Raw genomic sequence first — 52,186 nt, forward strand, 5'->3', positions numbered from 1 at the left:
TCGTAGATCTTGCCAATCAGGCTGTTGTCCACCGGATTGCGGTTCTCGAAGGTCTTGCCGCTGGCGTTCTTGACGTATTCGCCGTTGATGAAGTTCAGAAATTCTTTCATGTCGCTCTCTTGCTCGCTAAAAAAAGCCGGCGCTATGCACCCAACCCCAACGCGGCCAGCCCGGCGCGCGCACATTCCTCGTCCTGCTCGGCCGAGCCGCCGGACACGCCGATGCCGCCAATCAGGGCACCGCCTTCGCGGATCGGCAGGCCGCCGCCAAACACCACGTTGCGCGGACGCACGGGCATGCCCAGGCGCAGAGCCTCGTCGCCCCTGAGGAAGCCGGCCCACTGCGCGGTGGAAAAACCGAAGCCGGCAGCGGTGTATGCCTTGTCGATGGCGATATCGACCGAGTGCAGAAAGGCCCCCGGCATGCGCAGGAACGCGGTCAGCACGCCCGCCGAATCGGTCACCGCAGCGTTGATGCGCAGACCCAGTTCGCCCGCCTTGGCCACCGCCGCCAGCACGGCGGCATTGGCGGCTTCGGCGGAGATGATGCGTTGCTCGACGCTATGGCTCATGAACGATCTCCAAAAAAAACAGCCCCCCATCTTTTAGGGGAGGGCTGGGATGGCGGCCGGCTGCGCATCAACAGATGACGAGTGTTGCCATCGCCGCGCGTCCCCATCCTTGCCTTTCCCCTGAGGGGGAAGGAGAAAAACCATCAGGTCACCACACTCAGGAACGCATCGTTGAGCTTGCGGTCGTGATAGAAGATGCCGGCGCCGATTTCGTCCCAGGTCCAGGTAATGGGCTGCATGTCCGGGTAGTGGTCGTAGCCGCCGGCGAAAGTCTCCAGGCGATTGCCGCTGGGGTCGAAGAAGTAAATCGTCGTGCCGTTGGTGATGCCGTGGCGCGTGGGACCCATGTCGATCGAGACGCGGTTTTTGCTCATGATGTCGGCGGCGCGCAGCACCTGCTCCCAGGTGCCGAGCTGGAAGGACACGTGGTGCAGCTTGCCCGGCTCGCCGTGGCGCACGATGGCGATGTCGTGCGCCTTGGCACTGCAGGTCAGCCACACGCCCAGGTCGGTCTTGCCGTCTTCCAGCAGCGCGCGCTCGACCAGGGTGAAGCCGAGCACATCGGTGAACAGATCGCGCGAGCCCTCCAGGTCGGTGCCGTAGATCAGCGCGTGGTCCAGCCGGATCGGGCAGATGCCAGGGGCGTCGAGCACGTCCATGTCAGGGTTGGTGCAACCCACCCCGCTGCCGACGGCCGTTTTGTCGGCATACAGCTCGATGGCGTGGCCGGTGGGAATCATGAAGCGCACGCGCTCGCCGGTCTCCAGCAGCTCGCCGGCGGCGATGCGCTCGGTCTTGACGCCGCGGGCTTGCAGCTTTTTCTCCAGCGCGTCCAGCGTGGCCGCATCCAGCACCTTGTAGCCGAAGAAATCCATGCCGGCGCGGTCGGCCTGGCGCAGGATGATGCTGTTGTGGTCGCGCTCGGCGCGGGTCTTGAAGTAGGCCCGGCCCTGCGCGTCCTTGCCCATGGGCTTGAGGCCCATGACGTCGGTGTAGAACTTGACCGATTCATCCATGTCCAGCACGCGGATCTGCACGTGTCCGGGACGCAAAACGCCTGTCATTGACATGAGAAGTCTCCTTTGGGGGTTTCAGGTGGGATCAAACGGGGGAGGTGCCGGTCGGTGTCGCGGGCCGGCAAACGGTTTTCTTCATGGTGCCCAGCACGCGGATGCGCAGGTCGCTGGTGGGCGTGACGCGGCACGACAGCACGCAGCCGCCGGCCTCGTCCTGCTCGCTCACATGCGCGCGGCTCATCACGCGCTGGCTGTAGCTGCCATCGAGCACCTGCACCTTGCACACGCCGCAGCCGCCGCTGCGGCAGCCCACGGGAATGCCCTTCTTGCCCAGGGCTTCCATGCCGTGCAGCACCGAGCGCCAGTCCACGCAGCGGTAGCTTTCGCCGGTGTCCTCGATGGTGATGGTGTAGTGCTTGGGCATGCGTTCGCACGTGCATGAAAGCCGACAGAAACAGTCTCCAAAAATCGTCATGCGCCACAAGCCCGGGTGGGGGCGATGCGTCCCCTCTTCGGGACGACGGCACCCGTCCGTACCTCGGCGCTGACACCGTCAGTTTAAACCGAAATTTCAGAAATCTCGATAAAATAGGGAAAACACCTATCAATGAATTTCAAGCCGACCATGGCCCGACACCGGCACCACGACCGACAACAGGGCAGTCTATCTCTCATCTATTGCCCGGAAATTAAGGGCGACTACCCCGACGCAGGGCGATTGATGTCAGAATCCATCGCGCTTGTCCATGTTTTTTATCAATATTTATATTGCATGAAGGTCATGTTGCCGGCTTGGGCCATCGGTTGCCGCCCTGGTTCACAGGCCGGCGCATCGGGCTGCCCATCCCGTCAGACCCGGTGCGCCAGAGGCGGCACTTGAACGCTCCGCGGTTCATCGAGGCCGATCGTGAAAGAAGGCCCGCCCCCGCAGGCGTGCGGCTTTTTTCGTGTTCCCCCTTGCCCTAAGCTACCGCTTGCACACCATCGACGACCCCGACGCCAAACCCGATGTCCAAACGCCCCGCCCTGACCCCCACCAACGACAACGGCACGGTCACCCGCACGCTGATTGAGCGGGCCTACGCGCAGTTGCGCGACGACATCATGAGCGGCCAGCTTGCGCCCGACGAGAAGCTGCGCGTGGAGCACCTGAAGGCGCACTACGGCGTGAGCGCTGGCACGCTGCGCGAAGCCATCACGCGCCTGGTCAGCGACGCGCTGGTGATCGCCGAGGGCCAGCGTGGCTTTCGCGTGGCGCCGATCGCCGCCGCCGACATGGTGGACTTGACGAACCTGCGCGTGCTGATCGAGATCGACGCGCTGCGCCAATCGATGCGCGCCGGCAACGCCGACTGGCGCGCACAGTTGCAGACCGCCTATTGCGAGCTGTCGCAACTGGAGCAACCCCTGCGCCCCGACCAGGCCAGGACCTGGGAGGGGCTGAACATCGCCTTTCACGAGGCGCTGCTGGCGGGCCACGAATCGCCGTGGACGCTGCGCCTGCTGCGCACCCTGTCGCGCCAGAGCGAGCGCTACCGCCGCTACGCCATCAAGCTGCCCGGCAGCCGGCGCGACGTGCACGCCGAGCACCGCGAGATCTACGAGAGCGCCATGGCCGGCAACGAACTGCGCGCCGCGCTGGCTTTGGAGGCGCACATTCGCGGCACGGCCGATCTGGTGGCGCGGGCGCTGGCCGGTTCGCCCGAAGCCTGATCAGCCGCCCTGCCCTGGCGCCTCGCCGCGCGGGCCTGCGTGCCAACCGCTCCTCACCGCGCCGCCCGCGGGTCGTACAGCCAGCGCCGCTGCTTGCTCGCGCGCACCTGCCGCGCCTGCGGGTGGCGCGGGTTGATCAGCACGTTGCATTCTTCCGGCACGATGACCGAGGGCACTTCGGCCAGACAGCTTTGCGCGCCCTGCGCCCACGCCGCACCCCAGGCCATGCTCACGCGGCCGGGCGGCAGCGCGTCCCAGCCCACCTGCTGCGCGGCGTCGAACACGGTGCGCGCCTCCCACAGATCCTGCGGCACCTCGATGCGCACCAGATAGCGATTGAGCGGCAGCGCCAGGCCGCCGCCCAGGTGCACCACCGTCTCCAGGCAGGCCAGCGCGCGCGAGCTGCTGGCATACACCAGCGGCGTGCCGCGCGGGTTCCACCGCCCCCCGCTGCGCTCGGCGCCGGCACCGCTCAGGTCGTCGGCGGTGTAGTCGGGCGTGTCAGTGGCGATGCGCCAGAAGATGCCAGGCGTCATGTCAACGATTCATCGCGCTGCGCGCCATCCGCGGCAGATGAAACCCAAAGAGCCGAGAGGCCACGGAGCAGGCCAGGCCAGCGATCGCCGTGGCCGGGGTCTTGCCGGCCAGTGGCGAGCCTTGCAGGCCGCGCCGGGCCAGTGGCCCGGCCCCTCGCCAGCCAACAAAAGGTCCACCGGACCTTTTGTGCGCAGGCTCGGCCCCCTTGGGGGTGGGCGGAACATCGCGAAGCGAGTGGAGACTGGGGGTGGTCCATCTCATGCATACACGCCCGACTGCGCTTGCAGCAGCAGCGTGGCCAGCGCCTCGCGGCCGTCGGCGGTGTCCAGCAACTCTTGCGGGCACAGGCCGCCCAGCGCCGCCACGGGCTGCGCCATCCAGGCGGCGAACCAGCGCGCGGCGTCGAAGTCGTCTGGCGCCTGGCCGGACGCGCGCACCATGGCATCCACCTGGCCGATCAGGCGCGACAGGCCCACCAGCTTTTCGCTCTCGCCCTCGGACAGCCGCGCGCGCGCGGCGATCTTGCGCTCCACCGTGGAGCGCGCCAGGCCAACGGCGCGCATCAGCTGATCGCGCGGCAGGCCCATGGCGGCGCTCATCTCCTGCACCGTGCGCGCCGGCACGCCTTGCTTGATCAGGTGCACGCGCTCCAGCGCCGAAAGGCCAAAGGCCCGACCCTGCACGGACGCGGGCGAGCCAAGGAAATACGCGGCGCTGCGCTCGCGCGCGACGTGGGCGGCAGGTGCGGTGGCGGTGCTGGTTGCGGGCATGTTGATCTCCAATTGGGACAAAATATATACCCAATCGAGATATTACGCAAGAGGCCGTTGCCGCCCGCGCAGCATGCCCCCCACGATCAGCGCCTGCGCCGCGTAGTACGTGGACAGCACCCACACCTGCGCCCAGGGCAGCGGCGTGACAAAACGGTTGGTGGCCAGCAGCGAATCGCTCAGCATGAAAAAGCACGCGCCCAGGGCCACCCACAGCGCGGGGCGATCGCGCAGCACCGCCCAGCGGCCCCAGGCCTGCGCGGCCATCAGCGCAATCACCAGCACATAGGCGGCCACCGGCACGCGCAGCGCGGCGGGCAGGCCGCCCTGCCACAAGAACGCATACATGCCCGCGCCCAGCGCCAGTGCCGCCAGCAGCGCGCGCCAATGGCCGAACCAAGGCACGCCCTGGCGAAACAGCGCGACGTAGCCAACATGCGCCAGCAAGAAGCTGACCAGGCCGGCAATGAAGTGGCCGGGCAGCATCAAAAACGCGTCGCCGCTGAGCGAACACAGCAGGGCCAGCAGCAACAGCGCCTGCGACCGGTTCAAGCCAAATCGCCTCGCAGCGCCCGCCACCCGTGCACGGGCAGCTACTGCAACCATAGCAAAAACCATCGCTGCCGGCTTGGCCAGCCAGTGCCATTCGCGCAGACCCAGGGCGCTGGTGGCGGTGGCCAGCGCGCCGGCCTGGATCATCAGAGCCTCCCACGCGCTGATGCGCCCCTGCATGGCCGCGCCCAACGCCCACTGGCAGGCCGCCAGCACGGCAAACCAGATCGCGTTGACCGCCAGCGGCGCGCGATCGGCCTGCCACAAGAAAGTCGCCACGCCGCCCAGCAGCAGCACGAACTGCACGCCGGCAAACCAGCGCAGCGCGGGAGACAGGGCGGGGTTGAACAGGGGCATGGCGTCGATATTGAAGGCAGGTTTTGGAAAGCGCGCGGCCACATCGGGCGGGCGCCAGCCGGGCGGCCTGATCCACACGCCCAGCTTGTCGCGCCAGCGCGCAGCATGCCAGCTGTCGCGCGCAAGATGGGCATACACCTGCGCGTTGGCCCACAGCGGGTCCCAGCTGTTGAGCAGGCCGCGCGTGCCGTACACGACGGGCTCGCGCGCGTCCTCGTCCTCGAAGCTGCCGAACAGGCGGTCCCACACGATCAGGATGCCGCCGTAGTTCTTGTCCACATAGCGGTCGTTCACGGCATGGTGCACGCGGTGGTTGCTGGGGCTGCAAAACCAGCGGTCGAACCAGCCCAGGCGCCCCACCTGCTCGGTGTGCACCCAAAACTGGTACAGCAAATCGATCAGGCCAACCACGGCAAACACCAGCGGCGGCACGCCCGCCAGCGCCATCGGCAGGTAAAACAGCCAGCCGAAAATCGCGCCCGTGCTGGTCTGGCGCAGCGCGGTGGACAGGTTGTAGTCCTGGCTCTGGTGGTGCACCGCATGCGCCGCCCACAGCACCGCCACGCGGTGGCCCAGGCGGTGGTACCAGTAATAGCAAAAGTCGTACAGCAGCAGCGCCAGCAGCCAGCCCGCCGCGCTGGTCCAGAAGGCATCATCGCGCCACAGCGCCAGCGTTTGCCACGCCAGCGTGTACAGGCCCAGGCGCAGCAGGCGCGTGAACACCGCGCTGGTCTGGCTGAGCATGCCCAGGCTGATGCTGCTGATCGCGTCGGCCAGCCGAAACGCCGGCCGTCCGCGCCAGCGTCCCGCGGCCCATTCCAGCGCCATCAGCGCCAGAAAGACGGGCGTGACGAGAACGATGATCTGGCTGCCGGACATGGGCGCATTGTGAGTGAGCCGCGCGCTTGCGGCATCATCAGCGCTTCATGCAGGACGCCATCGCTCCCCTCATCGCCTTTGCCCACCGCCACCCGCGCCTGCTGGTGCTCACCGGCGCGGGTTGCAGCACCGACAGCGGCATCCCCGACTACCGCGACGCCCAGGGCCAGTGGAAGCGCGCGCCGCCCATGACGTACCAGGCCTTTACCGGCGACGCGCATTCGCGCCAGCGCTACTGGGCGCGCAGCCTGATCGGCTGGGCCGTGATGCGCGCTGCCCGCCCCGGCCCCGCCCACCGCGCGCTGGCGCGGCTTGAATCGGCCGGCCACGTCGAGCTGCTGCTGACGCAAAACGTGGACGGCCTGCACCACGCCGCCGGCAGCCGGCGCGTGATCGACCTGCACGGGCGCATCGACACCGTGGTGTGCCTGGTCTGCCGCGCGCGCCTGCCCCGTGCCGACCTGCAGGCCCTGCTGCACGCGCGCAACCCCGGCTGGCAGCACCATCCGGCGGCCACCGCGCCCGACGGCGACGCCGACCTGGACGGCCTGGACTTCTCCCACTTCGACGTGCCGCCCTGCCCCGCCTGCGGCCACGGCATGCTCAAGCCCGACGTGGTCTTCTTTGGCGAAAACGTGCCGCGCGAGCGCGTCGACGCCGCCCTGGCCGCGCTGCACCGCGCCGACGCCTTGCTCGTCGCCGGCTCATCGCTGATGGTGTATTCGGGCTACCGCTTTGCCCAGGCCGCCGCTGCTGCCGGCAAGCCAATTGCCGCCATCAACCTGGGCCGCACGCGCGCCGACGAGCTGCTGGCGCTGAAGGTGGAGCGGCCGGTGGGCGCCTCCTTGCAGGCCTTGGCCGAGGCGCTGGCCATGCCCCGAACCTCGTAGGTCGGGTTCGCGCAGCGCAACCCGACGTTGGCGCGCATCACGGCGCGCCCGGCGCATACACGGCCCCCGTCGGGTTTTCGTTCCTCAACCCGACCTAAACAAAACCTCCAACCAAACCGCAGGATTCGCAGGGGACTGGCGCATGCGTATCCTGTTTTATGCAATCGAGCCATGGCGGTGATCCACACAATCGAGATATTCGATTCGTGGTTTTCCAGACCGCACAGACACTGGCGCGGCAACTGTGAAGGAGCTGATCATGCAAGCCATCAAGCTGCGCAAATGGGATACGGTCGAGCACCTCAAGACCGACGAAGACATGGCCATGTACCTGGCGGCCTGCATGGACGAGGCCGGTGACGACGCGGCCTTCATCGCCGCCGCGCTGGGTGACATTGCCCGCGCCAAAGGTATGACCCAGCTCGCCAAGGATACGGGGCTGGGGCGCGAGAGCCTGTACAAGGCCCTGTCCGGCGAAGGCAACCCCAGCTTGGGCACCATCCTCAAGGTGATGCACGCCCTGGGGCTCAAGCTGCAAGCGGTGCCAGCGGCGTGACCGACGCGCCCGCCGGCGTCTGACGCGGCCCTGCAACTCGGGCCCACGCAGCGCAGTCCAGCCCACGGGCTTCACGCATGCGCATGGCCCCACACCTTGACTGACGAGATGACGAGGATCGCCGCCAGCAGGGGCAGCAGCAGCGCGCTCGAGACGACACCCAGCAGGTGCCCGCCGATCCACGCGCCCATCAGCGAGCCGGCCGCCATGACCAGCACGAACGCCTTGTTGCGGCCCAGCACCGCAAAGCTGTCGTCCCGGCTGTAGCGCGTGAATCCGACCACCATGGTTGGCAGGCTGACCGCCAGCGACAGGCTGCCGGCCAGCTTGATGTCGGCGCCGAACAGCAGGATCAGCGTGGGAATCAGCAGCTCGCCGCCGGCCACCCCCATCAGCGACGCCACCACACCAATGCCGAACCCGGCAACCACGCCGGCCACCATCTGGGCCACGCCCGTCAGCGCGCCGCCGCCCGCGACCTGCCCATGCCCCATCAGCAGCACGCCCGCGATCAGCACCAGCAACACGGCCAGAACGCGATAGAGCGTCTGGCTTTTCATCCGCGTTGCCCAGCCCGCGCCAAGCCAGGCGCCCAGCAGGCTGCCGGCCAGCAGGTTCACGACGATGGGCCAATGCGCCGCGATCTCGGCCAAGGGCACCGCCTTGGTGCGAAACAGCAGCGCCGACGCAACGACGACCAGGCTCATCGCCTTGTTGAGGATGACCGCCGACAGCGCGGCAAAGCCAAACAGGCCGATCAACAGCGGCAACCTGAACTCCGCCCCGCCCAAGCCGATCAGCCCGCCCAGCGTGCCGATCGCCATGCCGCCCGCCAGGGCGAGCGCCAGCCGCGCGCTCGGTGCCTTGTCGGCCCTTGAATTGCTGCTCGGGTTCATTGAATCTCCCTTGGTCTCGTTTTGACAATGGTCGGTCGGCGGGTGGGTTGGTTGATGCGCAACCCGACACCCACACCAGTCATGGCACGCCGGGCCTTCTGCGGCTCCTGTCGGGTTTTGGCGCCTCACCCTGACCTGCGGAGGTTCAACCACCCCCCTGCCCCGGGTCCGCGGGCGGGTCGGGTCGATAGCGGTCACCCGGTGACGACGGCCGCGCGTCGGGCGCAACCGCAAACACGCATTCGAGATACGGCCGTGCATCGTCCCAAGGCGCGCCCGCATGCCACAGATCGGCCAGCGTGCGCACCACGTCGATCACATTGGGACGCGGGCCAGCCAGGTGCGCGGCCAGCGCGTCCGGCTGGTCGGCGCGGCCATGCTTGCGCGCGTCCTGGTGCGGGTACGAGTGAAATTCGACAACCGGGCCCGGCGCCGGCCAGTCGGCGCGCCCGGTGCAGGTGGCGCCGGGCATGGGCGCCGCGCGCTGAACGTGGCCGGCTGCAAACGAGTCCTGCACCACGTGCAGCAGGCTGCCCAGGGCGATCTTTTGCATGCGGTCGGCACGGCGCGCCGTGGGGTCGCCCAGCGCAAACAAATCCTGGATGCGCCAGCCCCGGTTGAACTGGAAGCGCTGCGCAAAACCGTCGATCGGCAGACTGGCGACCACGCCCTCCAGGCCAAAGCCCCGCTCGCCAATCGCCGTGCGCCAGGTGAACTCGGCCCACGCCAGCACATTGCGCCGGGTCTGTTCGGGCGCCTCGCCGTCAGCAACGGCCATGGCGTGCAAAAACTGCAAGTCGCCAAAGTGCGAGCGCACCAGCAGGTTGCCGTTGGCGCCGGTCAGGCGCACGCCGCGCGCGGCCGCGCTCTCGCCGTGGTGAAACACCCGAACCCAGCACAGCGGCTGCGTGACCATGCGCACCGTCTGGCCGGCCGTGCAGCCCACGTACTCGCCGCGCCCCGGCAAAAACTTGAACGCCGGGTCGTCGTTCCAGCGAACGCCCGCCACCTGGTAGCGGATGTCGTACTCGCAGCCGGGCAGGTCCTGCCCATCGTCCGTGCATTGCAGCGCCCGCCGGGTGATGTCCTCGTGCACCGCGTGCCCCACCACCGACACGCCCCAAAACGCACCGCCGTTGATCGCCCGCTGCAAGCGGTTGGCCGAATACGCCGCCAGCGCGCGCTCGGTCGCCGTCGCCTCCGGGGTCAGCTTCCAGGCCAGGGCCGGCGTCGCGCCTGCTGTCGCCAGGCAGGCGGCCAGCACCACGGCCCGCAAGGCACGATGTCCGTTCATGAGGCGGCCTTTTTTGCGGCGCCGGCCTGCATCGCCCGCTCGCGGTTCAGCACAAGCAGGCGGCGCAGGATTTCGTCGTCGGGCATGGCGAGGGTGTAGTCGGTCCAGCCGTAGGCGGCGGCGACCGCGGCGTCGAGCGCGGCGTGGGCTTGCGCCAGCCAGGCGGGGCGCTGGTTGTAGAGGCTGGTGAGGGTGCGCTTTTGCAGGGCCTTGGCGTCTGCCTCGCTCAGGCCGGGCTTGGGCTCGATGCGATCCGGGTAGGGTGAATGATCCATGCCCAGCGGCACCACCTCGGGCACGCGCTGCGTCCACTCGGGCGGGTTGAGCCAGCTCTGGCGCAGTGCGTCCAGGCGCTGCGCGGCCTGGGCGATGGCGCTGGCGGCGTCGCGGATTGCTATGGATGGAGTAGCTGCTTGCGCTTGCTGGGTGCGCGCTGCGGGCTTGTTTGGCTTGAAATCACCGGGCAGGCCGGCCGGGATCAGCGCGCCGCCTTCGATGGCCTCGGTGCGCTGGTGGGCGGTGTCTGCTGGGGTGAGGCCGGCGGGGAAGGGAAAGGGTTGAAACGCAGCGATGGAGTTGTAGCGAGGATCGTTCCCTTTGCCCATTCGGCCGCCTCGCGCGAGTGCCCAGACCGCGTGGAATCGGCTGGACAGGATGCCGAAGGTGGCGTCGTCGGCACGTGGTACGACGATCAGGCTGTGCTCCGGCGCCACGCTGACGGGAAAGAAAACAAACACGCGGTGCTTGGCCGTTTCCACCGTGGCGATGTAGCGCGGCAATGCGTCAAGCTGGCGGCGCAAGCCAGGCCGCGTTTCGCCAAAGCGCCACCACCAGCGCGCCCGTGCAGCGCGCTTGTTGCTGGCCCGCACGGGTGCCACGTGCGTGCGCACATGGGCAAACGGCGCTTCATAAAGCGCAGCGTCCTGCTCGGAAAGCTCGGTGCCGAAATCAACCACCCAGTCGCCTGCCCAGCGCGAGGTCACGTCGCGGCCGTTGTAGATGGGTTTGAGCACGTCGCTGTTGGGTCGGCCATTGACGTTGGGCTGGCGCAGCCAGTTGGCTGCTTCGGCTGCCGGCACCTTGAATTGCCCAGCCAGACAGAAGCCGAAGTAAGAGGCGTCGGCGTTTTCGCGCAGGGGCTGCGCCAGCGTCAGGTCAACGGCATCGCCACTGCCCAGCGGCTGTGCCTTGAGGTCGGTGAAGATTTGAGCAACGTCTTGACCGTCAAGCCGCGCGGTCTGGGTGGATTGACCGAAGCAAACCAGCGAGACACGCACGGCGGCGCCTTCGTTCACCCACGGCTCGTCGGCCCAGGCCTCGAAGATGCGTGTGGTCTGGGCGATGGCTTCGAGCACGGGGCGGTTGCCGCGCTGGCGAATGGAGTTGGTGGCAACCAAGCCGGCGGCAAGCAGTTGCTTTTGCTCGATGGCGCGGCGCGACTTCTCAAACCAGAAGGTCACGAAATCGGCGCCACCCGGCACGCGGCCTTCGTAGGTCTTGCGCAGTGCATCGACGTAGGCGTCGCCCAATTCGCTGCGCATCCACTTGTCGCCCAAAAACGGCGGATTGCCCACCACCACGTCGGCGCGGGGCCAGGGGGATTCATTCACTCCCTCCCCCTTTGGGGGAGGGTTGGGGTGGGGGCCGGGGGCGCTGGCATCAGGCGCGGCTGATGTGGATGTGCCGTGGCCCCCATCCCTGCCTTCCGCCAGCGGGGGAAGGAGAACAGCCGAACCCGATGCGCCGCGGCCCCCACCCCTGCCCTCCCCCAGCGGGGGAGGGAGAAACTGCAGCAGCGCATCGCGGCATTCGATCTGCTCCAGCGGCTCGAGCACGGGGTTGGTCTTGGGGGCGTAGCCGTGGGCCATGCGCCACTGGATTTCGCCGATCCACACGCTGACGCGGGCCAGCTCGGCGGCGTATTCGTTCAGCTCGATGCCCAGCAGGTTGTGCGGGCCGGTGACGAGGTCCTGCTCGCGATCCAGCCCCAAGGCGGCGGCCTGGGTGATGCTGATCAGCTCGACGTCCTTGAGCGCCTTCAGGCCCATGAACAAAAAGTTGCCGCTGCCGCAGGCGGGGTCGAGGATGCGGAAGGCACGCAGCTGCTCCAGCCAGTCGACGAAGCGGGCGTGGGCCTTGCGGTAGGCGGCGTCGCCGTTTTTGGTGATTTTGGCCGCCAGCGCTTGCAGGTCGTGCGCTACCAGCTCCCATTTTTGCAGCAAGGGGCGGGTGATGACGGGGCCGGTGATGCGGGCAATCGTCGCCGGGTCGGTGTAGTGCGCGCCCAGCTGGCTGCGCTTGGCGGGGTCCAGGCCGCGCTCGAACAGGGTGCCGAAGATGCTGACGTCGATGGCCGACCAGTTGAGCGCGGCGGCGTTGCGCAGCTCGGTGATGTCGATGATCTCCAGCTTGGGCACGCTGATGTGCGCAAACAAGCCGCCGTTGAACCAGGGGATGTCGTCGGGCCCGTACAGGCCGCCGGTCTGCATGGTGGTGAACAGGCTGGCCAGGCCGGCGGTCAGGCGCTCGCTGGTCAGCTGGCGGTTGCCCACCAGACGCTCGAACATGCGCCCGGGCAGCAGGCCCACGTCTTCGGCAAAAAAGCAGAACAGGCACTGGGTCAAAAAGTGCGCCACGGCCTCGCCGGCGTGGCCGCGGGCGCGCAGCTGGGCGGCCAGGGTGGCAAAGCTTTGGGCGGCGGCCTCGGTGATGTCGCGGCTGGTCTGGCGCGGGCGAAAGCTCTCGGGCGCCAGCCACAGGCGGCGCAGCAGGGCCTGCTTGTCGGGCTGGTCGAGCTGCTCGATGCGCACCGTGTGCGTCTCGCTGGGGTGGCCGTTGAACTGGGTGTGGATGCGGAGGGTGAGGCGGTCGCACACCACCAGCAGCGGCGGGTTGGACAGCGCCAGGCTGTATTGCTGCAACTGGCGCAGCGCGGCGTCCAGGTTCTTGCCGGGGGCCTTGTTCTCCCACGCGAAGTGGTCGCGGTAAAACACGTCGGCATAGCCGCGCGATTCGCCCAGCACCAGCGAGCGGCGCTCGAACACGTATTCGCCGCCAACGTCGCTGCCGGGCTTGGGCACGCCCAGCAGGTCGCACAGATCGAGAAAGTGGCTTTGCGCGCCCTGCTCCTCGTTCAGGTGCGCGGCGGGGCCGCCGGGGCCCCATTTGGCGATGAAGTCGGCGGCAGATATCACGGGCAGGTGCGGGTTGGCGGCGTGGTCACGGTGCGCGCTATTTTGGTCGATTCGATCTTTGCGCCATGCCGCGGTCCATGTTGCTCGACTGAGCTACAATTTGGGCTTTCAACCCGACCCGTGACATAGCCATGGCCGCCACCGCATTTGTCCGCGCGCGCATCGACGAAGCGCTCAAGAACGAAGCCGCCGCCGTGCTGGCTGGCATGGGGCTGACGGTGTCCGACGTGGTGCGCATCGCACTGACCAAGATTGCCCACGAAAAGACCCTGCCCTTCGACATGCGGGTGCCCAACGCGCTGACCGCCGAGACGCTGGCCAGGAGCGAACGTGGCGAAGACGTGCATCACGCCAAGGACGCCGAGGACCTGTACAAGCAACTCGGCCTCTGAACGCGAGGCTGCGTCGTGCGCCAACCCGCGTATTCCGGCCAGTTCAAGCGCGACGTGAAGCTGGCGCAAAAGCGCGGCAAGAACATGGACAAGCTGAAAGCGGTGCTCGGTCTGCTGATCGCCGGCCAACCGCTGCCGGCTACCTGCCTGGACCACCCCTTGAAGGGTGACTGGCAGGGCTTTCGGGACGCCCACATTGAGCCCGACTGGCTTCTGATCTACAAGATCGACGACGACACCGTGCGCTTTGAGCGCACCGGACGCCACGCGGACCTGTTTGACGAATGAGGCCGGCAACGTGAGCCTGGCTTCCGCCGCCCCCGCGCCCCGGCGCCTGTTCACCGCGCTGTTCCCCGATGCCGGCGCGCTGGCCGCCATCGACGCGGCGCGCCAGGGCTGGGGCGGCCTGCCCCGGCGCCTGCGGCCGGTGCCCGAGCGCATGCACGTGACGCTGCAGTTCTTCAACGCGGTGGATGCCGAGCGCGAGCAGGCCTGGCGCGCTGCGCTGGCGGGACTGCGATTTGCGCCCTTCGACATCAGCCTGACGCGCCCCGAGCTGTGGCACGCCCCGCGCGGCACCATCGCCGTGCTGCGTGCCGCGCCCTGCCCCGCGCTGGACGCGCTGCACGCCGCCACCAACGATCTGGCGCGTGCGGCGGGCCTGGCGCCCGAGGCGCGCCCCTACAAGCCGCACCTGACGGCGCTGCGCCAGGCCGAGCGCGTGCGGCTGGCGCGGCTGGCCGCACCAATCGCGTGGCGCGTGGGTGCGGCCCGCCTGATCTGGTCGGACTTGCAGGCGCAGCCGCCGTGCTACCGCGTGCTGGGCACTTATCCGGCGCCCTGACGGCCGGGTGCGCGGGCCGCTTCGGTGTCGCGAAAGAACACGACGAACAGCAGCAGGTAGCCCAGCTGCAGCGCCGCGCCCAGGTAAAACGGCAGCGCCAGATACCCGGCATGAAACAGCGCGCCGCCCAGCAGCGGGCCGATGGCGCGCGGCAGCTGCAGCGACAGGTTTTGCACGGTGCTGGCCAGGCCCCGGCGCTCGGCGCGCGTGAGGCCCGCGGCCAGCGCCTGGCGCACGCCGGCGGTGCCGCGGTTGCTGGCGCCGCGCAGCACGTACAGCGCCATCGCGCCCCAGAACCACGGCACCAGCGGCATGGCGACGAGCATCAGCAGGCCGGCGGCGCGCATCCAGACCACGGTACGCAGGATGCCGTGGCGGTCGGCCACGCGGCCGGCCAGCCAGGCGCTGGCGGCGGCCACCGCAAAGCCCAGCGCCAGGCCGAGGCCGATGTGGTCGAGCCCCGACTGAAAGCGGATGGCGAACCAGTAGGCGATCAGCGGCCCGGTCAGGCCGATGCCCAGGCCGTTGAGCGCGTTGGCCAGCATCAGGCGCGCCAGCAGGCGGTTTTCGCCCTGGCGCAGGCGGTGCTCGGCGGCGGGGTGCGGCGCGATGGGCGCGGCAGGCAACACGGGCTCGCGCGTGCGCAGCAGCAGGCCGAAGCTGCACAGCGCGCCCGCCAGCGGCAGCGCAAACAGCCAGCGGTAGTCGGCCGCGTCCAGCGCCGGCCCCAGCCACCATGCCGGCAGCGCCGCCAGCAAAGCGCCCACGCCCATGCCGGCAAAGCCGACCGCGCTGTTGGCGCTGAACACGCGGGCGCGCTGGTGCATGGGCAGCTCGATGGCCAGCCAGGCCTGCTCGATGGGCGCGAACGCACCGGCCGAGCCGTTGGCGCCGCGGCCGAAGGCGCCGACCACGGCGGCGGCAACCAGCAGCCAGGGCGTGCTGGTCAGCAGCGCCACCAACGCGGCCAGCGCCTGCAGCAGGTCGTAGCCGATCAGAAAGGCGCGCCGCCCGCCGCGGTCGCTGAGCGGCCCGACCAGCAGCGTGAGGCTGGCGCTGAGCAACAGGGCCGCCGTCAGCACCGCGCCGATGGTGGTGGCGCCCCAGCCCAGCACGTGCAGGTACAGCGCGAACGCCGCCACCATGGCGCCCTGCCCCACGCTGCGCGCGGCCCGCATGGCCATCAGCAGGCGCACGTTGCGGGGCCAGGCGGACCAGGGCATGGGCATGGGCATGAGGGTGGGCACAAGACGGGCGCGGAGCGCCGGCGTTGCAGCCATCTTCACACAAGCGGGGGGTCGGTGCTATCGTGGGCCGCTTCACCGATTCAAGGAGACGGCGCATGGCATCCACGGTTTTCATCACCGGCTGCTCGTCGGGCATCGGCGCCGCGGCAGTGCGGCACTTTGCGGCGCAGGGCTGGAACGTGGCGGCCACGCTGCGCCAGCCGGGCACGGCGCATTTCGAGCCCGGCGCGGGCTGCGTCGAGGCCTTTGCGCTGGACGTGACCAACCCCGACTCGGTGGACGCCGCCGTGCGCCAGGCGCTGGCGCGCTTTGGCGCCATCGACGTGCTGATCAACAACGCGGGCTATGGGCTGTTCGGCCCCTTCGAGACGGCCACGCCCGAAGTCGTCGACCGGCAGATGCGCACCAACGTGGGCGGCGTGTTCGCGGTCACGCGCGCGGTGCTGCCGGGCATGCGCGAGCGCGGCAGCGGCGTGATCATCAACGTGGCCTCGCTGACCGGGCTGGTGGCGATGCCGCTGTATTCGCTGTACGCGGCGTCCAAGTTTGCGGTGGTGGGTTTTTCGCAGTCGCTCAGCCACGAGCTGGCGCCGCTGGGCATCCGCGTGAAGGTGTTCACGCCGGGCGCGGTGGCCACCGACTTTTCGGGCCGCTCGCTGGTGCGCACCTTCGAGGGCGACGGCGGGCCGTATGCGGATTCGATCGCCAAGGCGCTGGCGGCCTTTGGGGCCAACCGCGGCGCGGGCAACGCGATGACGCCTGAACAACTGGCGCAGGCGCTGTACGGCGCCGCCACCGACGGCAGCGCGCAGGTGCTGTACGCCACCGGCGATGACGCACGCGAGATCCTGAAGGCGCGCCAGGAGCTGGGCGAGGAGGCGCTGCTGGCGGGGGTGCGGCAGCGCTTTGGGTTGGCCGGTTGAAGAGCACGCCGCCGGGCTACGCTGCGCCAACCCGGCGGCCCTGGCCGCCGCGCACGGCCGGCGGGCACAGCCAAGCCAGCACGAGGGCGATCAGGAACAAGGCGGGCACGTCACCCAGCAGGTGGCCGACGTGCTCGGGCATGGCCAGCGCCTGCACGGCCATGATGCCGCCGTGCACCACGCTGGACCAGAGGGTGAATGCGATCAGGCTGACATGGCGCGCCGGATCGCGCGCCGCCAGCCAGAGGAACACCCCCAGCGTGGCATAGATGCCGATGATCATCTGCAGGTAGTCGGACTGGCCGGCATGCCAGGTCCAGCCACCGGGCCACAGCACGGTCAGCGGATAGACGCCAAGGACGAACACGCATCCGATCACGCGCAAGGCCACGCGCAGCCAGTATTCGCGAGCGCTGGGGGTCATGGTTGTCTCCCGGTGGTTTGAGGGGCCGCCCGGACCGTCGATCGTGCGTGTTGGCCGCCCGCCGGGACGATGCGCGCGGAGCACATGGCCATGATGGCACTGACAGCGGTCATGCGCCGCGCGTGATCACCACCTCCAGGTAGGCCCCGGGCACCACCAGCGAATCGGCGTCGGCGCGATTGAAGCGCGCCAGCAGCGCCAGGATTTCACCCTCGAGCCTCTTTTGCTCGTCGGGCGCCAGCGCGGCAAACGCGCGGTGCACCGGGCCGTAGAAGGCGCGAAACACGTCCACCCAGTGCCGGGCCGATTCGTAGCGGAACATGAACTCGCGCGGCGTGGCCTGGATGCGCTGGCCGGGAAACAGCTCGCGCAGGCCGGCCTCGGTGCCCCAGCGCACGGGCGGCTTCAGGCCGGCGGGCGGCGCCGGCAGATGCCCCGTCACGGTCTTGAGCACCTGGCCGATGAAGCCCTCGGGCGTCCAGCAGGCCAGGCCGATGCGCCCGCCGTGGCGCACCACGCGCACCAGCTCGGCCGCGGCCTTGTCCTGGTGCGGCGTGAACATGACGCCGACGGTGGACAGCACCACGTCGAAGCTGGCGTCGGCAAAGGGCAGCGCCTCGGCGTCGGCCTCGCGAAACGTCACCTGCAGGCGCTCGGCGGCGGCACGCTCGCGCCCGCGCTCGAGCAGCGCGCCCACGTAGTCGGTCGAGGTGACGTGGGCAAAGCGCCGCGCGGCGGCCAGCGTGGCGTTGCCGTTGCCGGCGGCCACGTCCAGCACCTGGCTGCCGGCGCGCACATCTGCCGCCTCGCACAGGCTCTCGCCCATGATCTGCAAGGTGGTGCCCAGAATGGCGTAGTCGCCCGAGGACCAGACGGCGTGCTGGCGTTGCTTGATCGCGGCGTAGTCGATCGACGGGGCTTCGAGGGTGGTGGCGGACATGACAATCTCCTGCAACAAGGGAAGTGAGACGGGCACCCATGCTGCGCGGTGGCGGGTGCGCGATTCAAGTTCTGTTTGTGAAGCACACCGGTTCAGGATCTGAACTGGCAGGCGCGCCCGAATCGGCGTAGATTGGCTGGTCAACGCCTGAAGCGCCGGCCCGCGCCGCTGCCCATGTCCGCCACCAGCTATCACCAGTTCTGCCCCGTGGCCATGGCCGCGGAGTTGCTGTGCAACCGCTGGACGCTGCTGCTGGTGCGCGAGCTGATGCTGGGATCGCGCCACTTCAACGAGCTGCGCCGCGGCGTGCCGCGCATGTCCTCGGCCCTGCTGGCCAAGCGGCTGAAGGAGCTGGAGGCCGCCGGCATCGTGGCACGCACGGCGCCCGCGCGCGCCGTCGACCCGCACGAATACCACCTGACCGAAGCCGGCCAGGAGCTGCGCCCCATCGTCGAGGCCGTGGGCGTGTGGGGCCAGCGCTGGGTGACGACCGAGGCCACGCTAAGCCACCTGGACGCCAACCTGCTGATGTGGGACATCCGCCGCAACGTGCGGCCCGAGCCGGCGCCGGCGGCGCGCACCACCATCGAATTCATCTTCGGCGACCGCGCGCCGCCGCAGCGCAACTACTGGCTGGTGGTCGAGCGCGGCCACGAGGCGGACCTGTGCACCGTCGATCCGGGCTACGACGTGGACCTGTACGTCAGCACCGACGTGCGCACCCTCACCGAGGTGTGGCTGGGCTACTCGGACTGGTCGCACGCCACGGCGCGCGGCGCCCTGCGCCTGACCGGCACGCCCGAGCGGGCGGCGCAACTGCGCGCCTGGCTGCCGGGCAGTGCGTTTGCGGCGGTGGCCAAGCAGGCGGCGTGACGGGCGGCGAGCCGGAGCCGGGTCGCGTAAAATCTGGTTGATTCAACCAGTATGAGCCAAAGCCCCGCCATGACCGCCACCGCCGTCGGCCTGTTCGAGGCCAAGACCCACCTGTCCGAATACGTCGCCCGCGCCGAGCGGGGCGAAGAGGTCATCATCACGCGCCACAACAAGCCGGTGGCCAAGATCGTGCCGATTTCCAGCGCCCCGGCGCACGTGGCCGAGGACATTCCGCCTTTCATTCAGCGCACCTTCGACATGGGTGTGCCGCTGGTCGATCTGACCAAGGCCAATCAACTGGTCGGCGAGTTGGAGGATCTGCATTTTCTGGAACTCAATCGCCGCCTGGAGGCCGAGGCCGCAGCGAAAAAGAAAGCCGGCAAGGCATGAGGTTGCCGGACACCAACGTGCTGCTGTACGCGGTCAACCGTCACAGCCCGCAAAATGCCGTGGCGCACGACTGGCTGGAGCGCTCGGCGCGCGAGCCGCAGGGCATGGCGATGGTGTGGGTGACGCTGGTGGGCTTCATCCGCCTAGCCACGCGCGCGGCCATCGTCCCGGAGCCTTTGAGCGTTGAACGGGCACTGGCGCAGGTGCAGCAGTGGCTGGATCACCCTGTGGTGCATCTGCTGCAACCGGGTGCACGGCACATGGACATCCTCGCCCGCCTGCTGCTCGAAGCCGGCACCGCCGGCAACCTGACCAGCGACGCGCACATCGCCGCCATCGCCATCGAGCACGGCGCCGAGGTGCTGACCTTCGACAAGGACTTCGCCCGATTCTCCGGGCTTCGCTATCAAATCCTGAGCTGATTGCGCTTGATGGGCAAGTGCTACAGGGCAAAACCGTTTATGAAAAACAGCCAACCTCCGATTTCGGTCGCCGACATTCGCCAGAGCTTTCTGGACTTCTTCGTCAGCAAGGGCCACACCGTGGTGCCATCCAGCCCGCTGGTGCCGGGCAACGACCCGACGCTGATGTTCACCAACAGCGGCATGGTGCAGTTCAAGGATGTCTTTTTGGGCACCGACCAGCGCCCCTACAAGCGCGCCGCCAGCGTGCAGGCCTGCCTGCGTGCCGGCGGCAAGCACAACGACCTGGAGAACGTGGGCTACACGGCGCGCCACCACACCTTCTTCGAAATGCTGGGCAACTGGTCGTTTGGCGACTACTTCAAGCGCGAGTCGATCGAATGGGGTTGGGAGCTGCTGACGCAAATCTACAAGCTGCCCGCCGACAAACTGCTGGCCACGGTCTATCACGAGGACGACGAGGCCTATGACATCTGGACGAAGGTGATCGGCCTGCCGCCGGAGCGCGTGATCCGCATCGGCGACAACAAGGGCGGCAAGTACAAGAGCGACAACTTCTGGATGATGGCCGACACGGGGCCCTGCGGGCCGTGCAGCGAGATTTTTTACGACCACGGCCCCGAGATCCCCGGCGGCCCGCCCGGATCGCCCGACGAGGACGGCGACCGCTTCATCGAGATCTGGAACCACGTGTTCATGCAGTTCGACATGAAGGAAGACGGCAGCGTGACCAAGCTGCCCGCCCCCTGCGTGGACACCGGCATGGGCCTGGAGCGCCTGGCCGCCATCCTGCAACACGTGCACAGCAACTACGAAATCGACCTGTTCCAGGCGCTGATCGCGGCGGCGGCGCGCGAGACGCACACGCAGGACTTGGCCAACCCCTCGCTCAAGGTCATTGCCGACCACATCCGCGCCACGTCGTTTCTGGTCAGCGACGGCGTGATCCCCAGCAACGAAGGCCGCGGCTACGTGCAGCGGCGCATCATCCGCCGCGCGATTCGCCACGGCTACAAGCTGGGGCAAAAGGCCCCCTTCTTCCACAAGCTGGTCGCGCCGCTGGTGGCGCAGATGGGCGCAGCCTATCCGCGCCTGGCCGAACAGGAGGCGCACATCACCAGCGTGCTGAAGGCCGAGGAGGAGCGCTTTTTCGAGACGCTGGCGCATGGGATGGAGATCCTCGACAGCGCGCTGGCCGGTGGCCAGAAAACGCTGCCGGGCGACGTCGCCTTCAAGCTGCACGACACCTACGGCTTTCCGCTGGACCTGACCAACGACGTGTGCCGCGAGCGCGGCGTGGCGGTGGATGAAGCGGGCTTCAACGCCGCCATGCAGCACCAGAAGGACACGGCCCGCGCGGCCGGCAAGTTCAAGATGGACAAGGCGCTGGCCTACGAGGGCGCGGCCAACACCTTCACCGGCTACGAACATCTGGCGGAAGATGCAAAAATCGTAGCGCTTTACGCAGACGGGACGCCGGTGCAGGAGCTGAAAGCCGGCCAAATGGGTGTGGTGGTGCTGGACGTGACGCCGTTCTACGCCGAGTCCGGCGGCCAGGTGGGCGATGCGGGCGCCATCACCGCGGGCGGCGCGCGCTTTGCGGTGGCCGACACGCAGAAGATCAAGGCCGACGTGTTCGGCCACCACGGCACGTTTGAATCCGGCACGCTCAAGGTCGGCGACAGCGTGCAGGCGCAGGTCGACACCGCGCGCCGCGCCGCCACCATGCGCAACCACAGCGTCACGCACCTGATGCACAAGGCGCTGCGCGAGGTACTGGGCGCACACGTGCAGCAAAAGGGCTCGCTGGTCGATGCCGACAAGACGCGCTTTGACTTTGCGCACAACGCGCCGGTCACGCCGGCGCAGATCGCCGAGATCGAGCAGCGCGTGAACGCCGAGGTGCTGCAAAACACCGCCACCCGGGCGCGCGTGATGGACATCGAAAGCGCGCAGAAGACCGGCGCGATGATGCTGTTTGGCGAGAAGTACGGTGAGACCGTGCGCGTGCTCGACATCGGCACCAGCCGCGAGCTGTGCGGCGGCACCCACGTGGCGCGCACGGGCGACATCGGCTTGTTCAAGATCGTCGGCGAAAGCGGCGTGGCCGCCGGCGTGCGGCGCGTGGAAGGCGTGACGGGCACCAACGCCCTGGCCTACCTGCAAGGGCTGGAGGCCACGGTGCACGAGGCGGCCGGCGCGCTCAAGGCGCCCAGCACCGAGCTGACGCAGCGCATCGGCCACACGCTGGAGCACGTGCGCGCGCTCGAAAAGGAAATCGCCCAGCTCAAGGGCAAGCTGGCCTCGTCGCAAGGCGATGAACTGGCGGGCCAGGCCGTCGAAGTCAAGGGCATCCGCGTGCTGGCCGCACGCCTGGAAGGCGCCGACGCCAAGACCTTGCGCGAGACCATGGACAAGCTGAAAGACAAGCTCAAGGCCGCCGCCATCGTGCTGGCCGCGGTGGACGGCGACAAGGTACAACTGGCCGCGGGCGTGACCAAGGCCGAGACGGGGAAGATCAAGGCCGGCGAGCTGGTCAACTTCGTCGCGCAACAGGTCGGCGGCAAGGGCGGCGGCAAGCCCGACATGGCGATGGCCGGCGGCACCGACGCATCGGGCCTGGCCAAAGCCTTGGCGAGTGTTCAGGGCTGGGTGGCCGAGCGGGCTTGATGCCCACGCGCCGCCAAACCCTGGCCGGCTGGCTTCTGGCCACAGCGCTGCCAGGGGCGCACGCGCAGCACATCAGCAAGCCCTGGCCGGCCGGGCGCGCCTTGCCCCCGCTGGCCGCCGACGACCTGAACGGCAAGGCGTGGGACCTGGCGGCGCTGCGCGGGCGCGCGGTGCTGGTCAACTTCTGGGCCACCTGGTGCGCCCCCTGCAAGGAGGAAATGCCCACCTTGCAAACCCTGGCCGAGCTGGAGGGCGAGCGCCTGGCCGTGCTGGCCGTCAACGTGCGCGAGCCGCTGCCGCGCGTGCGCCGCTACGTGCAGGCCAGCGGATTGAGCCTGACCGTGCTGCCCGACCCCAAGGGCGCAATCACCCAAGCCTGGGGCATCAAGGTGTTTCCGTCCACCGTGCTGATCGATGCGAGCGGCCGGCCGCGCCAGGTCATCAGCGGTGCGGTGGACTGGACCGGCGCCCCCGCCCTGAACTGGATCAAGACCCTGGGCGGATAGTCGCCCCTGCCGCGCGCTGCCTGCCCCCACTGGCGCCACGCGCGTGTTGTGGCGACCCGTGATGGCCAGACTGGTCTCGTCCGCTTCGACAGCGACTTTGAATCGCTCACGTCCGGGCCGAGCCCCTGGCACGGCGCAGCCGATGCAGCAAAGCCCACGGCCAATGCCGAAAATTGGGCGCGAGCCGATCAGGCCAGGGGAATCGTTACCCGCACCTTCAAACCGCGTTGCGCCGCTTCGTCGCTCCAGTCCAGACTGACGCGGGCCCCGATGCGCAGGGCGATGGCCCGCACGATCGACAGGCCCAGGCCCGAGCCGCTCTGCCCGGTGCCGACCGTTCGATAAAAGGCGTCAAACACCCGCTCGCGCTCGGCGGGTGCAATGCCGGGGCCGGTATCCTGCACGCACAGCACCACCCCGCCGGCCTGCGCCTGGACCGACACATCGACGCGCCCGCCGACGGGGCTGTAGCGAATGGCGTTGTCCACCAGATTCTTGACGAGGGTGTGCAGATCTAGCGGGCTCACCGCCACCCGCACGTCTGGCGCGCCCACCACGCCCAGGTCGATTTGCTTGGCGTGCGCCAGCGGCATCAGGTCCTCCAGCACGTGGCGCAGCACGCCCTGCACCGAAGCGGGCGCTGCCGGCGCCTGGCTCGGCTGCTGCGCCCGCGCCATCGACAGCAATTGCTCCAGCAGCAAGCGCCCGCGCTGGATGCCCTCGCGCAGTACCGCCAGTCGCTCTTGCGCGGCGGCGGACATGGGCGCCTGCTGCAGGCGCTCGGCCTGCAGCGACAGGGCCGTGAGCGGCGAGCGCAGCTCGTGCGCCGCATCGGCCACAAAGCGGCGCTGGCTCTCCATGTCCTGCGCCACGCGGCCCAGCAGGCGGTTGATGGCGCGCACGAAGGGCCGCACCTCGCTGGGCACCGGCCGCTCGTCGATGGGGTGCAAGTCCTGCTCCGCGCGCCGATCGATGCCCTGCGCCAGCGCGCTGATGGGCCTGAACAACTGACGCACCAGCGTGGCCACGACCAGCAGCAGCACCGGCACCAGCACGACGAAGGGCAGCACCGTGCGCACGGCACTGTCACGCGCCATCGCGTCGCGAAAGTCCGCCTCTTGCGCCACCACGAAGCGCTCGCCGGTGGCCAGCGTCCTGACCAGCACGCGAAACGCCTCGCCCTGCAGCGTCAGCGTGTGCAAGCCGTCGGCCAGCTGGGTGGGCACCGGCAGCGCACCGCCATCGTCCACGCTCAGGCCACCCGGGTTGGCCTGCCCCAGCGCCTGCACGATCAGGCGCGCCGCGTCGTCGTGGTCCTTGAAGTGCTCGTCCGGTTGCGCCGGCCCTGCGCCCAAGTGGCGACCATCCACCAAGCGCGCGGCCTGACGCAGCATGTCGTCTTGCAGTTCCTGAGCCTCGTCGTAGGCGGCGGCAAACGACAGCGCGCCGGCCACCAAGGCGACCGCCGCGATCACCACGGACAAGGCCAGCGACAGTTTGCGCTGCACCGAGCCGTTCAAACGTTCCTTGACACCATCCATCCCACCCCCCGCACGTTCTTGATGAGTTCGCTGCCCAGCTTGCGCCGCAGCGCGTGAATGAGGTATTCAACCGCATTGCTCTCCACCTCCTCGCCCCAGCCGTAGATGCGGTCTTCCAGTTCGCTGCGCGAGAGGATGGTACCGGGCCGGATCAGCAGCGCATGCAACAGCGAAAACTCGCGGTGCGACAGTTGCACCGGCGCCCCGTCCAGCACGCTGGCCTGGCGTGTGGCCGGGTCAAGCGTCAACACGCCGTTGCCCAGCAGCGGCGTGCCGCTGCCGCCCTTGCGCCGCAGCACCGCGCGCATGCGCGCCAGCAGCTCGGCCATCTCGAAGGGTTTGAGCAGGTAGTCATCCGCCCCACCGTCCAGGCCACGCAGGCGCTCGTCCAGCCCGTCGCGGGCGGTGATGATCAGCACGGGCACCGCATTGCCCTTGGCGCGAAGGGCGGCCAGCACATCCTGCCCGTCCTTGCCGGGCAGGCCCAGGTCCAGCAGCACCAGATCGTAGTGCTGGGCCGCCAGCGAACCCAGCGCCGTCGCGCCACTCCTGACCCAGTCGGCGGCATGGGACGCATCCCGCAGCGCCTCCTGGATCACGCCACCGATCATGGCGTCGTCTTCCACCAGCAGCACACGCATCACTCGCTCCCCAGCGGGCCTTCGCCCAATCGCCGCACCCGCGCAGCCCGCACCCGTGCGAGCCACCACGCCAGCGCGCTGGCCACGAGCAACGCGCCCATGGTCCAGAGTTCGTCCGCGTCCACCGTGCCCAGCAGCGCCGCCAGCGCGTGGCCGGACCCGTACCCCACGATGGCAATCACGCACGCCCACACCAGGGCGCCAATCAGGTTCAGCACGAAAAACCGCAGCCGACCCACTCCGCTCATGCCGATCGCCAGGGGCCCCGCGATGCGCAGGCCGTACAGAAAGCGCACTGACAAGATCACCGGCGTGTTGTGGCGCTCCAGCAGCGCGCGGGCGCGCGCCGTGCCCGCCTCCAGCTTGGGAAAGCGTTGCAGCAGCGCCGGGCCATAGGCGCGCCCCAGCCAAAAAAAGAGCTGATCGCCCGCGAAACTGGCCACGGTGGCCAGCGCGATCACGCAGGGCATGGCCAGGTGCCCGCGACTGGCGGCGGCGCCCGCCAGCAGCAGCACCGTCTCGCCTTCGAGGAAGGTGCCCACGGCCACGGCCGCGTAGCCGTAGTTCTGGATCAGCTCGGGAATGTTCATGCGGATGGCTCCACATGCCGCACCCGCCACCGCTTTAGGCTCTTGAAGATCACCGGCATGGCGATCAGCACCAGCGGCAGTTGCACGATGAGCCCCGAGATGATGGCGATGGCCAGAGGCTTTTGCATCTCCGAGCCCTGGCCGATCGCCAGCGCCAGCGGCAGCAGCGTCAGTATGGCGGCCAGCACCGACATCAGGATCGGCCGCATGCGGTTCTTGCCGGCCTGGATCAGCGCCTCGTCCAGCGGCATGTGGCCGGCCAGGTCGCGGTACTCCGAGAAGTAGAAGATCGCCACCTCGGTGACGATGCCCACGATCATCGTCATGCCCATCATGGAGGTAATGTTCAGCTCCACCCCGGTGGCCCACAGACCGATGAACACACCCGTCATGCTGACCAGCGGAATCACCATGATCGACAGCGCCATGCGGAACTGCTCATACAAAAACAGAAGCAGCAAGAACACCAGCGCCAGCGCCGCCAGCAGCACGTTGACCAGGCCGCGAAAGGCGATCTGCTGCTGCTGGTACAGGCCGCCCAGCTCGAAGTACGTGCCCGTGGGCAGGAAGTCCGGCGCGGCCACGATTTTCTGCACGTCGGCCACGGTTGAGCCCAGATCCCGGCCATTGATGCGCGCGGTGACCGCAACCATGCGTTTCAGGTTTTCGCGCGTGATTTGCGGCTGGCCAGTCTCGATGCTCACGCTGGCAATGCGCGCCAGAGGAAACGCATGGCCATCGGGGGCGCGCAGCAGCATCCGGGGTAAATCGACCGCCGTTTTCCTCAAATCACCCGACACCCAGACGCGCACGCCGACCATTTTGGGGCCCTCCTGCATCTGCGTCGTCACCTGGCCCGCCACGATGTTGTTGAGCATGTGCGTAACCCCGTTGGGGTCCATCCCTTCGAGGGCGGCCTTGACGCGATCCACCTGGACCACCAACGCGTCGCCCGCCGGCTTGATGCCGTTGCGCACACCGGTGACACCGGGCACCTTGCGGATGGCCTCGGCAGTCTTGAGCGCCAGCGCGCTCAACTGCCGTGGGTCGTCCGAATACAGCTTGATCTCGATCGGCTGCGGCACCGCCGTCATGTCGCCGATCATGTCTTCCATCAACTGCGCCATCTCGGCCGCCACGCCGGGTACGTTCTGGTCGATCTGGCTCTGCACGTCGGCCATGACCTCGTCGATGGGCCTGCGGGGCGGCGGCTTGAGCCGCACGAAAAAATCGCCCTCGTTGGCTTCGCTCAGGCCACCGCCCAGCCCGGTGCCGGTGCGGCGCGAATAGGTCTGCACCTCGGGTGTGTGCTTGAGGATGTCCTCGATCTGACGCAGCATGCGGTCGGTCTCGCCCAGGGCCGTGCCAGGCTGGGTGCGGTAGTCGATGATGAAGCCTCCCTCGTCCATCGCCGGCATGAAGCCCGAGCCAACCTTGTGATAGGCCAGCCAGCCCAGGCCGCACAGCGGCGCGATCAGCAGCAGGATCCAGATCGGACGGGCCAACAGGCGCCGCATCACCCATTCGTAGCGCAGGTGCATCCAGTCGGTTACGCGCCCGCCTTCTTTTTGATTGGCATCGCGGTTGTCCAACAGGCGGTTGGCGACCAGGGGCACGGCCAGCCAGGTGACGAAGAAGGAGATGATGAGCGCGGCCGCCATGGTCAGCGACAACGCCTTGAAAAACGCCCCCGTGACACCGCTCAGAAAAGCCAGCGGAACGAAGATCACGATGGTCGCCGCGCTGGAGCCCGCCAGTGGGCGAAAGAACTCGATCGTCGCGCGCATCACGGTGTCGCGTGGCCCGGCGACCGCGCCGCGCATGCGCCGCACGATGTGCTCGCTCATCACGATGGCGTCGTCGATGACCAGGCCCACGGCCGCCGCCATGCCGCCCAGGGTCATGATGTTGAAACTCATGTTCAGCGACCACAGCAGCACCACGGTGGCCGCCAGCACCACCGGCACCACCACCACGGCGATCAGCGTAATCTTGAGGTTGCGCAAAAACAGCAGCAGCACGCCGGCCGCCAGCACGGCGCCGATCAAGATGGCGTCGCGCACGCTGGCGGCGGCGTCGGTCACGAGCTGGCTCTGGTCGTACCAGGCTGCCACCTTCACATCCGGCGGCAGCGCTGCCTGGTACTTGGCCAGCGCCGCCGTCACATCCCTGGTGAGTTGCACGCTGTTGGCGCCCGGCTGCTGGTAGATGTTGAGCAGCACGGCGTCGCGGCCGTCGGCCGTCACGCGCAGCCATTGCGGCTCGATCGAGCGCTCGACCCGCGCCACATCGTCGAGTTGGACGATGCCGTCCTGGCCCGACTTGAGCACAGTGTGGCGAATGTCATCCAGCGTCTTGAGCCGCGTGTCGCCCACCACCAAGTACAGCTTGTAGTGGTCCTCGATCTTGCCGATCGCCTGCACCACGTTGGCGGCGTTCAGCGCCGCCGCCACGTCGGCCAGCGTCAGGCCGTGCGCGGCCAGGCGCGCCGGCGCCACGGTGACGCGGTATTCCTCGCGCTCGCCACCCACCACGCCCACCTGCGCCACGCCGGCGATGCCCGACAGCAACGGGCGCATCTGGTACTGGGCGATGTCGCGCAAGGCCGTCAGCGAGAGCGTGGGCGAGGTGAGGCTGTAGGCCAGCACCGCAAATACCGTCGGGTCCATGCGTTTGGTGTCGAACAGGGTGCCTGGCGGCAGGCTCGACGTGGCCACCCGACTGGTGGCTGCGTTCACCTGCAGCGCCGCCGCCACCATGTCCGTGCCCCAGCTGAAGTTGACCGATATCTCGGCGCTGCCGCGGCTGGACGTGGAGCGGATATCGACCACACCGGGCACGCGGCGAATCGCTTCTTCCACCGGCGTGGTGATTTGCAGCGCCATCTGGTCGGCCGGTCGATCGCCGGCATCCAGGCTCACCACGACGCGGGGAAAGTCCACCGTGGGAAACATCGACACCGGCAGGCGCAGCGCGGCGACGATGCCGCCTACAGCCAGCAAGGCCAGCAGAAAGAGAATCGAGCGGCTGTGCCCCTGAATCCAGCTCGCCACCTTCATGACTTGGCCTCGCGCACGGCCATGCCATCGGTCAACTGGTAGGCGCCCGTCGTCACCAGGCGCCGCTGGGCATCGAACGGGGCCTTGACCACGGCCTGATCGCCCTGCTCCGTGATCACCTGCACGGCCACCCGCGCGGCTTTGCCGTCGGCCACCTGGAATGCGGCAAAACCATCGCCGCTCCTGACCAGGGCCGAGCGCGGGATGAGCCAGCCTTCGGCCTTGGCGAACTGGATGTCGCCGCGCACGCGCAAGCCCGGCAGCAGGCCCGAGTCGGCGGTTGGCTGGAATCGCACCACCGCATCGACCAACTGGCTTTTCGGGTTGATGGCCCGCTGCACCAGCACGACCTGGCCCGTCACAGAACGGGTTTCGTCGAACACCGAAGCCAGGCGCACCGCCATGCCGCTGCGCAGGTGGCGCACATCACCCGGCTCGATGCCCAGCGCGACGCGCAAGGAATCGGTGTTGGCCAGTTGCGCCACGGCAGCGCCAGCCGGAATGCGGTCGCCCTGGGCCACCGGCAGCGCCACCAGCAAGCCGCTGATCGGCGCCGTCACCGTGATGCGTTCGGCCGCACCGCCCAGGCGCTCTTGCACGCGCACCGCTTCGCGGGCGTCGGCCGCGGCCTGGCGTGCCTGCGCCAGTTGCGAGCGCGTGGCCAACTGCTGCGCCACCAGCGCTTCGATGCGCGCCACCTCGCCCTCGGTGTACTGCTGCGCGTTGCGCGCCTGGGCAAACGCCTGGGCTGCGGCCGGGTCAACGGCAAGCTCCATCAGCGGCTGGCCTCGCTGCACCTGCGCGCCCACCGCAACCCGCAAGCGTTCGACGCGGCCGGCACGCTGCACGCTGACGTTCTGGCTTTGTCCCGCCTCGGGGGCGACGACGCCAAAGCCGGTCAGGGTCAGCGGCAGCGCACCCGCCTTGAGCGGCTCGGTCTGCACCAGCGCGCTGGGCTCGGCGGTGGCTTCGCCGCCGCGGGCTGGCGGCGGCAGCGCGAGCCAGGGCAGCAACGCCAGCAGCGCGACGGACAGGCGACGAATACGAATGTCGAATGGTGGTGTCTTCATGAAAGCCCTCCTCATGGCTGCTTGTTTTGTTGCGCCACCGCAGCCGATGGCGCCGGCAACCCGCTGGAAACGTCGATTCCGGTCAGCGAGCGCAAGGCAATGCGCTGCTCGCGCACGGCGGCCTCCAGGTTCAGCAGCTCCACCTTCTTGGCCAGCAGACCGGCGCGCAGGTTGGCATAGCGCAGCGCGTCCATGGCACCTGCTTGCAAGGCCTGCTCACCGCGGTCGGCCAGGGGCTGCAACTGGGCCACCTCACCCTGTGCCAAGCGAATCTGCTCCATCAGTTGCGCGTCGCTGCGCAGCGCGCGCAAGACGTCGCCATGGGCCGCGTTCAGGCGCTTTTCGTATTCCTGGCGCAACTGGGCGCGGGTGGCCTCTTCAACCGCGATGTTGCCCCGGTTGCGATTGAACAGCGGTAGCGTGAAACCCAGGGTGAAGCCGCTGGTGTAGAGCCCCGCGGTGTCACGCACGCGGGTGATGCCGATGTTGAGCGCCGGAAACTGCGCCAGCACCGCGCGGTGCGTGCGCGCCTCTTGCGCCGCATAGCCGGCGCGCAGAGCCCGCAGGTCGGGCCGACGCTCGGCCACGCTGGCCAGGCTGGCGCGCACCGCCGCATCGTTCAGCGGCGGCAGGCCGCGGTCGAACACGAGATCCAGCTGCACCTCGGGCGCCAGGCCCAGCAGCGCGTCGAGTTGGCCGCGGTTGTCCTGGGCTGCGCGCCGCGCCTCGTTCAATTGGCGCGCGTTGTCGGCCGCCGCGGTCAGATAGGGGCTGAGCGCCTCGATGGTCAAGTTGCCATCGGCCACCGCTCGACGGGTGCGCGGCATCAGATCGGCATAAAACGCCTGTTCTTGCTCCAGCACCTGCGCCAGGCGCTCTTGCTGGCCGATGCGGTTCATCAGCACCTGGCTTTGTGCCACCACCTGCCACTCTTGCCACAGCAGATCGAGATGCGATTTTTCGATGTCGCTTTGCGATGCCTGCCGCGTCACGCCATGTGTGATGAGCTGATTGAAGTCATACGCCAGCCCCAGGTTGAAGGCGCTGGTCAGGCCCGGCGCACCGCTCGACGGGAAGTCGCGCGTCAGCGCCACCTGCGGGTCGGGCAGCAGGCCGGCGGCAAAGGCCTGCGCCTGTGCCACCCCTTGCGCGGCCCGGGCCGATTTCACGTCGGGGCTCAGCAGCACGGCCAGCGTGGCCACCTCGGTGGCGTCCAGCCCGTTCCGCGCATCGAAAGGATGCGGTGGCATGAAAGGTGGCGCCACACCCTGCGCGGACAGCGGTGGCACGACCGGCAAAGCGGTGTGCAGCGAGGCCTGCGCGACCAACGGCTGCGGCGTGTAGTTGGCACAGGCGGACAGCAGGCAGACCAGCGTCAGCGTCCAACAACCCGCAGCGGCGGATGCATGGTCAATATGTCGTGCCCACGAATTTGCAGTCATACCCAACGGACAACAAGATGCAAGACAAACAACGATGGCCGGGTCATCAGGCCAAAGAGCTGACTGACGTAAGTTTGCCCTCGCCTACCGCACGGATTCACGCTTTGCCAGACAGGCTGTCGGAGCTTTGCAGCAGCGTGGCCAAAGCGGCCTTGCAGTCGGCGACAACTGGCGACGCCGCCACGGCCGCCCTTGCGCCGCAGCACCGCGCGCATGCGCGCCAGCGGCTCGGCCATCTCGAAGGGTTTGAGCAGGTAGTCATCCGCCCCGCCGTCCAGGCCACGCAGGCGCTCGTCCAGCCCGTCGCGGGCGGTGATGATCAGCACCGGCACCGCATTGCCCTTGGCGCGAAGGGCGGCCAGCACATCCTGCCCGTCCTTGCCGGGCAGGCCCAGGTCCAGCAGCACCAGGTCATAGTGCTGGCAGGCCAGCGTCGCGAGTGCGGTCTGCCCGTTGCGCACCCAGTCGGCTGCATGGGACGCGTCCTTCAATGCGCCTTGAACGGCGTCACCGATCATGGGATCGTCTTCGACCAGCAATACCCGCATGTCCTCTCCACTCAATCCGTGTTGAATGCGCGGTCGAGATGCCCGATGACCTGATCGACCAGAATGAATGCCAGGATGAAGGCCAGCAGCGCGATCGACGCCCAATAACGGCTCAACGCCAAACCGCCCGCCGCGACCGGCTTGTCCAAAAAGTCGCCCAACGCGGCGCCCAGCGGGCGGGTCAGGATGAACGCCGCCCAAAAAAGCAGCGTGCGCGACAGGTGGCTCCAGAAATAGGCGGCCGCCACCAAGACCAGCAACCCGGCGAACACCATGGCAGCGCCCGAAAAACCCAGGCCGGCCGTATCAGCCGTCCAGTCTCCCAGCGCCGTGCCCAGCGTCTGCGAAAACATGATTGTCACCCAATAGAACGCTTCTGCCTTGGGTTCGCAGACCGTGTGGACCGACACCGAACCCAGGGTGCGATGCCACACCCACAGCGAGCCGAGCAACAAGGCCAGCAGCAGGGCCGAGCCACCCGCGTAGCCGATGCCCAGCGAACGATCCGCAAAGTCGGCCAGCGTGGTGCCGACCGTGGTGGTGGCGATGATGGTGGCCCAGTACAGGAAAGGATCAAACGCTTTGGCGCGAATTTGCGCGTTGACGGCAACCAGAAAAGCAACCGCGAAGATGCCGGTGGCGACCAGATAGCCCAGGTTCATGGACATCGAGACGGCGTCGCCGCCGGTTTCACCCAGCGTGGTCGCGGCGATCTTGATGAGCCAGAAGCCGAGCGTGACTTCGGGGACTTTGCTCAGTGCCGGTTCGGTACTCGCGTTCATGGATTGCCTCGCTGATCAAGCCTTGCCTTGCAGGCCGTCAAAAGTCCTCAACAGATCGGCCAGGGCGGCCTTGCAGTCGGCGGCTACGGGCGGCTCGGCCCGCAACGCCTTCAGCACGCGGTCAATGGCCTTGTCGAGCGCGTGCCAGTCATCGGCCGCGCGGGGCTTGAGACCGGCTTCGGCCGAGTCCCAGGCCAGCTCCAGATCCTTGACGCGCGTCTTGGCCGCGGCCAGATCGCCCTTGTCCACCAAGGCGGAAACGTCCGCGGCGATGGAGCGAAATTTCGTCAAATCGCCCAGGGCAGACGCCGCCTTGCCGGGCGCCGCCGCATGGGCCGCGGGCGGCAAAGGCGGCTCGGGGGTCTTGGAGCAACCGGCAAGTCCGGCCAGCAAGATCGCGGTCGCGGCCGCCACGAAGAAGCGGGCGCGGTCATTCTTGGCAGACATGGTGATTCCTTTCAATCGACGATTCAAAACAGGCAACAGAGGCAGACATCAATCCGCCATTTGCACGGCGCGGCGGTCGTCCACGAAGTACTGCTCCACCGCAACCAGTGCCACGATCACCGACAGAAACAGCGCGCTGGTCCACATCGCGCCCATGCCCAGGCCGCCGTACTCCTTGGCCTGCGTCAGCAGGTCACCCAGCGCAGCGCCAAAGGGGCGCGTCAGGATGTAGGCGATCCAGAAGGTGAGCACCGCATTGCCACCCAGGCGCCAGGCGGCGTAGCAGAGCGCAATCAAAATGCCGAAGGCAAAGGCGCCGCGCACAAAGCCCAGGTGCAGCGCCTCGGTGGCCAGATCGCCCGCGGCCGTACCCAGCGCAAAAGTGCACAGAATGGCGGCCCAGTAAAACAGCTCGCGCCGGCGCGTGACGACGTCGTGGATGGACAGCGTGCGCTCCACCCGATACCAGCAGGCAAAGATGATGGCCAGCAGCACCGCGAAGACCGGGGTGCTGACTGTCAGGCTCACACCCAGCTTGTCGGTGAACAGGTCGGTGATCTGCGTGCCCACCACGCTGACCAGCACCACCGTGAGCCAATAGATCCAGGGCGTGTAGCGCCGCGTGCGCAGCTGCCAGATCAAGGCCACGGCCAGCAAGCTGGCCATCACGGTGCGGGTCAGGCCCTGGCCCAGGCCGGCGTCAACCGCCAGGTAGTCGGCGCCGGTCTCGCCGACGGTGGTGCACAGGATCTTGACGATCCAGAACGACAGCGTGATCGCCGGCACCTTGACCCGCCAGTCGTCGTATCGGACGCTCGAAATCGAGTTCATGGAGTTCCTCCGTTCGTGATGAAGAAACCGCAGGTTGCGCCCTCCGACTTAGCCCAGCCATAGGCCACGGCGCACGTGGGAGCCCCGCGGCATCCCGGGCGAACCCTGGTCGTCGGCAGGGGCCTGCTTGGACATCGGCGTGCCATGGCAGCACAATCGTCGGTACACGGTGCCGGAGCGTTGCAGCGGCCCGCCGCCCCGATCGAAGCACGCCCGCGACGCGCCCAGCGAGCGCGCCAGACACCATGGAGAACATCATGTCCACCCCAGACCTTCTGCACTACCAAAGCGGCTTCGGCAGCGAATTCGCCACCGAGGCCCTGCCCGGCGCGCTGCCGGTGGGGCGCAACTCGCCGCAAAAGGCGCCCTACGGCCTGTATGCCGAGCAGCTGTCGGGCACGGCCTTCACTGCGCCGCGGCACCTCAACCGGCGCAGCTGGCTCTACCGCATTCGCCCCGCCGCCGTGCAGCAACCGTTCGAACCCTGCGCGGCGGGGGCGCAGTGGCTGTCGCGCTTCGACGAGGTGCCCACGCCGCCCGACCCGATGCGCTGGGACCCGCTGCCCCTGCCGGCCGCCGGCAGCGCGGTGGATTTCATCGACGGCATGGTAAGCATGGGCGGCAATGCCGGCTGCGGCATTCACGTGTACGCGGCCAACCGCTCGATGCAGCGGCGCTACTTCTACGATGCCGATGGCGAGCTGCTGATCGTGCCGCAGCAAGGCCGCCTGGAGCTGGCCACCGAGCTGGGCGTGCTGCATGTCGAGCCACAGGAAATCGCCGTCATTCCGCGTGGCGTGCGCTTTCAGGTGCGCCTGCACGATGGCGCCGCGCGCGGCTATGTGTGCGAGAACTTTGGCGCATCGCTGCGCTTGCCCGACCTGGGCGTGATCGGCTCCAACGGCCTGGCGCACCCGCGCGACTTTCTCTATCCGGTGGCGGCGTATGAAGACATCGAAGGCGACTTCGAGCTGCTGGTCAAGTTCGGCGGCCACTTCTGGACCTCTCGCCTGGGCCACTCGCCGCTGGACGTGGTGGCCTGGCACGGCACGCACGCGCCGTACAAGTACGACCTGCGCCGCTTCAACGTCACCGGCTTCATCAGCCACGACCACCCCGACCCCAGCATCAACCTGGTGCTGCATGCGCCCGGCAGCGTGCCGGGTGTCGATTCGCTGGACTTCGTGGCTTTTGCCCCGCGCGTGCTGGCCATGCAGGACACCTTTCGCCCGCCCTGGTTTCACCGCAACATCGCGGGCGAATTCATGGGCCTGATCCACGGCGTGTACGACGCCAAGGCCGAGGGCTTCCTGCCCGGCGGCGCCTCGCTGCACAACACCATGACCGGCCACGGCCCCGACGCCGACACCTTCCAAAAAGCCAGCGCGGCAGACACCACCCGCGCCGACGTGATCAAGGACACCATGGCCTTCATGTTCGAGACCCCCGTCATCATCCATGCCACCCGCCACGCGCTGGAGTCACCCCAGCGCCAGCGCCAGTACCACCAGGCCTGGCTGGGCTTGAAAAAGCACTTCGATCCACGTCAACGCTGAACCTTCGCCCATGAACGCCAACCCCGCCAGCGCCTGCCCCGTGGCGCACACCAGCGCCCCAGCCGCCTGCCCGTTTGCCGCGCAGGCCGCCGCCTTCGACCCCTATACCGACGCCTACATGGAAAACCCGTCGGAGCTGCTGCGCTGGGCGCGCGAGCAGCAGCCGGTGTTCTACAGCCCGCGCCTGGGCTACTGGGTGATCACGCGCTACGAATCCATCAAGAACGTCTTTCGCGACCCGCACACCTACAGCCCCTCGATCGCGCTTGAATCCACCGAGCCACCCACCGAGGAGATGCTTGCCATCCTCAGGTCCTACGGCTACGCCCTGAACCGCACCCTGGTCAACGAGGACGAGCCCATGCACATGGCGCGTCGCCGCGCGCTGATGGCGCCTTTCACACCCGAGCACCTGCGCCAGCACGAGCCCATGGTGCGCCGCCTGGTGAGCGAGGCCATCGACGGCTTCATCGACGACGGTGAGGCCGACCTGTTCAAGCGCCTGACCTGGCCGGTGCCGTTCTCCGTCGCCCTGCATTTCCTGGGCATCGATGACGACGAAGACCACGAGAAGATGCACGCCTTCGCCGTTGCGCACACCAAGAACGCCTTTGGCCGCGCCACGCCGGCAGAGCGCATCGAGGTGGCGCACACGGTGGGCAAGTTCTGGCAACTGTCGGGCCAAATCCTCGAAAAAATGCGCCGTACGCCAGAAGGCCCGGGCTGGATGCGCTATTCCATCCGCCAGCAAAAGCACCACCCCGACGTGGTGACCGACTCCTACCTGCACTCCATGATGATGGCCATCATCGTGGCCGCGCACGAATCGACCTCGTTTGCCACCGCCAACGCCATCCGCCTGCTGCTGGAGCAGCGTGGCGTGTGGGACGAGGTTTGCGAAGACCCGGCGCTGATCTCCCCCGCCACCGAGGAATGCCTGCGCCACGACGGGCCCATCGCATCATGGCGCCGGCGAACCACGCGGGACGTGACGATCGAGGGCGTCCCCATCCCCGCCGGCGCACGCCTGCTGCTGGTGGTGCATTCGGGCAACCACGATGCGCGCCAGTTCGGCGATCCGGACCGCTTCGACATCCGCCGCAGCAACGTGATCGAGCAGCTCTCCTTCGGCTTTGGCGTGCACCAGTGCCTGGGCAAGAACATCGCGCGCATGGAAATGCAGATCATGATCGGCGAGCTCTCGCGCCGCCTGCCGCACATGCAACTGGCGCCGCAAAAGTTTGAATACGTGCACAACCTGGCGTTCCGCGGTCCGCAGAACCTGCGCGTGCGCTGGGACCCGCGGCAAAACCCCGAGCGGCGCGATCCCGCCGTGCGCCACTGGCAACAGAGCGTCCATCTGGGCGGGCCGGCGGCCAGTGCCATGGTGCGCAAGCTCCGCGTGGTCGCGGCCGACACCCTCGCCCGCGGGCCCGACATCGTGCGCATCCGCCTGGCCGCTGCCGACGGCGCCGCCCTGCCGAGCTGGACGCCGGGCGCGCACATCGACATCGAGTGCGGCGACACCGGCCTGTCGCGCCAGTATTCGCTGTGCGGTGATCTGCAGGACCCGCACCACTGGGAGGTGGCCGTGCAGCACGACGCGGCCAGCCGCGGCGGCTCGGCCTGGATCCACCGCTGGGCGTGCGTCGGCGCCACCCTGCGGGTGCGCGGGCCGCGCAACCACTTTGCACTGGGCGAGGAGCGTCCGCAGCGCCTGATCCTGATCGGCGGCGGCATCGGCATCGCGCCCGTCATGGCCATGGCACAGCGCGCACGCGCCATCGGGCGCGACTACGTGCTGCACTACAGCGCCGCCTCGCGCGCCCGCGCGGCCTACGTGACCGAACTGCAAGCCCTGCACGGCGATCGGCTGAAGCTGCACGTCAGCGATGAAGGTGGGCGCTGCGACTTCGCCGCCCAGCTGTCCACTCCGCAAGCCGGCGCGCACATCTACGCCTGCGGCCCGCAGCGCCTGCTCGACGCCTTGCAGCACGCCGTGGCGCGCGCCGGCTGGCCGGCCGATGCGCTGCATGTGGAGCACTTCGAGAACAACGCCCCAAAACTTGACCCCGCGCACGAGCGCGCCTTCGAGGTCGAGCTGCGCACCGCCGGCCTGACGCTGCACGTACCGGCCGACCGCACCGTGCTGGAGGTGCTGCACGCCCACAACGTGGACGTGCAGTGCGACTGCGAGGAAGGCCTTTGCGGCAGTTGCGAGGTGGCCGTGGCAGGCGGCGACATCGAGCACCGCGACAGCGTACTCAGCCCCGCCGAACGCGCCCGCGGCGACCGCATGATGAGCTGCTGCTCGCGGGCGCGCAGCGGCCATCTGGTGCTGGATTTGTGATGGGGCGCCGTTCGAGTCTGCGCATTCTGCGTGCCGAATTGACAGAACACGGAGGCACAAAGGTTCACAGAGGTCAGTTTTCGACTTTTCGGGTTTTTCTCTGCGCGTCTGTGCCACCGCGTTAGTGGGCTGTTTTTACTGTTCTCGCCGTAGCATCAATCGACCTTGTCCTCACGCGAAGCGATCACCGTGCCTTTGTCGGCATCGACCTTCACGTCGAACACCTTGGCGCCGCTGACCACCTCGACCTCATAGACCGGGCCTTGCTTGCTACGCTCGAACTCCGCCTTGGTGGCTTTGCCGGCGGCATGCTGCTCGGCCACGCTGATGGCCTGGGTCAGCGATACCTTGGCGTTGGCGGCAGCCAGTGCGTCGTTCTCGGCCGCGGCAAAGGCCGCCGTGGCGGCGCAGGCCAAGGCGACGGCAGCAACGATGGAAGGGGTGCGGAAGTTCATGATGTCTCTCCAAAAAACACGCAGACATTTGCGTGAACGGGAGACTACGCAGGTCCACTTAGCTCAGCCTGAGCCGCTTTCAGGCTCCAGCGCCGCCGCAATCGCCTCATCCACCCGCTCCAGCCAGATGAATTCCAGCCGCTGGCGCGCGTCCTCGGGGATGTCCTCAAAGTCGCGCCGGTTGCGCGCCGGCAGCATCACGCGCTTCAGGCCCGCGGCAGCGGCGGCGACGACCTTTTCCTTGATGCCGCCGACCGGCAGCACCAGCCCGCGCAAGCTGATCTCGCCGGTCATCGCGGTGTCGCTGCGCACCGCGCGGTTGGTCAGCAGGGACACCAGCGCGGTGTACATGGCCACGCCGGCGCTGGGCCCGTCCTTGGGCGTGGCACCGGCCGGCACGTGCACGTGGATGTCGATCTTGCCCAGCCGCTCCTCATCGATGCCCAGCTCCCGCGCGCGGTGCTTGACGATGGACAGCGCCGCCTGCACGCTCTCGCGCATCACGTCGCCCAACTGCCCGGTCAGGATGAGGGCGCCCTTGCCCGGCATGCTAGTGGCCTCGATGAACAGGATGTCGCCGCCCACCGGCGTCCAGGCCAGGCCGGTGGCCACGCCGGGGGTGCTGGTGCGCATGGCGATTTCGCTCTCGAAACGCGGCGGACCCAGGTACTCGCGCAAGTCGCCCGCGCCAATGGCCAGCTGCCGGGCCGTGCCGTCGGGCAATCTGCACAGCGGCGCGGCGCAGCACACGGCCGATTTCGCGCTCCAGGCCACGCACGCCGGCCTCGCGCGTGTAGTCCTCGATGATGCGGCGCAGCGCCGCATCGTCCAGGCTGATCTGCTCGGCCGTCACGCCGTTGGCCTCAAGCTGGCGGCGGATCAGGTAGCGGCGCGCAATCTCGAACTTCTCGTTCTCGGTGTAGCTGGTCAGCGCAATGATCTCCATGCGGTCGCGCAAGGGACCGGGAATGGTGTCCAGCAGGTTGGCCGTGGTGATGAACACGACGCGGCTGAGATCGAACGGCAGGCCCAGGTAGTTGTCGCGAAACGTGGCGTTCTGCTCCGGGTCCAGCACCTCCAGCATGGCCGCCGACGGGTCGCCCTGGATGCCGCGGTCCATCTTGTCGATCTCGTCGAGCATCATCACGCAGTCGCGGGACTTGGCCTTGCGGATGGCCTGAATGATGTTGCCCGGCATCGACCCGATGTAGGTGCGCCGGTGCCCGCGGATCTCGGCCTCGTCATGCACGCCGCCCAGGCTGACACGCACAAACGGGCGGTGCATGGCCCGCGCGATGGACTGGCCCAACGATGTCTTGCCCGTGCCGGGCGGGCCGACAAAGCACAGAATCGGCGCCTTGCCATTGGGCGCCAGCTTGCGCACCGCCAAGAATTCGATGATGCGCTGCTTGATCTTGTCCAGCCCGAAGTGGTCCTCGTCCAGCACGCGGCGCGCTTCGGCCAGGTCGATGTCGCGCGGCGCGGGCTCGGCCCAGGGCAAGTCGATCAACCAGTCCAGGTAGGTGCGCACCATGCCGGCTTCGGGCGCACCCTCGGACATGCGTTCGTAGCGGCGCAACTCCTTCTTGGCGACCTCTTGCACTTCATCGGGAAGTCTGGCCGCCTCGATGGCCTTGGTCAGTTCCGCCACCTCCGGGCCGCGTCCGTCGCCTTCGCCCAGCTCGCGCTGGATGCTGGCCATCTGTTCGCGCAAGATGGCCTGGCGCTGGCGCTCGTCCAGCGAAGCCTTGGTGCGCTGGCCGATTTCCTGCGACAGGCGCATCACCTCGATGCGCTTGGCCAGAAAACCCGACACCTTGTCGGCGCGCGCGCGCAAATCGATGGTCTCCAGCACGTCCTGGCGTTCGTCGCTGCCCAGGTCCAGGTAGGCCGCCACCAGGTCGGCCAGCGCACCGGGCGAGGTGCTGGCCTGCACCGCCGCGACCAGGGGCTCGGGCACCTGCGGCAGCAGTTGCAGCGCCTCCATGGCCTGGCGCTTCAGGTTGATCAGGCGCGCTTCGATTTCGGCACCCTGCTCCTCGGGCTCTTCGATGGGCTGCACCTGCGCCGCAAGAAAGGGTTGCTCGCGCACGAAATGATCCACCCGAAAGCGCTGCAAACCCTGCACCACCAGATGGTGGCTGCCGTCGGCCACGTTCACGTAGCGCAGGATGTTGGCGATCGTGCCCACGCGATGCAAGTCGCCCGCGCCGGGCTCGGCCTGCTCGGCATCGCGCTGCATCAGGATGCCGATGGGCCGCTCCTCGCGCAGCGCCTGCTGGGCGGCGAGCACCGAAGATTCGCGGCCGATGGCCACCGGAAACACCGTGCCGGGAAACAGCACCGTGTCACGCACGGCGACGATCATCAGCGCGTCGCTTGCCGCGCCGCCGGGGGCCGCCTTCGTACCCTGCCCCGCAGCTGGGGCCGCTGCGGCCACCTGGGGGGTCGCGTCGTCGGCTCCGGGCAATGGCCGCGGTCCATTTGTGCCGGTGTCGCTCATGCGGCCTTCTCCAGGCTGATGACCAGGCAGCCACGCTCGCTGCTCACGTGCGACCCCGCGTAGCGCCCCGCCGGCAGCGGCACGTGGCGCTCGAAACGCCCTTGCGGCAGCTCCAGCCGATGAATGGCCGCATGCTGCAGGGACGCGGGCAGCACGCGCCGGCCACTGACCACCAGCGTCGCGCCATCGATCACGGCCTTGACCTCGCGCGCATCGACGCCCGGCAGCGCCACGTAGATCAGCAACTCACGCTCGGTCTCGAGCACATCGACCGGCGGCTCCCAGGTGGGCGTGCGCGCGGCACGCAGCTGGAAAATCTGCCGATGCACCCGCTCCATCCGATCGAGCGTGGCCAGCGCGTTGGACCACATCCAGTCCGGGGACTCATCGCGGCGTCTCATGGGTGTTCATGGAAGAATTCGATCGGCCCATTGTGCCCCAGGCGCCGGGTTCGTGCGCCCTGACCGAACACCCCCCCGACACTCACAAAAACCGGTCGAGCAGCTTGCGGCTGGCCCGGTCCATGGCGCCCAGGTCGCGGATCAGGTATTGCACGCCATGCGCATCGTTGACGATCAGCAAGTCCGCGCTCAGGCGGCGGATGTCTTCTTCGCCCTTGAGCACGAAGCTGGTCGATCCGCGGTCGGTGTCCACCTGCCAGGTGCTGGGCGTGGCAAAGCTGCTGACGGACTTCAGGCGCCGCAGCACCGGCATGAACTCGCGCTGCTGCAGCGCCGCGGCGATCAGCTCGCGCTGCGGCGCCGGGCAGTCCGCCAGGCGCTCGATCCAGGCCAGCTCGTGGCCGTCCACGTCCAGCAGGCTGATGCCCTCCTCCGGCGCGCCGATCGGGAAGGCGCGCACGGCCACCACGCCCGCGTGCTCCCGGCCGTCGGCATCGGTCAGCACCAGGCGATTGAAGGCGTCCCGGCGCAGTGTCGGTGCATGGGCGTTCATGGTTGACGCTCCTTTTCGGCGTGGGCCAATGGCGCCAGATCCTTTTCCTCGATCTCCAGCATGCGCTCGCGCTCGGCCTTTTCCTGCCGCGCCTGCGCCTCGTACAGACGCCAGTAGGCACCACGCTGGGCAATGAGCTGTTCGTGCGTGCCTTCCTCCACCTTGCGGCCCTTGTCCATCACCACCAGGCGGTTGGCCTTGCGCAGCGTGGACAGCCGGTGTGCGATGGCAATGGTGGTGCGCCCGCGCACCAGGTTGTCGAGCGCCTTCTGGATCTCGCGCTCGGTTTCGGTGTCCACCGAAGCCGTGGCCTCGTCCAGGATCAGGATGCGCGGGTCAATCAAAAGCGCCCGCGCGATGCTGATGCGCTGGCGCTCGCCGCCCGACAAGCCCTGGCCGCGCTCGCCCACCAGCGAGTCGTAGCCCTGCGGCAGGCGCAGGATGAATTCGTGCGCATGCGCGGCGCGCGCGGCGGCGACGATCTCGCTGCGCGTGGCCTCGGGCTTGCCGTAGGCGATGTTTTCGGCAATGGTGCCGAAGAACAAAAAGGGCTCCTGCAGCACCAGGCCGATGTGGCGCCGCCAGTCGGCCAGCGCCACCTGCCGAATGTCCACCCCGTCGATGGTGATGCGCCCTTCGGCCACGTCGTAGAAGCGGCACATCAGGTTGACCAGCGTGCTCTTACCCGATCCACTGTGGCCCACCAGTCCGATCATCTCGCCCGGTTCGATATCCAGGTCGAGCTGGCGAATGGTGCTGCGATTGCCATAGCGAAAGCTCACGTCCTGCAGTGCAATGCGGCCCTGCACCCGGGGCAGATGCACCGGATTGGCGGCCTCGGGCACGCTGGAGACATGGTCCAGGATCTCGAAGATGCGCTTGGTGCCGGAGGCGGCCTTTTGCGTGACCGAAACGATGCGGCTCATCGAGTCGAGCCGGGTGTAGAAGCGCCCGATGTAGGCCAGAAACGCCGTCAGCACACCGACCGTGATCTGGTGCTGCGCCACCAGCCAGATGCCGCAGGCCCACACAACCAGCAGGCCAATCTCGGTCAACAGCGTGACCGTGGGCGAAAACAGCGACCACAGGCGGTTGAGGCGGTCGTTCACCGCCAGGTTGTGGCGGTTGGCGTCGCGAAAGCGATTGGCCTCGCGTTCCTCCTGGGCAAAGGCCTTGACCACGCGAATGCCGGGAATGGTGTCGGACAGCACATTGGTGACCTCGGCCCACACGCGGTCGATTTTCTCGAAGCCGGTGCGCAGCCGGTCGCGCACCTGATGGATCAGCCAGGCGATGAAAGGCAGCGGCACCAGAGTCACCAGCGCCAGCTTGACGTCGATGGACAGCAGGATGACCGAGGTCATGACGATCATCAGCACGTCGGACGCGAAGTCCAGCAGGTGCAGCGACAAAAAGACGTTGATGCGGTCGGTCTCCGAGCCGATGCGCGCCATCAGGTCGCCCGTGCGCCGCCCCCCGAAGTATTCGAGCGACAGCTTGAGCAGGTGCTCGTAGGTGGTGGTGCGCAGGTCGGCGCCGATGCGCTCGGACACCAGCGCCAGGATGTAGGTCTTGGCCCAGCCCAGCACCCAGGCCAGCAGGGCCGAGCCCAGCAGCCCCGACAGCAGCAGCGCCACATAGCCGGTGTCGATGTCCTTGCCGTTCTGGAACGGGATCAGCACCTCGTCCATCAGCGGCATGGTCAGATACGGCGGCACCAGGGTGGCGGCCGTGCCGGCCAGGGTCAGCAAAAACCCGGCCAGCAAGCGCCAGCGGTAGGGGTGGGCAAAGCGCCACAGGCGCAGCAGGGTCCAGGTCGAAGGGGGTTTTTCATCCTCCGGGGCCTCGTCGTCGGCATCGGCCTCTTGCGGTTCTCCGGCTTCCGGGAGCGGCAGCTCGCTCGGGATCCCTCCCGGGACGCGCTCGGCCAGCAGACGGTCGAACTCGACCTGCAATTTCAGGGCGGCCGGGTTGTGCCCCAGGGTGTAACGCCAGCAACCCAGGGTGCCCGCGCCGTCGCGCAATTCGAGCGTGCCAACGCCGGCGTGGTCATGGTGCACCAGCGCCATGCCGGGCGCCAAGTCCCAGGACTGCCACGAGGTTTCATCTGGATACCGCGCGACAAGCCGTTGATTCGTAAGAACAAGGCGCCCCTCGCCGAAGTGCAGGTTCGCGGTCAGGTCAACGTCCAGCGCCCCTCGAACGTTCTCAGAAGGTCGCAAGGACACTTCGAGGGAATCGGCGGCAGAGACCGGGTCAGAAACCTGGCGGGACGCGGAGGTGGACTGTGGCGGCATGGAAACAAGAAGCATGGGCCTGCCTGCGGCAGCGACGGGCTTCTTGGATAAATCGGTTCAACGAAAACGAGCGCACTCCAACATGAGGCGAATCGACCCAGACGAGCTTGGCTCGTTCAGCGGGGGCGGATTGTATCCCCGCACCCTTGACGCACAGGCGGACATCGCCGAGGCCGGCGCGGCGCCCGCGTCGCCGCGCGCGCCGTTCGCGGACATCGTGATCCGGCGCATGACCTACCTGGGCGGCCCCGGCATCTGGACCTACCGCCCGGTGATCGAGGCCATCGTCGATATCGGCGCCCTGGAAGACTTCCCTTCCAACACCCTGCCCGGTTTCTACGATCGCCTGACGGCCTGGCTGCCCGGCCTGATCGAGCACCGCTGCAGCGTCGGTCGGCGCGGCGGCTTTCTGATGCGCCTGCGCGACGGAACCTGGCCCGGCCATATCCTGGAGCACGTAGCGCTGGAGCTGCAAACCCAGGCCGGCATGAAAACCGGCTTCGGCAAGGCCCGCATGACGGGCGAGCCCGGGGTCTACAAGGTGGTGATCCGCACGCGCGACAAAGCCGTGGGCAAACAGGCCATCACCAGCGCGCGCGACCTGGTCATGGCCGCCATCAACGACCGCCCGTTCGACGTGGCGGCCACGGTGGCCCGGCTGACCGAGATGGTGGACCGCCGCTGCCTGGGCCCCAGCACGGCCAGCATCGTGGACGCCGCGGCCGAGCGCGGCATCCCCTGCATCCGCCTGAACGAGGGCAACCTGGTGCAACTGGGCCATGGCGCTGCCCAGCGCCGCATCTGGACGGCTGAAACCGACCGCACCAGCGCCATCGCCGAAGGCATCTCGCGCGACAAGGACCTGACCAAGCAGCTGATCGCCGCCGCCGGCGTGCCGGTGCCCGAGGGCCGCGTGGTCGAATCGGCCGAGGACGCCTGGGACGCCGCCGGGGACATCGGCCTGCCGGTGGTCGTCAAGCCCACCGACGGCAACCACGCCCGCGGCGTGTCGCTCAACCTGAGCACGCGCGAGGAAGTCATGCACGCCTTTGCCGCGGCCGAAGCCGAAGGATCCGAGGTGCTGGTCGAGCGCTGCATCCCCGGACAGGAACACCGCCTGCTGGTGGTGGGCAACAAGGTGGTGGCCGCCATGCGCGGCGAAATCATCCAGGTCAAGGGCGACGGCCGCTCCAGCATCGGCGCGCTGATCAACACCCACATCAACACCGACCCGCGCCGCGGCGAGGAAGAGCACCTGCCGCTGGAAACCCTGCGCCACGACGACCCGGTGCTGCAGCTGCTGCTGGCGCGCCAGGGCTTGAGCATCGACAGCGTGCTTCCCGTGGGCGCATCGGCGGTGGTGCAGCGCACCGGCAACATGTCGATCGACGTGACGGCCCAGGTCCACCCCGACGTGGCCGAGCAGGTGGCGCTGGCCGCCCGCGTGGTGGGCCTGGACATCGCCGGCATCGACCTGGTCGCTGAAGACATCGGCCAGCCGCTGGCGGCCCAGGGCGCGGCCGTCGTCGAGGTCAATGCCGGTCCCGGATTGTTGATGCATCTCAAGCCCGCTGTCGGCCGCGCCCAGCCCGTGGGTGAGGCCATCGTGGAGCACCTGTTTCCACCCGGCAACAGTGGACGCATTCCCATCGTCGGCCTGATCAGCGACGGCCAGAGCGCGCTGGCCGCCCGGCTGGTGGCGGCCCTGTTCCAGTTGCACGGCTGGCAAACCGCGCTGGCCTGCCGCGACGGCCTGTTCCTGGGGCGCCGGCAACTGTCACCGCACGGCTCCATCGGCTTCGAGGCGGGCGAAAGCATGCTGATCAACCGCACCGTCCAGGCCGCGGTGCTGGAAACCTCACCGCGCCACATCCTGACCGAGGGTTTGCCCTATGACCGCTGCCAGATCGGCGTGGTGCTGTCCATGCCCGGCCCGCAAGGCCTGAGCGACCTGTACATCACCGAGGCCGACCAGATGCCCGGCATCCTGCGCACCCAGGTGGACGTGGTGCTGCCCGGCGGTGCGGCGGTGCTCAACGCCGACGACCCTGAGGTGCTGGCGCTGGGCGACTACTGCGACGGCGAGGTCATCCTGGTGTCCTGTGATCCCGACAGCGCGGCAGTGGCCGAACACCGCGCCGACCAAGGCCGCGCCGTGCTGGCCCGCGGCACCGAGATCGTGCTGGCTGAAGGCGCGAGCGAACTGGCACTGACCCAGCTGTCGCCCCAGGTGCTGTCGGCGCTGACCGCCGATGGCCCGCACGACGTACGCCCGCCGGTGCTGGCCGCCGTGGCCGCCGCCTGGGCCGCGGGGGTGGGCCCCGACCTCATTCGTGCCGGTTTGTTGCACTTTGATGAGCCGCGTGACACCCCGACGGTGCACTGAACGGCACACTCGTTCGTTTGTAGTCTTCAGGCTCGGAACATCTTCCGAACAGGATCCCTCCCATGGACATTACCCGCATTCGCGCGCTTCGCGGTCCCAACCTCTGGAGCCGCCAGACGGCCATCGAGGCCGTCGTCACCTGCGACGAATCCGAGCGCGACCTGCGCACCACCCCCGCTTTCGAAACGCATCTGCGCGAGCTGTTTCCAGCCGTGGGGCTGTTGCACGCCGAGCATCCCGATGCTCCGCTGTCCATGGCACACGCGCTGGAGCTTTGCGCGCTGGCGCTGCAGGCACAGGCCGGCTGCCCGGTCACGTTCAGCCGCACCACGCCCACCGAAATCGCCGGCACCTACCAGGTGGCCGTGCAATACACCGAGGAAGCCGTCGGTCGCCTGGCCTTCGTCAAGGCGCAGGAGCTGTGCCAAGCCGCCGCTGAAGGCGGTGCGTTCGACAGCGCTGCTGCCCTGGCCGAGTTGCGCGAGCTCGACGAGGACGAGCGCCTGGGCCCCTCCACCGGTGCGATCGCCCACGCCGCCGTCGCGCGCGGCATTCCCATCCGGCGCCTGACGCGCGGCAGCCTGGTGCAATTCGGCTGGGGCAGCCGCCAGCGGCGCATCCAGGCCGCCGAGGAAGACTCCACCAGCGCCATCGCCGAGGCCATCGCCCAGGACAAGGACCTCACCAAGATGCTGCTGCACTCGGCCGGCGTGCCCGTGCCGCGCGGGCGCCCCGTGGGCGACCTGGAAGACGCCTGGAAAGCCGCGCAGGACATCGGTCTGCCGGTGGTGGTCAAGCCGCAGGACGGCAACCAGGGCAAGGGCGTCACTGTCGGCATCACCGACCGCGATGGCTTTGAGCGCGGCTATCAGGCGGCGGCCCAATACGGCCCCGTGATGGTCGAGAAATTTCTGCCCGGCCACGACTTTCGCCTGCTCGTGGTCGGCAATCGCCTGGTGGCCGCCGCGCGGCGCGATCCGCCGCAAGTCATTGGCGATGGCGAGCACTCGGTGCGCCAGCTGGTGGCCGAGGTCAACCTCGACCCGCGCCGCGGCGAGGGCCACGGCACCTCGCTGACCAAGATCCGCATTGACGCCATTGCCGAGGCGCGCCTGGCGGCCCAGGGCCTGAACGCCGACTCGGTGCCCGCCAGGGGCCAGCGCGTGGTGCTGCGCAACAACGCCAACCTGTCCACCGGTGGCTCGGCCACCGACGTGACCGACAGCGTGCATGCGGAGGTGGCTGCGCGCGCGGTCGAGGCCGCGCAAATGGTGGGCCTGGACATCTGCGGCGTGGACGTGGTGTGCGAAACCGTCGGCAAGCCCCTGGAGGCGCAAAGCGGCGGCATTGTCGAGGTCAACGCCGCGCCGGGCCTGCGCATGCACATCCACCCCTCGTTCGGCACCGGCCGCGACGTGGGCGGCGCCGTGATCGACCACATGTACCCCGAAGGCGGCAACGGCCGCATTCCGGTCATCGCCGTCACCGGCACCAACGGCAAGACCACCACCGTGCGCCTGGCCGCGCACCTGCTGCGCACCCAGGGGCTGCGCGTGGGCATGACCAACACCGATGGCGTGTATGTCAATGGCCGCCAGATCGACTCGGGCGACTGCTCGGGCCCGCGCAGCGCGCGCAACGTGCTGGCCCACCCCGACGTCGACGCCGCCGTGCTTGAGACCGCCCGCGGCGGCCTGCTGCGCGAGGGTCTGGGCTTTGACCAATGCGACGTGGCCGTGGTCACCAACGTGGGCTCCGGCGACCACCTGGGCCTGAACTACATCACCACGCTGGAGGACCTGAAGGTGCTCAAGCGCGTGATCGTGCTCAACGTGGCGCCCACCGGCACCGCCGTGCTCAACGCCGTCGATCCGGCGGTGGCGTCCATGGCGCCGCACTGCCCCGGCCACGTCACTTTCTTCGCTCAGGACGGGATGCACCCGGTCATGGCCACGCACCGCGCCCAAGGCAAGCGCGTGGTGTTCGTCGACGGCGGCGACATCGTGTGCGCCGAGGGTGCCTTTGAAAAGCGCCTGCCCCTGGCGCGCGTGCCCATCACCCACAAGGGCCAGATCGGCTTTCAGGTGCAGAACGTCATGGCCTCGGTCGGCGCGGCGTGGGCCGTGGGCGTGCCTTGGGACGCCATTCAAAAAGGCCTGGCCAGCTTCATCAGCGACCAAATGGGCGTGCCCGGACGCTTCAACGTGTTCGACTACCGCGGCGCCACTGTGATTGCCGACTACGGCCACAACCCCGACGCCATCGCCGCCCTGGTGGCGGGCGTCGAGAACATGCCCTCCAGGCGGCGCTCAGTGGTCATCAGCGGTGCGGGCGACCGGCGCGACCAGGACATTCGCGACCAGACGCGCATCCTGGGCACTGCCTTCGACTCGGTCATTCTCTACCAGGACGCGTGCCAGCGTGGCCGCGCCGACGGCGAAGTGCTGGCGCTGCTGCACCAGGGCCTGGTCGGCGCCACGCGCACCCGCCAGATCGAGGAGATCCACGGCGAATTCGTCGCCATCGATCGTGCGCTTGAACAGTTGCAAGCCGGCGACCTGTGCCTGGTGCTGATCGACCAGGTCGAAGAGGCCCTGGCCCACATCAAACGCCGCGTGGACGAAGCCCGCCCCGCCGCCAAACCAGGCCGCGCACGCGCTGCCAAGACGGTCAAGCGCGGCAAGACGCAAGCGGGCACCGCCGCAGCCACCATGCCGGCTGAGCTGCGCCCCGCCTGAAGGCGCCCTCGCCCGGTCACCGCCGGGCGGCGATCGGGAGTCGGCTCAAGCCAAGGCGAGGCGCTGGCGCGCGGCTTCGTATTCGCTGCGCAAGCGCCCGATCAGCGCCGCAGCGGGTTCCACCGCCTTGATGGCGCCGATGCCCTGGCCGCTGCCCCAGATGTCCTTCCAGGCCTTGGTGGCGCCGCCGCCAAAGTTCATCTTGCTGGGGTCGCTCTCGGGCAAGTTGTCCGGGTCCAGACCGGCCGCACGGATGGAATGCGCCAGATAGTTGCCGTGCACGCCCGTGAACAGGTTGCTGTAGACGATGTCGTCCGAGGTTCCGGCCACGATGGCGTGCTTGTAGTCCTGCGTCGCCCGCGCCTCTTCGGTGGCGATGAAGGCCGTGCCGATGTAGGCAAAGTCGGCGCCCATGGCCTGCGCCGCCAGGATGGCGCCGCCGTTGGCGATGGCGCCCGACAGCGCGATCGGCCCGTCGAACCAGTCACGCAACTCCTGCACCAGCGCAAACGGGCTCTTCACCCCGGCATGGCCGCCGGCGCCCGCCGCCACGGCGATCAGGCCGTCGGCGCCCTTCTCCACAGCCTTGCGGGCAAAGCGGTTGTTGATGATGTCGTGCAGCACCACCCCGCCCCAGCCGTGCACGGCCTGGTTCACGTCCTCGCGCGCGCCCAGGCTGGTGATGACGATGGGCACCTTGTATTTGGCGCACAGCTGCATGTCGTGCTCGAGCCGGTCATTGCTCTTGTGCACGATCTGGTTGATGGCGAAGGGTGCGGCGGGTTGATCGGGATGGGCCTTGTCCCAAGCGGCCAGCGCCTCGGTGATCTCGGCCAGCCACTCATCGAGCTGTTCGGCCGGCCGGGCGTTGAGCGCGGGCATTGAGCCGATCACGCCGGCCGTGCACTGCGCAATCACCAGCTTGGGGTTGCTGATGATGAACAAGGGGGCGCCGATGACCGGAAGTTTCTGCTTTTGCAGGACGGGCGGGAGTTTGGACATGAAGAAAATTAAATGAAATTGGCCTCTCGCGCACGCCAATCAAGCGCAAGCAGCTATTATTTTGTGAGTCAATGACTTGAATTTCAACGCGACACAAGGGCACAGCAGTCCGCAGCAGATGAAGCTTCTGCGGAACTCCCTTGCGCCTTCGCGCCTCGGTGTTCTGTTGTTGTCGCTCAGAACGACTCCAGCGGCATGGCCATCACGCTGGCGCCGCCTTCGACGATGGCGTCGCGCAGGCCCGCCGTGCGCGGCAGGATGTGCTCAGCATAAAAGCGCGCAGTGGCGATCTTGGCTTTCATGAAGGCCACGTCCTTGCCCTGGGCCAGCTCCGCTTCGGCCACCTGCAGCGCGCGGGCCAATTGCCAGCCGGCCACCAGATTGCCCGCCAGCATCAGATACGGCACGCTGGCGCCATAGGCCGCGTTGGGGTCAAGCTTGGCCTGTCCCACCATGAAGTCCACCGCCTCGGCAAACGCGTGGCGCGCCCTGGTCAAATGATGGGCCACGGCCTTGGCGTCGTGGCTGCCATGGGCCAGTTGCTTTTCGGTGGCTTCGACGTGGGCGGCGATCGCCTTGGCGGTCTGACCGCCGTCGCGTGCGGTCTTGCGGCCCACCAGGTCGTTGGCCTGGATGGCGGTGGTGCCTTCGTAGATGGTCAGGATCTTGGCGTCGCGGTAGTACTGCGCCGCACCCGTCTCCTCGATGAAACCCATGCCGCCATGCACCTGCACGCCCAGGCTGGTGGCCTCCTGGCTCATCTCGGTGCTGTAGCCCTTGACCAGCGGCACCATGAATTCATAGAGCGCCTGGTTCTCATGGCGCACCCGCGGGTCGGGGTCGTGGTGCGCTGCGTCGTAGGTGGCGGCGGCGGTGCTGGCCATGGCGCGGCAGCCCTCGGTCAGCGCGCGCATCGTCATCAGCATGCGGCGCACGTCGGGGTGGTGAATGATGGTGGCTGCGCCCTTGACGCTGCCATCCACCGGGCGGCTCTGCACGCGCTCTTTTGCGTAGGCCGCCGCTTTTTGATAGGCGCGGTCGGCAATCGCAATGCCCTGCACGCCCACGCCGTAGCGCGCGGCGTTCATCATGATGAACATGTACTCCAAGCCCCGGTTTTCCTCGCCCACCAGATAACCCACCGCGCCGCCGTGGTCGCCAAACTGCAGCACGGCCGTGGGGCTGGCCTTGATGCCCAGCTTGTGCTCGATGCTGACGCAGTACGCGTCGTTGCGCTCGCCCAGGCTGCCATCGTCCTTGACCATGAACTTGGGCACCACGAACAGGCTGATGCCCTTGACGCCCTCGGGCGCACCGGCCACCCGCGCCAGCACCAGGTGCACGATGTTCTCGGCCATGTCGTGCTCGCCGTAGGTGATGAAGATCTTGGTGCCGAAGATCTTGTAGGTGCCATCGCCCTGGGGCTCGGCGCGCGTGCGCACGGCGGCCAGGTCGCTGCCGGCCTGCGGCTCGGTCAGGTTCATGGTGCCGGTCCATTGGCCCGAAACCAGCTTTTCGAGGTAGGTGGACTTGAGCTGGTCGCTGCCCGCCGTCAGCAGCGCCTCGATGGCGCCGTCGGTCAAAAGCGGGCACAGCGCAAACGACAGGTTGGCCGCGTTGAGCATCTCGACGCAGGCCGCCGCAATCGTCTTGGGCAGGCCCTGACCACCAAATTCGGTCGGATGCAGCAGGCCCTGCCAGCCGCCTTCGGCGAACTGCCGGTAGGCCTCCTTGAAGCCCTTGCTGGTGGTCACCGAGGTGCCCGAATGGCTGGACGGCGCCTTGTCCGCCTCGAAATTCAGCGGCGCCACCACTTCTTCGTTGAAGCGCGCGCATTCCTTCAAAACGGCCTGAGCCGTCTCCAGGCCCGCGTCCTCGAAGCCGGGCAGCTTGGCGATCTCGTCGATGCGAGCGAGATGCTCGATGTTGAACAGGAAGTCCTTGATGGGGGCGGTGTAGCTCATGGTCTTGTCCTCAAATGTCGAAGTCTGCGCACGCAGGCGCAGAAAAAAACAAAAAAGGGCACCGCACGCGATGCCCCGGGGAAGCTCAGTGCTTCATGCGTCCCGCTGCATCACAGCGCCTTGACCAGTTCGGGCACGGCCACGAACAGATCGGCCACCAGTCCGTAGTCGGCC

At 68.2% G+C, this 52,186-nt stretch carries 43 protein-coding genes and 2 pseudogenes; 16 read left to right on the forward strand and 29 right to left on the reverse strand.

The features are described from left to right. Positions 1-142 precede the first annotated feature (142 nt). The 3 genes from U1F38_RS16010 to U1F38_RS16020 form a co-directional block, all read right to left on the reverse strand. Positions 143-571 (reverse strand): GlcG/HbpS family heme-binding protein, encoded by a 429-nt coding sequence (locus tag U1F38_RS16010; protein WP_409988074.1) that lies wholly within the window; start codon positions 569-571, stop codon positions 143-145. Between the two features lie 143 nt (positions 572-714). After that, positions 715-1,641, reverse strand: coding sequence for a catechol 2,3-dioxygenase (locus tag U1F38_RS16015; protein ID WP_409988075.1), 927 nt, complete (start codon positions 1,639-1,641; stop codon positions 715-717). A gap of 31 nt (positions 1,642-1,672) precedes the next feature. Next, on the reverse strand, positions 1,673-2,011 hold the full coding sequence (locus U1F38_RS16020; RefSeq protein WP_409988076.1) for a 2Fe-2S iron-sulfur cluster binding domain-containing protein: 339 nt from the start codon (positions 2,009-2,011) through the stop codon (positions 1,673-1,675). A gap of 584 nt (positions 2,012-2,595) precedes the next feature. Here U1F38_RS16020 and U1F38_RS16025 point away from each other — a divergent pair. Next, positions 2,596-3,300 (forward strand): GntR family transcriptional regulator, encoded by a 705-nt coding sequence (locus U1F38_RS16025; RefSeq protein ID WP_409988077.1) that lies wholly within the window; start codon positions 2,596-2,598, stop codon positions 3,298-3,300. 53 nt (positions 3,301-3,353) lie between these two features. On the opposite strand, the gene U1F38_RS16030 is transcribed toward U1F38_RS16025, so the two are convergent. The 3 genes from U1F38_RS16030 to U1F38_RS16040 all read right to left on the reverse strand — a co-directional run bounded on the left by U1F38_RS16030 (position 3,354) and on the right by U1F38_RS16040 (position 6,395). Beyond that, a complete protein-coding gene (locus tag U1F38_RS16030) occupies positions 3,354-3,836 on the reverse strand; it encodes an RES family NAD+ phosphorylase (protein WP_409988078.1) in 483 nt (160 codons plus the stop codon). Between the two features lie 258 nt (positions 3,837-4,094). Beyond that, on the reverse strand, positions 4,095-4,607 hold the full coding sequence (locus tag U1F38_RS16035; protein WP_409988079.1) for an antitoxin Xre-like helix-turn-helix domain-containing protein: 513 nt from the start codon (positions 4,605-4,607) through the stop codon (positions 4,095-4,097). Between the two features lie 42 nt (positions 4,608-4,649). After that, on the reverse strand, positions 4,650-6,395 hold the full coding sequence (locus tag U1F38_RS16040) for a lysoplasmalogenase family protein (protein WP_409988080.1): 1,746 nt from the start codon (positions 6,393-6,395) through the stop codon (positions 4,650-4,652). 47 nt (positions 6,396-6,442) lie between these two features. On the opposite strand from U1F38_RS16040, the gene U1F38_RS16045 reads away from it, so the two are divergent. Together U1F38_RS16045 and U1F38_RS16050 are read left to right on the forward strand one after the other, a co-directional pair. Continuing rightward, positions 6,443-7,285 (forward strand): NAD-dependent protein deacetylase, encoded by an 843-nt coding sequence (locus U1F38_RS16045; RefSeq protein ID WP_409988081.1) that lies wholly within the window; start codon positions 6,443-6,445, stop codon positions 7,283-7,285. A gap of 259 nt (positions 7,286-7,544) precedes the next feature. Further along, entirely contained in the window at positions 7,545-7,841 is a 297-nt protein-coding gene (locus U1F38_RS16050) for an addiction module antidote protein (RefSeq protein WP_409988082.1), read from the forward strand. A 71-nt stretch (positions 7,842-7,912) separates the two neighbouring features. Here U1F38_RS16050 and U1F38_RS16055 read toward each other — a convergent pair whose 3' ends face one another. The 3 genes from U1F38_RS16055 to U1F38_RS16065 form a co-directional block, all read right to left on the reverse strand. Next, positions 7,913-8,737 carry a sulfite exporter TauE/SafE family protein gene (locus tag U1F38_RS16055; protein WP_409988083.1) on the reverse strand — a complete coding sequence of 275 codons (825 nt, stop codon included), beginning with the start codon at positions 8,735-8,737 and terminating at the stop codon, positions 7,913-7,915. Between the two features lie 145 nt (positions 8,738-8,882). Beyond that, complete coding sequence (locus U1F38_RS16060) at positions 8,883-10,031, reverse strand: hypothetical protein (protein WP_409988084.1); 1,149 nt, start codon at positions 10,029-10,031, stop codon at positions 8,883-8,885. Next, positions 10,028-13,225, reverse strand: a complete 3,198-nt coding sequence (locus U1F38_RS16065; protein WP_409988085.1) for a class I SAM-dependent DNA methyltransferase — start codon at positions 13,223-13,225, stop codon at positions 10,028-10,030. The genes U1F38_RS16060 and U1F38_RS16065 overlap by 4 nt, the downstream gene beginning before the upstream one ends. Before the next feature lie 131 nt (positions 13,226-13,356). On the opposite strand from U1F38_RS16065, the gene U1F38_RS16070 reads away from it, so the two are divergent. The 3 genes from U1F38_RS16070 to U1F38_RS16080 are packed head-to-tail and all read left to right on the forward strand — an operon-like array spanning position 13,357 to position 14,461. Then, on the forward strand, positions 13,357-13,617 hold the full coding sequence (locus U1F38_RS16070) for a type II toxin-antitoxin system RelB/DinJ family antitoxin (protein ID WP_409988086.1): 261 nt from the start codon (positions 13,357-13,359) through the stop codon (positions 13,615-13,617). A gap of 15 nt (positions 13,618-13,632) precedes the next feature. After that, positions 13,633-13,905 (forward strand): type II toxin-antitoxin system YafQ family toxin, encoded by a 273-nt coding sequence (locus U1F38_RS16075; protein ID WP_409988087.1) that lies wholly within the window; start codon positions 13,633-13,635, stop codon positions 13,903-13,905. A gap of 10 nt (positions 13,906-13,915) precedes the next feature. After that, on the forward strand, positions 13,916-14,461 hold the full coding sequence (locus tag U1F38_RS16080) for a 2'-5' RNA ligase family protein (RefSeq protein WP_409988088.1): 546 nt from the start codon (positions 13,916-13,918) through the stop codon (positions 14,459-14,461). Here the strand turns inward: U1F38_RS16080 and U1F38_RS16085 are convergent. After that, on the reverse strand, positions 14,446-15,696 hold the full coding sequence (locus U1F38_RS16085) for an MFS transporter (RefSeq protein WP_409988089.1): 1,251 nt from the start codon (positions 15,694-15,696) through the stop codon (positions 14,446-14,448). The genes U1F38_RS16080 and U1F38_RS16085 overlap by 16 nt on opposite strands. A gap of 107 nt (positions 15,697-15,803) precedes the next feature. On the opposite strand from U1F38_RS16085, the gene U1F38_RS16090 reads away from it, so the two are divergent. Next, positions 15,804-16,631, forward strand: a complete 828-nt coding sequence (locus tag U1F38_RS16090) for an SDR family oxidoreductase (protein WP_409988090.1) — start codon at positions 15,804-15,806, stop codon at positions 16,629-16,631. A gap of 16 nt (positions 16,632-16,647) precedes the next feature. Here the strand turns inward: U1F38_RS16090 and U1F38_RS16095 are convergent, their stop codons facing one another. Then, positions 16,648-17,055 carry a DUF6632 domain-containing protein gene (locus U1F38_RS16095; protein WP_409988091.1) on the reverse strand — a complete coding sequence of 136 codons (408 nt, stop codon included), beginning with the start codon at positions 17,053-17,055 and terminating at the stop codon, positions 16,648-16,650. 109 nt (positions 17,056-17,164) lie between these two features. Continuing rightward, entirely contained in the window at positions 17,165-17,995 is an 831-nt protein-coding gene (locus U1F38_RS16100; RefSeq protein WP_409988092.1) for a class I SAM-dependent methyltransferase, read from the reverse strand. Positions 17,996-18,169: 174 nt separating this feature from the next. On the opposite strand from U1F38_RS16100, the gene U1F38_RS16105 reads away from it, so the two are divergent. The 5 genes from U1F38_RS16105 (at position 18,170) to U1F38_RS16125 (ending at position 22,856) form a co-directional block, all read left to right on the forward strand. After that, the gene (locus U1F38_RS16105; RefSeq protein ID WP_409988093.1) at positions 18,170-18,868 is read left to right on the forward strand and encodes a winged helix-turn-helix transcriptional regulator; all 699 of its coding nucleotides are present in this window, start codon (positions 18,170-18,172) and stop codon (positions 18,866-18,868) included. Between the two features lie 69 nt (positions 18,869-18,937). Then, positions 18,938-19,258 (forward strand): type II toxin-antitoxin system Phd/YefM family antitoxin, encoded by a 321-nt coding sequence (locus tag U1F38_RS16110; RefSeq protein WP_409988094.1) that lies wholly within the window; start codon positions 18,938-18,940, stop codon positions 19,256-19,258. Then, positions 19,255-19,680: a type II toxin-antitoxin system VapC family toxin gene (locus U1F38_RS16115; protein WP_409988095.1), complete on the forward strand. Its 426-nt coding sequence runs from the start codon at positions 19,255-19,257 to the stop codon at positions 19,678-19,680. Before U1F38_RS16110 ends, U1F38_RS16115 begins: the two co-directional genes overlap by 4 nt. Positions 19,681-19,719: 39 nt before the next feature. Next, positions 19,720-22,350, forward strand: a complete 2,631-nt coding sequence (gene alaS / locus U1F38_RS16120) for an alanine--tRNA ligase (RefSeq protein ID WP_409988096.1) — start codon at positions 19,720-19,722, stop codon at positions 22,348-22,350. Continuing rightward, positions 22,350-22,856 (forward strand): TlpA family protein disulfide reductase, encoded by a 507-nt coding sequence (locus tag U1F38_RS16125; RefSeq protein ID WP_409988097.1) that lies wholly within the window; start codon positions 22,350-22,352, stop codon positions 22,854-22,856. The genes alaS and U1F38_RS16125 overlap by 1 nt, the downstream gene beginning before the upstream one ends. 188 nt (positions 22,857-23,044) lie before the next feature. Here the strand turns inward: U1F38_RS16125 and U1F38_RS16130 are convergent, their stop codons facing one another. The 10 genes and pseudogenes from U1F38_RS16130 to U1F38_RS16175 form a co-directional block, all read right to left on the reverse strand. After that, positions 23,045-24,364: an ATP-binding protein gene (locus U1F38_RS16130; RefSeq protein ID WP_409988098.1), complete on the reverse strand. Its 1,320-nt coding sequence runs from the start codon at positions 24,362-24,364 to the stop codon at positions 23,045-23,047. A gap of 8 nt (positions 24,365-24,372) precedes the next feature. Beyond that, positions 24,373-25,038, reverse strand: a complete 666-nt coding sequence (locus U1F38_RS16135) for a response regulator (protein ID WP_409988099.1) — start codon at positions 25,036-25,038, stop codon at positions 24,373-24,375. Then, positions 25,038-25,628: a DedA family protein gene (locus U1F38_RS16140; protein WP_409988100.1), complete on the reverse strand. Its 591-nt coding sequence runs from the start codon at positions 25,626-25,628 to the stop codon at positions 25,038-25,040. Before U1F38_RS16140 ends, U1F38_RS16135 begins: the two co-directional genes overlap by 1 nt. After that, entirely contained in the window at positions 25,625-28,687 is a 3,063-nt protein-coding gene (locus U1F38_RS16145; RefSeq protein ID WP_409988101.1) for an efflux RND transporter permease subunit, read from the reverse strand. The genes U1F38_RS16140 and U1F38_RS16145 overlap by 4 nt, the downstream gene beginning before the upstream one ends. Continuing rightward, positions 28,684-29,757: an efflux RND transporter periplasmic adaptor subunit gene (locus tag U1F38_RS16150; protein WP_409988102.1), complete on the reverse strand. Its 1,074-nt coding sequence runs from the start codon at positions 29,755-29,757 to the stop codon at positions 28,684-28,686. The genes U1F38_RS16145 and U1F38_RS16150 overlap by 4 nt, the downstream gene beginning before the upstream one ends. A gap of 11 nt (positions 29,758-29,768) precedes the next feature. Then, positions 29,769-31,007: a TolC family protein gene (locus tag U1F38_RS16155; protein ID WP_409988103.1), complete on the reverse strand. Its 1,239-nt coding sequence runs from the start codon at positions 31,005-31,007 to the stop codon at positions 29,769-29,771. 377 nt (positions 31,008-31,384) lie between these two features. Then, positions 31,385-31,747: pseudogene (locus U1F38_RS16160) on the reverse strand (response regulator); the annotation flags it as partial. Between the two features lie 11 nt (positions 31,748-31,758). Beyond that, the gene (locus U1F38_RS16165) at positions 31,759-32,529 is read right to left on the reverse strand and encodes a hypothetical protein (protein ID WP_409988104.1); all 771 of its coding nucleotides are present in this window, start codon (positions 32,527-32,529) and stop codon (positions 31,759-31,761) included. Between the two features lie 15 nt (positions 32,530-32,544). Then, positions 32,545-32,976, reverse strand: coding sequence for a hypothetical protein (locus U1F38_RS16170; protein ID WP_409988105.1), 432 nt, complete (start codon positions 32,974-32,976; stop codon positions 32,545-32,547). A 48-nt stretch (positions 32,977-33,024) separates the two neighbouring features. After that, on the reverse strand, positions 33,025-33,807 hold the full coding sequence (locus U1F38_RS16175; protein ID WP_409988106.1) for a hypothetical protein: 783 nt from the start codon (positions 33,805-33,807) through the stop codon (positions 33,025-33,027). A gap of 257 nt (positions 33,808-34,064) precedes the next feature. Here U1F38_RS16175 and hmgA point away from each other — a divergent pair, with 257 nt between their 5' ends. Further along, positions 34,065-35,363, forward strand: a complete 1,299-nt coding sequence (hmgA, locus tag U1F38_RS16180; RefSeq protein ID WP_409988107.1) for a homogentisate 1,2-dioxygenase — start codon at positions 34,065-34,067, stop codon at positions 35,361-35,363. Between the two features lie 10 nt (positions 35,364-35,373). Further along, entirely contained in the window at positions 35,374-37,713 is a 2,340-nt protein-coding gene (locus U1F38_RS16185; RefSeq protein WP_409988108.1) for a cytochrome P450/oxidoreductase, read from the forward strand. Positions 37,714-37,868: 155 nt separating this feature from the next. Here U1F38_RS16185 and U1F38_RS16190 read toward each other — a convergent pair whose 3' ends face one another. The 5 genes and pseudogenes from U1F38_RS16190 to U1F38_RS16210 form a co-directional block, all read right to left on the reverse strand. After that, positions 37,869-38,168 carry a PepSY domain-containing protein gene (locus U1F38_RS16190; RefSeq protein ID WP_409988109.1) on the reverse strand — a complete coding sequence of 100 codons (300 nt, stop codon included), beginning with the start codon at positions 38,166-38,168 and terminating at the stop codon, positions 37,869-37,871. Positions 38,169-38,231: 63 nt separating this feature from the next. Beyond that, a pseudogene (lon, locus tag U1F38_RS16195) lies at positions 38,232-40,536 on the reverse strand (endopeptidase La). Between the two features lie 131 nt (positions 40,537-40,667). Next, positions 40,668-41,072, reverse strand: a complete 405-nt coding sequence (locus U1F38_RS16200) for an Hsp20/alpha crystallin family protein (protein WP_409988110.1) — start codon at positions 41,070-41,072, stop codon at positions 40,668-40,670. Between the two features lie 82 nt (positions 41,073-41,154). Continuing rightward, positions 41,155-41,625 (reverse strand): DUF1854 domain-containing protein, encoded by a 471-nt coding sequence (locus tag U1F38_RS16205; RefSeq protein ID WP_409988111.1) that lies wholly within the window; start codon positions 41,623-41,625, stop codon positions 41,155-41,157. Beyond that, positions 41,622-43,922 (reverse strand): ABC transporter ATP-binding protein, encoded by a 2,301-nt coding sequence (locus U1F38_RS16210; RefSeq protein ID WP_409988112.1) that lies wholly within the window; start codon positions 43,920-43,922, stop codon positions 41,622-41,624. The genes U1F38_RS16205 and U1F38_RS16210 overlap by 4 nt, the downstream gene beginning before the upstream one ends. A gap of 229 nt (positions 43,923-44,151) precedes the next feature. Here U1F38_RS16210 and cphA (U1F38_RS16215) point away from each other — a divergent pair, with 229 nt between their 5' ends. Both cphA (U1F38_RS16215) and cphA (U1F38_RS16220) read left to right on the forward strand, forming a co-directional pair. Then, positions 44,152-46,308, forward strand: coding sequence for a cyanophycin synthetase (gene cphA, locus U1F38_RS16215; protein ID WP_409988116.1), 2,157 nt, complete (start codon positions 44,152-44,154; stop codon positions 46,306-46,308). 62 nt (positions 46,309-46,370) lie between these two features. After that, positions 46,371-49,046, forward strand: a complete 2,676-nt coding sequence (gene cphA / locus U1F38_RS16220) for a cyanophycin synthetase (RefSeq protein WP_409988113.1) — start codon at positions 46,371-46,373, stop codon at positions 49,044-49,046. Positions 49,047-49,091: 45 nt separating this feature from the next. On the opposite strand, the gene U1F38_RS16225 is transcribed toward cphA (U1F38_RS16220), so the two are convergent. Further along, positions 49,092-50,048 carry an NAD(P)H-dependent flavin oxidoreductase gene (locus U1F38_RS16225; protein ID WP_409988114.1) on the reverse strand — a complete coding sequence of 319 codons (957 nt, stop codon included), beginning with the start codon at positions 50,046-50,048 and terminating at the stop codon, positions 49,092-49,094. A gap of 176 nt (positions 50,049-50,224) precedes the next feature. Continuing rightward, a complete protein-coding gene (locus U1F38_RS16230) occupies positions 50,225-52,012 on the reverse strand; it encodes an acyl-CoA dehydrogenase (RefSeq protein ID WP_409988115.1) in 1,788 nt (595 codons plus the stop codon). Positions 52,013-52,186: the final 174 nt, after the last annotated feature.

The sequence above is a fragment of the Ottowia sp. genome (genome assembly GCF_046348305.1).
Lineage (GTDB): Bacteria > Pseudomonadota > Gammaproteobacteria > Burkholderiales > Burkholderiaceae_C > Ottowia.

Coding starts and splice junctions, on each gene's coding strand:
- U1F38_RS16010 (WP_409988074.1), bottom strand. CDS start 571: ATGAGCCATAGCGTCGAGCAACGCATCATCTCCGCCGAAGCCGCCAAT.
- U1F38_RS16015 (WP_409988075.1), bottom strand. CDS start 1,641: ATGTCAATGACAGGCGTTTTGCGTCCCGGACACGTGCAGATCCGCGTG.
- U1F38_RS16020 (WP_409988076.1), bottom strand. CDS start 2,011: ATGCCCAAGCACTACACCATCACCATCGAGGACACCGGCGAAAGCTAC.
- U1F38_RS16025 (WP_409988077.1), top strand. CDS start 2,596: ATGTCCAAACGCCCCGCCCTGACCCCCACCAACGACAACGGCACGGTC.
- U1F38_RS16030 (WP_409988078.1), bottom strand. CDS start 3,836: ATGACGCCTGGCATCTTCTGGCGCATCGCCACTGACACGCCCGACTAC.
- U1F38_RS16035 (WP_409988079.1), bottom strand. CDS start 4,607: ATGCCCGCAACCAGCACCGCCACCGCACCTGCCGCCCACGTCGCGCGC.
- U1F38_RS16040 (WP_409988080.1), bottom strand. CDS start 6,395: ATGTCCGGCAGCCAGATCATCGTTCTCGTCACGCCCGTCTTTCTGGCG.
- U1F38_RS16045 (WP_409988081.1), top strand. CDS start 6,443: ATGCAGGACGCCATCGCTCCCCTCATCGCCTTTGCCCACCGCCACCCG.
- U1F38_RS16050 (WP_409988082.1), top strand. CDS start 7,545: ATGCAAGCCATCAAGCTGCGCAAATGGGATACGGTCGAGCACCTCAAG.
- U1F38_RS16055 (WP_409988083.1), bottom strand. CDS start 8,737: ATGAACCCGAGCAGCAATTCAAGGGCCGACAAGGCACCGAGCGCGCGG.
- U1F38_RS16060 (WP_409988084.1), bottom strand. CDS start 10,031: ATGAACGGACATCGTGCCTTGCGGGCCGTGGTGCTGGCCGCCTGCCTG.
- U1F38_RS16070 (WP_409988086.1), top strand. CDS start 13,357: ATGGCCGCCACCGCATTTGTCCGCGCGCGCATCGACGAAGCGCTCAAG.
- U1F38_RS16085 (WP_409988089.1), bottom strand. CDS start 15,696: ATGCCCATGCCCATGCCCTGGTCCGCCTGGCCCCGCAACGTGCGCCTG.
- U1F38_RS16090 (WP_409988090.1), top strand. CDS start 15,804: ATGGCATCCACGGTTTTCATCACCGGCTGCTCGTCGGGCATCGGCGCC.
- U1F38_RS16095 (WP_409988091.1), bottom strand. CDS start 17,055: ATGACCCCCAGCGCTCGCGAATACTGGCTGCGCGTGGCCTTGCGCGTG.
- U1F38_RS16100 (WP_409988092.1), bottom strand. CDS start 17,995: ATGTCCGCCACCACCCTCGAAGCCCCGTCGATCGACTACGCCGCGATC.
- U1F38_RS16105 (WP_409988093.1), top strand. CDS start 18,170: ATGTCCGCCACCAGCTATCACCAGTTCTGCCCCGTGGCCATGGCCGCG.
- U1F38_RS16110 (WP_409988094.1), top strand. CDS start 18,938: ATGACCGCCACCGCCGTCGGCCTGTTCGAGGCCAAGACCCACCTGTCC.
- U1F38_RS16115 (WP_409988095.1), top strand. CDS start 19,255: ATGAGGTTGCCGGACACCAACGTGCTGCTGTACGCGGTCAACCGTCAC.
- alaS (WP_409988096.1), top strand. CDS start 19,720: ATGAAAAACAGCCAACCTCCGATTTCGGTCGCCGACATTCGCCAGAGC.
- U1F38_RS16125 (WP_409988097.1), top strand. CDS start 22,350: ATGCCCACGCGCCGCCAAACCCTGGCCGGCTGGCTTCTGGCCACAGCG.
- U1F38_RS16135 (WP_409988099.1), bottom strand. CDS start 25,038: ATGCGTGTGCTGCTGGTGGAAGACGACGCCATGATCGGTGGCGTGATC.
- U1F38_RS16140 (WP_409988100.1), bottom strand. CDS start 25,628: ATGAACATTCCCGAGCTGATCCAGAACTACGGCTACGCGGCCGTGGCC.
- U1F38_RS16145 (WP_409988101.1), bottom strand. CDS start 28,687: ATGAAGGTGGCGAGCTGGATTCAGGGGCACAGCCGCTCGATTCTCTTT.
- U1F38_RS16150 (WP_409988102.1), bottom strand. CDS start 29,757: ATGAAGACACCACCATTCGACATTCGTATTCGTCGCCTGTCCGTCGCG.
- U1F38_RS16155 (WP_409988103.1), bottom strand. CDS start 31,007: ATGCCACCGCATCCTTTCGATGCGCGGAACGGGCTGGACGCCACCGAG.
- U1F38_RS16165 (WP_409988104.1), bottom strand. CDS start 32,529: ATGAACGCGAGTACCGAACCGGCACTGAGCAAAGTCCCCGAAGTCACG.
- U1F38_RS16170 (WP_409988105.1), bottom strand. CDS start 32,976: ATGTCTGCCAAGAATGACCGCGCCCGCTTCTTCGTGGCGGCCGCGACC.
- U1F38_RS16175 (WP_409988106.1), bottom strand. CDS start 33,807: ATGAACTCGATTTCGAGCGTCCGATACGACGACTGGCGGGTCAAGGTG.
- hmgA (WP_409988107.1), top strand. CDS start 34,065: ATGTCCACCCCAGACCTTCTGCACTACCAAAGCGGCTTCGGCAGCGAA.
- U1F38_RS16185 (WP_409988108.1), top strand. CDS start 35,374: ATGAACGCCAACCCCGCCAGCGCCTGCCCCGTGGCGCACACCAGCGCC.
- U1F38_RS16190 (WP_409988109.1), bottom strand. CDS start 38,168: ATGAACTTCCGCACCCCTTCCATCGTTGCTGCCGTCGCCTTGGCCTGC.
- U1F38_RS16200 (WP_409988110.1), bottom strand. CDS start 41,072: ATGAGACGCCGCGATGAGTCCCCGGACTGGATGTGGTCCAACGCGCTG.
- U1F38_RS16205 (WP_409988111.1), bottom strand. CDS start 41,625: ATGAACGCCCATGCACCGACACTGCGCCGGGACGCCTTCAATCGCCTG.
- U1F38_RS16210 (WP_409988112.1), bottom strand. CDS start 43,922: ATGCCGCCACAGTCCACCTCCGCGTCCCGCCAGGTTTCTGACCCGGTC.
- cphA (WP_409988116.1), top strand. CDS start 44,152: ATGACCTACCTGGGCGGCCCCGGCATCTGGACCTACCGCCCGGTGATC.
- cphA (WP_409988113.1), top strand. CDS start 46,371: ATGGACATTACCCGCATTCGCGCGCTTCGCGGTCCCAACCTCTGGAGC.
- U1F38_RS16225 (WP_409988114.1), bottom strand. CDS start 50,048: ATGTCCAAACTCCCGCCCGTCCTGCAAAAGCAGAAACTTCCGGTCATC.
- U1F38_RS16230 (WP_409988115.1), bottom strand. CDS start 52,012: ATGAGCTACACCGCCCCCATCAAGGACTTCCTGTTCAACATCGAGCAT.